54 protein-coding genes, 1 other RNA gene, 1 riboswitch and 3 other annotated features (1 of these 59 running past the window's edge) are annotated in these 57,671 nt (G+C 36.0%); of the genes, 3 read left to right on the plus strand and 52 right to left on the minus strand.

Annotation, left to right across the window (positions count from 1 at the left end):
• Nucleotides 1–425 precede the first annotated feature (425 nt).
• Nucleotides 426–1,361, plus strand: a complete 936-nt coding sequence (gene mdh / locus N9R04_RS05055) for a malate dehydrogenase (protein ID WP_262855476.1) — start codon at nucleotides 426–428, stop codon at nucleotides 1,359–1,361.
• Nucleotides 1,362–1,469: 108 nt separating this feature from the next.
• Here mdh and N9R04_RS05060 read toward each other — a convergent pair whose 3' ends face one another.
• From N9R04_RS05060 to N9R04_RS05180, 25 genes are all read right to left on the minus strand, one after another.
• Nucleotides 1,470–2,240 carry a tRNA threonylcarbamoyladenosine dehydratase gene (locus tag N9R04_RS05060; RefSeq protein WP_262855477.1) on the minus strand — a complete coding sequence of 257 codons (771 nt, stop codon included), beginning with the start codon at nucleotides 2,238–2,240 and terminating at the stop codon, nucleotides 1,470–1,472.
• Between the two features lie 360 nt (nucleotides 2,241–2,600).
• Nucleotides 2,601–2,790, minus strand: a non-coding RNA gene (gene ssrS / locus N9R04_RS05065) — 6S RNA.
• 246 nt (nucleotides 2,791–3,036) lie between these two features.
• A complete protein-coding gene (gene aspS / locus N9R04_RS05070) occupies nucleotides 3,037–4,803 on the minus strand; it encodes an aspartate--tRNA ligase (RefSeq protein ID WP_262855478.1) in 1,767 nt (588 codons plus the stop codon).
• Nucleotides 4,804–4,809: 6 nt separating this feature from the next.
• The gene (hisS, locus tag N9R04_RS05075; protein ID WP_262855656.1) at nucleotides 4,810–6,078 is read right to left on the minus strand and encodes a histidine--tRNA ligase; all 1,269 of its coding nucleotides are present in this window, start codon (nucleotides 6,076–6,078) and stop codon (nucleotides 4,810–4,812) included.
• A 344-nt stretch (nucleotides 6,079–6,422) separates the two neighbouring features.
• On the minus strand, nucleotides 6,423–7,298 hold the full coding sequence (locus N9R04_RS05080; protein WP_262855479.1) for an N-acetylmuramoyl-L-alanine amidase family protein: 876 nt from the start codon (nucleotides 7,296–7,298) through the stop codon (nucleotides 6,423–6,425).
• On the minus strand, nucleotides 7,295–7,747 hold the full coding sequence (gene dtd, locus N9R04_RS05085) for a D-aminoacyl-tRNA deacylase (protein ID WP_262855480.1): 453 nt from the start codon (nucleotides 7,745–7,747) through the stop codon (nucleotides 7,295–7,297). The genes N9R04_RS05080 and dtd overlap by 4 nt, the downstream gene beginning before the upstream one ends.
• Nucleotides 7,748–7,762: 15 nt before the next feature.
• The gene (locus N9R04_RS05090) at nucleotides 7,763–9,952 is read right to left on the minus strand and encodes a RelA/SpoT family protein (RefSeq protein WP_262855481.1); all 2,190 of its coding nucleotides are present in this window, start codon (nucleotides 9,950–9,952) and stop codon (nucleotides 7,763–7,765) included.
• A gap of 465 nt (nucleotides 9,953–10,417) precedes the next feature.
• Entirely contained in the window at nucleotides 10,418–10,936 is a 519-nt protein-coding gene (locus N9R04_RS05095) for an adenine phosphoribosyltransferase (RefSeq protein WP_262855483.1), read from the minus strand.
• Between the two features lie 12 nt (nucleotides 10,937–10,948).
• Nucleotides 10,949–13,228 carry a single-stranded-DNA-specific exonuclease RecJ gene (gene recJ, locus N9R04_RS05100; RefSeq protein WP_262855484.1) on the minus strand — a complete coding sequence of 760 codons (2,280 nt, stop codon included), beginning with the start codon at nucleotides 13,226–13,228 and terminating at the stop codon, nucleotides 10,949–10,951.
• A 563-nt stretch (nucleotides 13,229–13,791) separates the two neighbouring features.
• Nucleotides 13,792–16,077 (minus strand): protein translocase subunit SecDF, encoded by a 2,286-nt coding sequence (secDF, locus tag N9R04_RS05105; protein ID WP_262855485.1) that lies wholly within the window; start codon nucleotides 16,075–16,077, stop codon nucleotides 13,792–13,794.
• Between the two features lie 365 nt (nucleotides 16,078–16,442).
• The gene (gene yajC / locus N9R04_RS05110; RefSeq protein WP_262855486.1) at nucleotides 16,443–16,694 is read right to left on the minus strand and encodes a preprotein translocase subunit YajC; all 252 of its coding nucleotides are present in this window, start codon (nucleotides 16,692–16,694) and stop codon (nucleotides 16,443–16,445) included.
• Between the two features lie 33 nt (nucleotides 16,695–16,727).
• Nucleotides 16,728–16,988: a preprotein translocase subunit YajC gene (yajC, locus tag N9R04_RS05115; RefSeq protein WP_262855487.1), complete on the minus strand. Its 261-nt coding sequence runs from the start codon at nucleotides 16,986–16,988 to the stop codon at nucleotides 16,728–16,730.
• Nucleotides 16,989–17,008: 20 nt separating this feature from the next.
• Entirely contained in the window at nucleotides 17,009–18,148 is a 1,140-nt protein-coding gene (tgt, locus tag N9R04_RS05120; RefSeq protein ID WP_262855488.1) for a tRNA guanosine(34) transglycosylase Tgt, read from the minus strand.
• A 19-nt stretch (nucleotides 18,149–18,167) separates the two neighbouring features.
• Nucleotides 18,168–19,193 (minus strand): tRNA preQ1(34) S-adenosylmethionine ribosyltransferase-isomerase QueA, encoded by a 1,026-nt coding sequence (gene queA / locus N9R04_RS05125; protein WP_262855490.1) that lies wholly within the window; start codon nucleotides 19,191–19,193, stop codon nucleotides 18,168–18,170.
• Nucleotides 19,190–20,197 (minus strand): Holliday junction branch migration DNA helicase RuvB, encoded by a 1,008-nt coding sequence (gene ruvB / locus N9R04_RS05130; protein WP_262855491.1) that lies wholly within the window; start codon nucleotides 20,195–20,197, stop codon nucleotides 19,190–19,192. Before ruvB ends, queA begins: the two co-directional genes overlap by 4 nt.
• A gap of 33 nt (nucleotides 20,198–20,230) precedes the next feature.
• Nucleotides 20,231–20,836, minus strand: a complete 606-nt coding sequence (gene ruvA / locus N9R04_RS05135; protein ID WP_262855492.1) for a Holliday junction branch migration protein RuvA — start codon at nucleotides 20,834–20,836, stop codon at nucleotides 20,231–20,233.
• Nucleotides 20,837–20,850: 14 nt separating this feature from the next.
• The gene (locus N9R04_RS05140) at nucleotides 20,851–21,306 is read right to left on the minus strand and encodes an ACT domain-containing protein (protein ID WP_262855493.1); all 456 of its coding nucleotides are present in this window, start codon (nucleotides 21,304–21,306) and stop codon (nucleotides 20,851–20,853) included.
• A gap of 11 nt (nucleotides 21,307–21,317) precedes the next feature.
• Entirely contained in the window at nucleotides 21,318–22,619 is a 1,302-nt protein-coding gene (obgE, locus tag N9R04_RS05145; protein ID WP_262855494.1) for a GTPase ObgE, read from the minus strand.
• A 382-nt stretch (nucleotides 22,620–23,001) separates the two neighbouring features.
• On the minus strand, nucleotides 23,002–23,286 hold the full coding sequence (rpmA, locus tag N9R04_RS05150; RefSeq protein WP_262855495.1) for a 50S ribosomal protein L27: 285 nt from the start codon (nucleotides 23,284–23,286) through the stop codon (nucleotides 23,002–23,004).
• 12 nt (nucleotides 23,287–23,298) lie between these two features.
• Nucleotides 23,299–23,619: a ribosomal-processing cysteine protease Prp gene (locus tag N9R04_RS05155; protein WP_262855496.1), complete on the minus strand. Its 321-nt coding sequence runs from the start codon at nucleotides 23,617–23,619 to the stop codon at nucleotides 23,299–23,301.
• A gap of 2 nt (nucleotides 23,620–23,621) precedes the next feature.
• Entirely contained in the window at nucleotides 23,622–23,930 is a 309-nt protein-coding gene (gene rplU / locus N9R04_RS05160; protein WP_262855497.1) for a 50S ribosomal protein L21, read from the minus strand.
• Between the two features lie 12 nt (nucleotides 23,931–23,942).
• Nucleotides 23,943–24,015, minus strand: a sequence feature (ribosomal protein L21 leader region).
• A gap of 29 nt (nucleotides 24,016–24,044) precedes the next feature.
• Nucleotides 24,045–24,569 carry a rod shape-determining protein MreD gene (gene mreD / locus N9R04_RS05165; RefSeq protein ID WP_262855498.1) on the minus strand — a complete coding sequence of 175 codons (525 nt, stop codon included), beginning with the start codon at nucleotides 24,567–24,569 and terminating at the stop codon, nucleotides 24,045–24,047.
• On the minus strand, nucleotides 24,570–25,412 hold the full coding sequence (mreC, locus tag N9R04_RS05170; RefSeq protein ID WP_262855499.1) for a rod shape-determining protein MreC: 843 nt from the start codon (nucleotides 25,410–25,412) through the stop codon (nucleotides 24,570–24,572).
• Between the two features lie 334 nt (nucleotides 25,413–25,746).
• Nucleotides 25,747–25,905 carry a hypothetical protein gene (locus tag N9R04_RS05175; protein ID WP_262855501.1) on the minus strand — a complete coding sequence of 53 codons (159 nt, stop codon included), beginning with the start codon at nucleotides 25,903–25,905 and terminating at the stop codon, nucleotides 25,747–25,749.
• Nucleotides 25,906–25,976: 71 nt separating this feature from the next.
• A complete protein-coding gene (locus N9R04_RS05180; RefSeq protein WP_262855502.1) occupies nucleotides 25,977–26,435 on the minus strand; it encodes a DUF4930 family protein in 459 nt (152 codons plus the stop codon).
• 141 nt (nucleotides 26,436–26,576) lie between these two features.
• Between N9R04_RS05180 and N9R04_RS05185 the strand changes: the two genes are divergently transcribed.
• Nucleotides 26,577–26,747 carry a hypothetical protein gene (locus N9R04_RS05185; RefSeq protein WP_262855503.1) on the plus strand — a complete coding sequence of 57 codons (171 nt, stop codon included), beginning with the start codon at nucleotides 26,577–26,579 and terminating at the stop codon, nucleotides 26,745–26,747.
• A 71-nt stretch (nucleotides 26,748–26,818) separates the two neighbouring features.
• Here N9R04_RS05185 and radC read toward each other — a convergent pair whose 3' ends face one another.
• The 4 genes from radC to N9R04_RS05200 form a co-directional block, all read right to left on the minus strand.
• Nucleotides 26,819–27,502: a RadC family protein gene (radC, locus tag N9R04_RS05190; protein WP_262855504.1), complete on the minus strand. Its 684-nt coding sequence runs from the start codon at nucleotides 27,500–27,502 to the stop codon at nucleotides 26,819–26,821.
• Between the two features lie 25 nt (nucleotides 27,503–27,527).
• Nucleotides 27,528–28,235 (minus strand): prepilin peptidase, encoded by a 708-nt coding sequence (locus N9R04_RS11450; protein ID WP_373316343.1) that lies wholly within the window; start codon nucleotides 28,233–28,235, stop codon nucleotides 27,528–27,530.
• 619 nt (nucleotides 28,236–28,854) lie between these two features.
• Nucleotides 28,855–30,117 carry a bifunctional folylpolyglutamate synthase/dihydrofolate synthase gene (locus N9R04_RS05195; protein ID WP_262855505.1) on the minus strand — a complete coding sequence of 421 codons (1,263 nt, stop codon included), beginning with the start codon at nucleotides 30,115–30,117 and terminating at the stop codon, nucleotides 28,855–28,857.
• An 11-nt stretch (nucleotides 30,118–30,128) separates the two neighbouring features.
• Nucleotides 30,129–32,759, minus strand: coding sequence for a valine--tRNA ligase (locus N9R04_RS05200; protein ID WP_262855506.1), 2,631 nt, complete (start codon nucleotides 32,757–32,759; stop codon nucleotides 30,129–30,131).
• A 49-nt stretch (nucleotides 32,760–32,808) separates the two neighbouring features.
• Nucleotides 32,809–33,064 (minus strand) — a binding site (T-box leader).
• 58 nt (nucleotides 33,065–33,122) lie between these two features.
• On the opposite strand from N9R04_RS05200, the gene N9R04_RS05205 reads away from it, so the two are divergent.
• Nucleotides 33,123–33,686 carry a DNA-3-methyladenine glycosylase I gene (locus N9R04_RS05205; protein ID WP_262855507.1) on the plus strand — a complete coding sequence of 188 codons (564 nt, stop codon included), beginning with the start codon at nucleotides 33,123–33,125 and terminating at the stop codon, nucleotides 33,684–33,686.
• A gap of 201 nt (nucleotides 33,687–33,887) precedes the next feature.
• On the opposite strand, the gene N9R04_RS05210 is transcribed toward N9R04_RS05205, so the two are convergent.
• The 23 genes from N9R04_RS05210 to coaE all read right to left on the minus strand — a co-directional run.
• Nucleotides 33,888–34,952, minus strand: coding sequence for an AbrB family transcriptional regulator (locus tag N9R04_RS05210; protein ID WP_262855508.1), 1,065 nt, complete (start codon nucleotides 34,950–34,952; stop codon nucleotides 33,888–33,890).
• 351 nt (nucleotides 34,953–35,303) lie between these two features.
• Nucleotides 35,304–36,593, minus strand: coding sequence for a glutamate-1-semialdehyde 2,1-aminomutase (gene hemL / locus N9R04_RS05215; RefSeq protein ID WP_262855510.1), 1,290 nt, complete (start codon nucleotides 36,591–36,593; stop codon nucleotides 35,304–35,306).
• Nucleotides 36,594–36,611: 18 nt separating this feature from the next.
• Nucleotides 36,612–37,586 (minus strand): porphobilinogen synthase, encoded by a 975-nt coding sequence (gene hemB / locus N9R04_RS05220; protein ID WP_262855511.1) that lies wholly within the window; start codon nucleotides 37,584–37,586, stop codon nucleotides 36,612–36,614.
• Nucleotides 37,576–38,268 (minus strand): uroporphyrinogen-III synthase, encoded by a 693-nt coding sequence (locus N9R04_RS05225; protein ID WP_262855512.1) that lies wholly within the window; start codon nucleotides 38,266–38,268, stop codon nucleotides 37,576–37,578. The genes hemB and N9R04_RS05225 overlap by 11 nt, the downstream gene beginning before the upstream one ends.
• Nucleotides 38,269–38,282: 14 nt before the next feature.
• Nucleotides 38,283–39,209, minus strand: coding sequence for a hydroxymethylbilane synthase (gene hemC / locus N9R04_RS05230; RefSeq protein WP_262855513.1), 927 nt, complete (start codon nucleotides 39,207–39,209; stop codon nucleotides 38,283–38,285).
• 37 nt (nucleotides 39,210–39,246) lie between these two features.
• Nucleotides 39,247–40,071 carry a cytochrome c biogenesis protein CcsA gene (gene ccsA / locus N9R04_RS05235; protein ID WP_262855514.1) on the minus strand — a complete coding sequence of 275 codons (825 nt, stop codon included), beginning with the start codon at nucleotides 40,069–40,071 and terminating at the stop codon, nucleotides 39,247–39,249.
• A 21-nt stretch (nucleotides 40,072–40,092) separates the two neighbouring features.
• Nucleotides 40,093–41,436: a glutamyl-tRNA reductase gene (gene hemA, locus N9R04_RS05240; protein ID WP_262855515.1), complete on the minus strand. Its 1,344-nt coding sequence runs from the start codon at nucleotides 41,434–41,436 to the stop codon at nucleotides 40,093–40,095.
• A 202-nt stretch (nucleotides 41,437–41,638) separates the two neighbouring features.
• On the minus strand, nucleotides 41,639–42,226 hold the full coding sequence (yihA, locus tag N9R04_RS05245) for a ribosome biogenesis GTP-binding protein YihA/YsxC (RefSeq protein ID WP_262855516.1): 588 nt from the start codon (nucleotides 42,224–42,226) through the stop codon (nucleotides 41,639–41,641).
• Between the two features lie 190 nt (nucleotides 42,227–42,416).
• Nucleotides 42,417–43,679, minus strand: coding sequence for an ATP-dependent Clp protease ATP-binding subunit ClpX (gene clpX / locus N9R04_RS05250; protein ID WP_262855517.1), 1,263 nt, complete (start codon nucleotides 43,677–43,679; stop codon nucleotides 42,417–42,419).
• Between the two features lie 310 nt (nucleotides 43,680–43,989).
• The gene (gene tig / locus N9R04_RS05255) at nucleotides 43,990–45,300 is read right to left on the minus strand and encodes a trigger factor (RefSeq protein ID WP_262855519.1); all 1,311 of its coding nucleotides are present in this window, start codon (nucleotides 45,298–45,300) and stop codon (nucleotides 43,990–43,992) included.
• Between the two features lie 110 nt (nucleotides 45,301–45,410).
• The gene (locus N9R04_RS05260) at nucleotides 45,411–46,271 is read right to left on the minus strand and encodes a hypothetical protein (RefSeq protein WP_262855520.1); all 861 of its coding nucleotides are present in this window, start codon (nucleotides 46,269–46,271) and stop codon (nucleotides 45,411–45,413) included.
• Between the two features lie 78 nt (nucleotides 46,272–46,349).
• Nucleotides 46,350–46,958, minus strand: a complete 609-nt coding sequence (locus N9R04_RS05265) for an NUDIX domain-containing protein (RefSeq protein WP_262855523.1) — start codon at nucleotides 46,956–46,958, stop codon at nucleotides 46,350–46,352.
• 226 nt (nucleotides 46,959–47,184) lie between these two features.
• The gene (gene rplT / locus N9R04_RS05270; RefSeq protein ID WP_262855524.1) at nucleotides 47,185–47,541 is read right to left on the minus strand and encodes a 50S ribosomal protein L20; all 357 of its coding nucleotides are present in this window, start codon (nucleotides 47,539–47,541) and stop codon (nucleotides 47,185–47,187) included.
• Between the two features lie 41 nt (nucleotides 47,542–47,582).
• A complete protein-coding gene (gene rpmI, locus N9R04_RS05275) occupies nucleotides 47,583–47,783 on the minus strand; it encodes a 50S ribosomal protein L35 (RefSeq protein ID WP_049411397.1) in 201 nt (66 codons plus the stop codon).
• An 18-nt stretch (nucleotides 47,784–47,801) separates the two neighbouring features.
• Nucleotides 47,802–48,335, minus strand: a complete 534-nt coding sequence (gene infC, locus N9R04_RS05280) for a translation initiation factor IF-3 (RefSeq protein ID WP_262855660.1) — start codon at nucleotides 48,333–48,335, stop codon at nucleotides 47,802–47,804.
• 26 nt (nucleotides 48,336–48,361) lie between these two features.
• Nucleotides 48,362–48,488: a sequence feature (ribosomal protein L20 leader region), on the minus strand.
• A gap of 63 nt (nucleotides 48,489–48,551) precedes the next feature.
• Nucleotides 48,552–50,045 carry an amino acid permease gene (locus N9R04_RS05285; protein ID WP_262855525.1) on the minus strand — a complete coding sequence of 498 codons (1,494 nt, stop codon included), beginning with the start codon at nucleotides 50,043–50,045 and terminating at the stop codon, nucleotides 48,552–48,554.
• Nucleotides 50,046–50,167: 122 nt separating this feature from the next.
• Nucleotides 50,168–50,339, minus strand: a riboswitch (Lysine riboswitch).
• A gap of 66 nt (nucleotides 50,340–50,405) precedes the next feature.
• Nucleotides 50,406–52,343 (minus strand): threonine--tRNA ligase, encoded by a 1,938-nt coding sequence (gene thrS / locus N9R04_RS05290; protein ID WP_262855526.1) that lies wholly within the window; start codon nucleotides 52,341–52,343, stop codon nucleotides 50,406–50,408.
• 370 nt (nucleotides 52,344–52,713) lie between these two features.
• Nucleotides 52,714–53,640 (minus strand): primosomal protein DnaI, encoded by a 927-nt coding sequence (gene dnaI / locus N9R04_RS05295; RefSeq protein ID WP_262855527.1) that lies wholly within the window; start codon nucleotides 53,638–53,640, stop codon nucleotides 52,714–52,716.
• On the minus strand, nucleotides 53,637–55,046 hold the full coding sequence (gene dnaB / locus N9R04_RS05300; RefSeq protein WP_262855528.1) for a replicative helicase loading/DNA remodeling protein DnaB: 1,410 nt from the start codon (nucleotides 55,044–55,046) through the stop codon (nucleotides 53,637–53,639). The genes dnaI and dnaB overlap by 4 nt, the downstream gene beginning before the upstream one ends.
• Entirely contained in the window at nucleotides 55,043–55,516 is a 474-nt protein-coding gene (nrdR, locus tag N9R04_RS05305; protein WP_262855530.1) for a transcriptional regulator NrdR, read from the minus strand. The genes dnaB and nrdR overlap by 4 nt, the downstream gene beginning before the upstream one ends.
• A gap of 296 nt (nucleotides 55,517–55,812) precedes the next feature.
• The gene (locus tag N9R04_RS05310; RefSeq protein WP_262855531.1) at nucleotides 55,813–56,019 is read right to left on the minus strand and encodes a hypothetical protein; all 207 of its coding nucleotides are present in this window, start codon (nucleotides 56,017–56,019) and stop codon (nucleotides 55,813–55,815) included.
• 68 nt (nucleotides 56,020–56,087) lie between these two features.
• Complete coding sequence (gene gap, locus N9R04_RS05315) at nucleotides 56,088–57,086, minus strand: type I glyceraldehyde-3-phosphate dehydrogenase (protein WP_262855532.1); 999 nt, start codon at nucleotides 57,084–57,086, stop codon at nucleotides 56,088–56,090.
• Between the two features lie 162 nt (nucleotides 57,087–57,248).
• Nucleotides 57,249–57,671 carry the 3' portion of a dephospho-CoA kinase gene (coaE, locus tag N9R04_RS05320; protein ID WP_262855533.1) on the minus strand. The gene runs 201 nt beyond the window's last position, so only the last 423 of its 624 coding nucleotides appear in the window; the start codon falls outside the window, past its right edge; it ends in the stop codon at nucleotides 57,249–57,251.

The following is a 57,671-nucleotide window of genomic DNA, read 5'->3' on the forward strand; positions in this document are numbered from 1 at the left end:
GGACAGAAATCTAATTTGAATAAAAAAGATTTCGTAGTCCCGCCCCGGCAAGGATGACTAGAATTAAAAAAAGCTTGATACAAGCGCATTTTTAAATCAGTCATCTACTGCCAAGATGCTGAAAGAGGGAGCGGGACAGAAATCTAATTTGAATAAAAAAGATTTCGTAGTCCCGCCCCGGCAAGGATGACTAGAATTAAAAAAAGCTTGATACAAGCGCATTTTTAAATCAGTCATCTACTGCCAAGATGCTGAAAGAGTCTGAGACATTACATTATGTCCCAGTTTCTCTTTGTTGGGGCCCCTCCTAAACGTTCTTGTTCCGACATTGCTAGCACGCTCAGTGGACAAAGGATTAACTGAGGATAAATATGCTATAATAAAGTTGTAATAGATATATTAATAAATATAAGGACGTGAGAGAGATGGTAAGAAAAAAAGTGGCTATTATTGGCGGAGGTAATACCGGTTCTACCTTAGCATTTATCACAGCTCTTAATGAGCTTGCAGACGTCGTATTGGTTGACAGACCTGAGTTCGAAAAGCCGGTAAAAGGAAAAGCATTAGATATTCTTGAAAGTAGTCCCATTTTCGGTTTTGATGTAGATGTTAGCGCCACTTCAAATTATGAAGAGACACGAGATTCAGACATCGTTGTCATTACTGCTGGAGTGCCACGGAAACCTGGAATGACACGTGAAGATCTCGTTCAAACTAACGAACAAGTGATTAAAGATGTTACACAGCAAGTCGTTAAATATTCTCCAAATTCAATTATCGTTGTCTTAACTAATCCAGTAGATGCAATGACTTATACAGCTTATAAAGCTTCAGGTTTCCCTAAATCAAGAGTAATCGGTCAATCCGGAGTCTTAGATACCGCTAGATATCGAACGTTTATTGCCCAGGAGCTCGGTTTATCGGTTAAAGATGTTAAAGGGCTCGTATTAGGTGGTCACGGTGATACAATGTTACCTCTCATCAACTCTACTCAAATTAATGGCGTGCAGGTCACTGAATTGTTAAGTGATGATAAACTCAGTCAAATCATTGAACGAACTCGTCAAGGAGGAGCTGAAATAGTTAATTTATTTGGTAACGGTTCAGCATACTACGCTCCAGCTTCAGCTGTTTACGCCATGGTTGAAGCCATACTTAAAGACCAGAAGAGATTACTCCCGAGTATTTCTTTATTAGAAGGTGAATATGGTTATAACGATATTTACTTAGGTGTTCCTACGATTTTGGGCGCTAATGGCGTAGAAAAAATAGTCGAAATCGAGCTCACTACTGAAGAGAAAAAGCAATTAGACACCTCTGCATTAGCGGTGCAAAATGTTAAGGATTTGCTTAAACTATAAATAATAGAAACTGAGATCGTAGAAGGAAACTTTAACTAAGGTAAGTTGATTTTTAGGTACCTATCTCTCGAATGTTTCTTACTACGATCTCTTCTTCTCTGTTAACTGTTAACTTTTATCTTTAATTCTTTCAACTTTAATATCTTTAAGCGTATCATTCACTACATAACTAGCACATATTAATCCAACCACACTTGGTACGAAAGCGTTAGATGATGGGGGCATTTGCCCTTTTCGCGTAGAGGCATTAGCATCGCCTACTAATGCTTTCACATCCTCTCGTATCACTATAGGACTCTCATCAGAAAATACGACAGGCACGCCTCTATTTACACCTGCTTTCTTTAATTTACGTCGAATAACACGAGCTATAGGATCGGTATGGGTCTTAGATATATCAGCGATTTCAAAACGAGTAGGATCCACTTTGTTCGCAGCCCCCATACTTGAAATAACTTTAATATTTCTCTTCAAACATTCTATCATCAAGTGTACTTTATAACTGATCGTATCGCTGGCATCTATAAAATAATCAATATCATAGTTATTAAAAATTTCTTCGTAAGTTTCTTCATTATAAAACATATGTAGGGATGTAACCTGACACTCAGGATTAATCTGCTTTATTCGTTCCTCCATTAAAGCAACTTTACTTTGTCCCACTGTGCTTGGTAAAGCATGTATCTGGCGGTTTACATTCGTTATATCTACATCATCTTTATCGATAAGAATAATATGACCTATATTTGTTCTGGCTAATGCTTCAGCGGCAAATGAGCCCACGCCGCCAATACCTAACACAACTACAGTTTGATTAGCTAATAAGTCAATACCCTCTCTACCATATGCTAATTCATTTCTGGAAAATTGATGTTTCATACAATGACCCCTATTCAATTTAAATAATATTAACGTCATTTAGTATACATGATTATCTAATGATTATTAAGACTCTAATTAGGCTAAGCTCAATTAAACTGCACCACTTCGTCTAGCTGAGATGACAATTAAATTTTAAAATGCGCTGTAGTTATCAATTTAACTTTATTAGATGTAGAACTAAAAGCAAAAAAATGGGAGCGGGACAGAAATCTAATTTGACTAAAAAAATTTTTGTAGTCCCGCCCCGGCCAAGATGACTAAGATTGAAAAAGCTTGATACAAGCGCGTTTTCAAATCAGTCATCTACTGCCGAGATGTAGAAGAGGCTGAGACATTACATTATGTCCCAGCCTCACGATAGAATCCGTAGATGCCGTAGTTGTAAATAGCTTGATCATTCGGCCTGCTAAGTACAGGTGGGTGCCCTGTTTCTTGGTTTGCAAGTCCTCTGACAAGGCATGTGCGCTGCAAGAAAACCTATTGGGCTCCCTGATCAAAGAGTGTTAGGCCCAAATAAAAAGCAAACATACGTACATCACAGAGTTCTATCTTCTGAGTATATAGTATCATATAGCTCGTATTTAAGAAATTAATAGGGAGCGGGACAGAAATCTAATTTGAATAAAAAGATTTCGTAGTCACGCCCCGGCAAGGATGACTAGAATTGAAAAAAGCTTGATACAAGTGCGTTTTCAAATCAGTCATCTACTGCCAAGATGCTAAAAAAGGCTGGGATTTAGGTCCCAGCCTCTTTCTCTCTAGTCAAAGACCATTATGCCTCAGCCTCATCACTTTAACGTTTTATTCTTAACGACAACTCATCTAACTGTTTGTCTGAGACTTCACTAGGAGCGTCAGTCAATAGACAAGTTGCTGAGGCTGTTTTAGGGAAAGCAATTGTATCTCTTAAGTTACTACGCCCTGCCAACAACATAACTAAGCGATCTAGTCCAAGCGCTATACCTCCGTGTGGCGGCGCACCGTATTTGAACGCATCTAATAAGAAACCAAATTGTTCTCTTGCTTGTTCTGGAGAGAAACCGAGAACTTCAAACATTTTACTCTGAAGCTCTTCATCGTGGATTCTGATAGAACCTCCCCCTAATTCATAGCCGTTTAACACGATATCATAAGCATTTGCTTGAGCATTCTCAGGCTCTGTACTAAGTTTATTAATATCTTCCTCTTTAGGTGAAGTAAACGGATGGTGAGCAGCAACATATCGTTTAGAATCTTCGTCATACTCCAATAAAGGCCAGTCAGTAACCCATAAGAAATTTAATTTAGTATCATCAATTAAGCCTAATTCTCTTCCTAACTTCAGACGTAAAGCACCTAAACTTTGAGCAACTACATCTGCTGTATCAGCTACGAATAAGACGAGGTCTCCTGCGTTAGCTTGAGTAAGTTCTTTTAAACGCTTTATATTTTCATCTTGGAAGAAGCGAGCAATAGGTCCATTTAAACCGTCATCCACTACTTTAACCCAAGCTAATCCTTTAGCTCCATAAATATTCACAAATTCTGTGAGGTTATCGATATCTTTACGCGTGAATTTATCAGCGGCATCTTTAGCAACTATAGCTTTAACTTGCCCACCTTTACTCACCGCTTCACTAAAGACTTTGAAATCCATTGAGTGACCTAATTCAGAAACATCGATCAACTCCATATCAAAGCGCGTATCTGGTTTATCAGAACCATAGCGAGCCATTGCTTCACTATAAGTCATTCTAGGGAAAGGTCCATTAACTTCTATACCTTTCACCTCTTTTACTACTTTACGCAACAGTTCTTCGCCCATTTCAATAACATCTTCCTGGTCAACGAAGCTCATCTCAATATCGACTTGAGTAAATTCAGGTTGACGGTCTGCACGTAAATCTTCATCACGAAAACATTTAACAATTTGATAGTATTTATCAAACCCGCTCAACATTAATAATTGTTTAAATAGTTGCGGTGATTGAGGTAAAGCATAGAATTCGCCTTCATGTACACGTGAAGGCACTAAATAATCACGAGCCCCTTCAGGAGTGGATTTAGTTAACACCGGAGTTTCTATATCAAAGAAACCTGCACCGTCTAAGTATTCGCGTATAGCTTTGGTAGTATGATGACGCAATTTAATAGTTTGTGCTAACTCCTGACGACGTAAATCTAAATATCTATATTTCAAGCGAATTTTCTCATCGACATTAACGTTCTCTTCATTGATTGAAAATGGCGGGGTCTGTGATTTATTAATAACTTCAATATCAGATACTTGTACTTCAACATTACCCGTTTTAATCTTAGGATTTATCGTCTCTTCGTCGCGCTTTTTGACTACTCCTTTAACTTCGATGACATATTCTGATCTCACATTTTCAGCCACTGTTAAAGCCTCTTCGGAGAATGAAGGGTTAAAAACGATTTGAACGTACCCTTCACGATCACGCAAATCTAGGAAGATCAATCCACCCAAGTCACGGCGGTTATGTACCCACCCTTTTAAGGTAACTTCTTGTTCTAAATAATCTTCTGTTATTAATCCGCAGTATGTTGTTCGTTTACTCATTATTATCTACTCCTTGTTCTTAAAAAACTCAACTATATTGTTCAGTTCGATTGTTTCAGTGTTGCCCGATTCCATATTTTTAATATCTACTGTGTTATTTTCTAATTCTTGGTCTCCGAGCACTATAGTATACTTCGCACTTAAACGATCTGCTTGTTTCATCTGCGCCTTAATTTTACGTTTTAAATAGTCTTTATCAGCGCTAATGTTACTTTTACGTAATTGATTTAAAAGCTTAACTGCAAAATGATCAGCTTGATCACCCATAGTAACTATAAATAAGTCTAGTGGTTCAGTATCAACTAACTCAATGCCCTCTTGTTCTAATGCCATGAGTAAGCGTTCAATACTTAACGCAAAACCAATCCCTGTTTGGTTCGGTCCATCCAGCAATTGCAATAGTCCGTTGTAACGTCCGCCACCACATAAAGTAGTGATAGCGCCATCATAGCTTGGATCATCAATCATTAACTCAAAAGCAGTATGTGTGTAGTAATCTAACCCACGTACTAAATTAGGATCTTCTTCATAGCGAATATCTAGCTCATTGAGTAGTGATTTAACGCGATTGTAATACGCCAAAGATTCCTCATTTAAGTAATCAGTAATTCTTGGAGCTGTTTGAATTGCAGGTTTATCACGATCAACTTTGCAATCTAAAATTCTCATTGGGTTAGAATGTAGACGTGTTTGACAGTCGCTGCAAAAATCCCCAATAACCGGTTCAAAGTGTTCTACTAGTGCTTCGTTGTAAGCTTGTCTTGAATCAATGTCTCCTATGCTATTAATCACTAGCTTTAAATTTTTTAAACCGAATGACTCGTAAATATGCATTACCATCGCTAAAATTTCAGCATCTACACTCGGGTCTTCGGAACCTATAGCTTCTACACCGAACTGAGTAAATTGTCTATAGCGGCCTTTTTGCTTACGTTCATAACGAAACATCGGCCCTATATAGTACAACTTAACGGGTTGGTTAGGGTCCCCATGCATTTTCTGTTCTATATATGATCTCGCCACTGCAGCTGTACCTTCTGGTCTCAAAGTGAGATCTCGATCTCCTTTGTCTTTGAAGTTGTACATTTCTTTCTGAACGACATCTGTAGAGTCACCCACACCTCGAGCAAATAGATCTGTACTCTCGAAGATAGGTGTTCTAATTTCTTGATAATTATACAATGTCATTAAATATTCTAATCTAGACTCTATAAATTGCCATTTCTTTGTTTCTGCGGGAAGAATGTCCTGTGTACCTCTAGGAATATTTATCATCAAATCTCTCCTCTTCTACATTAAAAAAGACCCTTGCATGATTTATCACACAAGGGACGAATAACCGTGTTGCCACCCTAATTGATTACATAACTATGTAATCCACTCTAACGTTTAACGGTCGTTACCCGGCAATGTTATTACAAAGCACCTTTTTCTGTGTCAACGTTTCAAGCTACTCAGTGCAACCTTCCAGCCATGGGTTACATCTCTACGAAGTTATTGTCATAACGCTACGTCACTTAAACTTCTACCGATTTCGCTTGAAATTTTCAGAAATACGAACGGCGTTCAATATCTTATTCATCCACTATAATAAATGCTTTTCAATCCCTTTGCAAGCACTAGTTACTGAAATAATTCTTCAAACCATCTACAATTGCTTGTTCCACTATATGACGGTGAAGTTGATCAGTTATCATATCTTCATCAGTCGGGTTGCTAATATAGCCTAACTCAAGCAGTACAGCGGGTTGCTTAGTCTGCCTTAGAACTTGAAAATTTTCTTGTTTTGCCCCTCGATTACTTAACAATGATTTCTTTTGTATACTTTGATTAAGTGCTTGGGCTAAACCTTCTTGGTTATTATGATACCAATAAACAGTACCCCCATTAGCTTTCTTTGAGCTTAAAGAATCGTTGTGTATACTAATAAAGGCATCTCCATTCCCTTTGCGCTCGCCTAGCGGAACATAAGTATCAGAATTGCGAGTCATCTTCACTTTTGCTCCTTCTTTGATGAGTAATGATTTTAATTCCTTTGCCGTTTTGAGGGTATAAACCTTTTCTAAGCTCTTTTTGTTCGTGCGACTTGAAGCACCCTGATCACCACCGCCGTGACCAGGGTCTAAAACAATTGTCTTTCCTTTTAAAGAATCCGCACTTGCAACTTTATCCTTCTGTATATCTAAATTCGTATGCCATCCAGCAATCCAACCTTTTTGTTTATGATTACTCGATTCAACCTCTATCCATTTTCCAGCTTTACCAATTTTATGGTAATTATCACCTTTGTAAACCCGGTATAGCTCTGGATAAGCTGCATTAGGTCCTGTACGTATCTCAGCGTCCTGAGTCACGTAAATTGTACTGCTATCTTCATCGTTAGAATTTAAAATCATAATTAAAAATATGATAAAAAGGAGGAAAGCGATGATAATTATTAAGGTAGGAACGTTCCAAATCCGATGCTTTTTCAGCCAATTTATTGAGCCTATCATAGCATTTTACCATCCTGGCTTTCATATATTAGCGTTACTGGACCATCATTCGTAATATCCACCGTCATATCTGAACCAAATTCTCCTGTAAGCACATCAATACCATAGGTTTCTAAGGTATCATTAAATTGGTTGTATAACGCCTCTGCTCTATCGGGAGGCATTGAATTTGAAAACCCTGGTCGATTTCCTTTCTTGACATCTGCATAAAGAGTAAATTGAGAAACTGATAATATTTGACCAGCAACTTGCTGTATATTTAAGTTAAGCTTACTGTTCTCATCTTCAAACAAACGTGCATTGACTATCTTTTTCGCTATAGCCTCTACATCTCTTTCTGTAGAATCTTTACCTACTCCGACTAATAAACAATAGCCACGGTTGATATGATTGTCAATTGTATGATTCGTTACTCTCGCCTCTTTAACGCGTTGAACGACTACTTTCATAATCAGCTTACACCTCTAATTCCAAACTCTTGAGACTGTGTAGACATCACCGAGCTGTTTAATTTTTTCTACTACTTTAAACACGTCATTTACATTTTTAACCATTACGCTTAAATTTATAGTTGCATTTTTTTCAACATCTGATTTGCCTGAAACTTTTACTAAACTGCTAGCAGTTGAGTTTACTGCTTGAAGAACTTCATTTAGCAATCCATTTCGATCGTATGCAGATACTTCTAGATCCACTTGATAGCGCTGAGTAGCATTTTTAGATTTTACCCATTCAACATCTATCAATCTATCTTTTTCATTCTTGATATTAGGACAATCTGAACGGTGAACTTTAATACCGTGCCCTTTAGTAATATATCCTACAATATCATCCCCTGGAATAGGATTACAACATTTTGAAAGTTTAATAAGCACGTTATCTAAACCTTCAACATATACTCCACTATCTGTAGTAATATTGTCTTTAATAGGTACCGTCTTATTAACCTCTTGTGGATCGTTAAGTGCCTTTTGTTTATCCAGGACTCTTTGTTTTTCTGTTAGTTTATTAACAATTTGAAGAGCAGTTACGCCACCAAAGCCTACTGCAGCGAAAAGATCATCATTATTTGAAAAATTATATTTTTCATTAACTACTTTTATATTTTCATCTGTTAATACATCTTCCACTCGATATCCATGCTCACGTATTTCCGCTTCAACCATGAATTTACCTTTTTCAATATTAGAAGAGCGATCTTGTTTTTTGAAGAAGCTTCTAATTTTACTCTTAGCACTTGAGGATTTAACTATCTTAAGCCAGTCTCGACTCGGGCCGTAAGAATGTTTACTAGTACGAATTTCAACAATATCACCCGTTTGTAATATATAATCGATAGGTTCTATTTTACCATTAACTTTAGCACCTATCATCTTATTACCTACCTCGCTATGGATACAATAGGCAAAATCGATCGGTACTGCCCCATATGGTAGTTCAATTACATCACTTTGAGGAGTAAAAGCATATACTTTGTCGCTTTGGAGATCGAACTTGAGCGTTTCCATGAATTCTTGAGCGTCAGAAGTAGTATTATCCGTTTCAGCTAATTCTTTCAACCAATTGAGTTTATTTTGAAAACCTTGAGTTTTACTATTGACTTTTTTACCTTCTTTATAAGCCCAATGTGCCGCTACACCGTGCTCTGCAATTTCATGCATTTCAAAAGTACGAATTTGGATTTCTAATGGATCTCCGTTTGGCCCTACTACAGTCGTGTGTAATGATTGATACATATTTTGCTTAGGCATTGCGATATAGTCTTTAAAACGCCCAGGCATAGGTTTCCATAAGGTATGAACTAAACCTAACACAGCATAACAATCATTTATACTGCTAACTATAACTCGAATAGCTAATAAATCAAATATTTGATCAAATTGTTTCTTTTGCTTAACCATTTTACGATAAATACTATAGATATGTTTCGGTCTACCACTAATGTCACCAGAAATATGCATTAATGCCATCTCATCTTTGATGTGACCAATAGCGTTTTGAATATAATCTTCTCTTTCACTTCGTTTCTTCTTCATCAAATTAACTATTCTAAAATATTGTACACTATCAATATATCGTAAAGCTGTATCTTCTAATTCCCATTTAATAGTGTTAATCCCCAACCGATGAGCCAAAGGAGCGTATATTTCTAAAGTTTCTTTTGAAATACGTACTTGTTTATCGCGAGGCATAGCTTTGAGCGTACGAACATTATGTAATCTATCTGCTAACTTTACTAAAATGACGCGCACATCTTTAGCTAATGCAATAAATAGCTTTCTGTGATTCTCAGCTTGTTGTTCTTCTTTAGAACGATATTTAACTTTTTTAAGTTTTGTTACACCTTCAACTATAACTGCAATTTCTTCATTGAAGATGGATCTAACATCGTCAAATGTATAAGGCGTGTCTTCGATCACATCATGTAAGAATCCAGCAACGATAGTGGGACCATCAAGACGCATCTCTGTTAAAATGCCTGCAACTTGAATAGGATGCATTATAAAAGGTAAACCATTCTTACGAAATTGTCCTTCATGCGCTTCGTAAGCAATATGATAGCTTTTAAGAACATATTTATAGTCACTTTTAGATAAATAAGATTTAGCTTTGGATAATACTTCATCTACGCTGTATGGATATTCATTATTCAAGCCAGCCACTCCTATACATAATTTCTTTAAACTTTAGCGATGCTTAATATTTATATTATATTGTAACCTATCCCATAGGCACAAAGTCAACCACTTCTAGACTTTATAGAATAATAGTTTCATCATACTACAACCGACGTAAAATAAAAACATAGAACTGTGACTAACTAGGAATTTTAAAGCATTTAGGACGATAAATTGAGGAATGATTCAATAAAATGAGACATTATAGTTAATAACGGTTGATCTGTACATCCATAAAAACCGCAAAGGCTGGGAGATAAAGTTTCAGCGCTCTAAGAAAAACAATGCATGGCGTCTCAAAAACAGGATTGTCGACAAACATGCTCACGATTCGGGAGCGGGAGAGAAATCTAATTTGAATAAAAAGATTTCTCTCCCGCTCCCTTTTTAACCTTGCCTCAAAACTTAATATCTCGTACTCTACACTTTATTTAATTTTTATTATTCATCGTAGGAAATTAAACTATAAACATCATACTCTTTGATTTTGTCATAGCCATTCAAGTATTTTAATTCAATTAAAAATGCTGCCCCGACGACGATACCACCCAACTTTTCTACTAAATGGATTGCTGCTTCAATCGTTCCTCCAGTAGCGAGTAAATCATCAGTTATTAACACTCTTTGTCCAGGTTTAATAGCGTCTTCATGCATCGTCAGAACATTCGTACCATACTCCAGTTCATATTCATAGCGAATGACCTTGCGAGGAAGCTTACCTTCTTTACGTACAGGCGCAAAACCTATGCCCATAGAATAAGCCACTGGACAACCAATAATGAATCCCCTTGCTTCTGGTCCTACGACTACATCTACGTCGCGTTTTTTTGCATATTGAACAATTTGATCAGTCGCATAACCAAATGCTTCTCCATTGTCCATAATCGTAGTAATATCTTTAAAGCTTACTCCAGGTTTAGGCCAATCAGGCACTTCTGAAACATATTTTTTTAAATCCATTATTACATCCTCCTACGTCGCCTTCAATTCAGCTTCAATCCATTTCTTAAGTTTATCAAAATCTTCATAGAGCAAGAGTTGTTCAACTTCTATTCTTCTTTTTCTAGCTTGATATAAAGTGCTACTTGATATGTCCTTGCGAACACTATTCTTATTTATGTGTACGGTCCCTTTATCAGACCTTATAAAATCTAACTCTAAAAATACCCTTAGTATAAATTTAAGTGTATGTGGTTTGATATTTAAATGTTGCGCTAAGTACATACCCTCTTTTTCTAAATTTACGGTTTCTTTCATATATAGCGCTTTATAACAATTCTTAAAATCTTTCTCTTTAGGTAAACCGTCAAAATAAACCGATTGCTGATGTTCTAATACCAAATAGATTTGAGTATTAGAGAGTTGATTTAAGGTCTTTTTTAAGTTCTCAATATCATGCGGTAGAGACTTTAATATAATCTTATCATAATTGTTCTCAATGACTTCCCCATATAAATAGTCACGATCATTTTTCTTTTCTTCGTGTTCATTTATTATATTAGCAACGGACGGCTCATCAGCCACAAGATTTAAAGATTTATTTTTACTGCGATAATCGAGGATTTGAGTCTTATTGCTCGCTAGATCATTAATAATTATTTGAGGAGATTGATGCCCATTCCACTCGTTAATTTGTAACGAACCAATTAAATCTATGTGTTGTGACTCTCCTAGTGCACTAGCTAGACCTCCATTCTGCCAAAAGAGACCTTGAAAATGATTTGAACCTAATACTAACTTTAGATGTCGTTTTTCTTGACCGATACCTTTAGCGCTATTGACTAATATATCTGTAAGTTTAAAACAAGGGGCTGAAAAGTCAGTTCCAAATGGACGCAATCTTTGAATATCCTTTATATTGTCAAGAGTTATTTCACTTTCATCGATTTCGGCTTCGATATTTTTTCTAGGTTCTAAAGAAATCTGTTTAACCTTCATCTGCATCGTTTGATTGAGCTGCAATCGCAATTTATTTACGTTATCAACAGGTAGTGTCATACCTGCTGCCATGTGATGACCACCAAACTTAGAAATTAACTCTGCATGCTCATTCAAAATTTCAAACATTGAAATTTGTTCGATACTTCTGGCTGAACCTTTCGCATACCCATTTGCTTCATCTATATTTAAAATAATAGTAGGTAAATGGTAAGTTTCAACTATTCTTGAAGCAACTATACCTAATACTCCTTCATGCCAATTGGGTTGTGCTATTAGTAAAAAGAGAGCACCTTCATCAACTTGTGCTTGAGCTATAGCTTCAGCTTCTTGACTAATACTGGCCACTATATCTTTACGTTCACTGTTAAAGTGCTCAACTTGCTCCGCTAAGAATAATGCTTCTTCTTCCTCCTCAGTCATTAATAACTCTGCAGCAAGGCTCGCATCCTCGAGTCGACCGACGGCGTTCAGACGAGGACCGATGATAAATCCAATAGTTTCTTCAGTAATTTCGTCTTTAAAACCAGCTTGATTTAATATAGCTTGAATAGGTATTGGACAGCACTCATTTAAGACTTGGAGCCCTTTCGACACTAGCGTTCTATTTTCGTTCGTCATAGAAACTAAATCAGCGATAGTCCCTATAGCTACTAAAGCTTTAAAATAGCTTGGAGGATTGTCAATTAATAGTTGAGATAATTTATAGGCTACTCCAGCGCCACACAAATACTGAAACGGATAGTCATATCCTGGATGCATAGGGTGTACAATAGCATATGCGTTGGGTAAAGTTTCTCCGATCTCATGATGGTCAGTAACTATAACGTCAATTCCTAAATCTTGGGCTAAACTAATTTCCTCATGACCTTGAATTCCATTATCTACTGTTATAATCAATGAAACATTCTCTTCGGCTGCATTAGTGAAGGCAGCTTTATTAGGGCCGTAGCCCTCAGAAAAGCGATTAGGTATGTACCAACCTACTTCTCCACCTAATTGTTTGAGCGTTTGAACCATAATGGTCGTAGAGGTAACACCATCCGCGTCATAGTCTCCATATACTAGTATTCGCTCTTTTCTATCAATAGCAAGGTTTATTCTTTCAACAGCTTTACTCATATCACTCATTAAAGTTGGATCATGTTCTATATGTGATTGAGATATTATAGCTTTAATTTCCTCTTCAGTAGTTATTTGCTTACTTTCTAAGACTTTCTTAATTATAGGAGTTAACTTCAATGATTGTGTTAATTCTTCACTTATCTTGTTTTGATTTATGTTTATATTCCACTTATATTTAGGTTTAATCATATTAAGTCCTCATTTCCACCAGTCATTATACTAGAGATTTATTTAAATAAAAAGCAAGCCATAAGGAAAGTAGGAGAATAATATTTCAAATCATCTGTACGTATATTTCATACTGACGTAAAGATATAAACCTTGTACCGTCGTAAGAAGAATCAATTCGACTATTGTTGGCCTCACGAAATGGGTAAGATGATATATTTGATGTATTTGCCTCGGTTTTCATGGATTTATAAAATCTTCTCTGTTAACTTTGTGCCGAAAAATGAGGCTGGGACATAAAGGTCTTTGACTAGAGAGAAAAAGAGGCTGGGACTTAATGTAATGTCTCAACCTCTTTCATCATCTTTGCCGGGGCGGGACTATGAAATCTTTTAATTCAAATTAGATTTCTGTCCCGCTCCCTTCTAATTAAATTGCGTATATCTCTTTATTCCTCAGAATAAGAGAAGAAATTATTTATTTAATAAATGGTCGTTAAAAAAGATTCGCGTTTAAAATCATTAAATTACTAACTCAATCGCAAGTCATTTAAACCTAATCGCTAGTATGAAATAGACAACTGATTACACAAGCACTTTTTCTTCGTTCGATTTCTTCTCTTTGTGTACAACGAGCTTACCATTGTTTTTCTTAAGTTGTCGTTTTTTCATTATACCCCATAAAGGTACAGCAATAAATATTGAAGATATTACCCCTGAAATCAATCCAATGAGTAGAGCTAAAGAGAAGTTAAAGATACTTGGTGAGCCAAAAATGAGCAATGCGATGACTACCACTACTACTGTAAGCACGGTGTTTATCGAGCGAGTCATAGTCTGTCTTACAGAGCGGTTTACAATATTATCTATCTGTTGCGGCTCTCTGATAACTTTAACTTTTTGTAAGTTTTCTCGTACACGGTCAAATGTAACAATCGTATCATTGATTGAATAACCTACGATAGTAAGTACAGCTGCAATAAAGGTAATATCTACTTCAAGTCTAAAGATACTAAACACCGCTACCATAATAAAGACATCGTGGAGGAGCGCGAGGATAGAAGATAATCCCATGCGCCATTCGAAGCGCAGTGTTACATAAATAATAATACCTATAGAAGCGAGTGCGAGTGCTTGCATTGCATTTTTCGCTAATTCTTGACCTATCAGTGGTGATACCGTATTTACTGTCGGATCATGGCCAAATTTAGAATGAATCATGTCCTTCAGTTTGGCAACTTGATTTTTATTTAAATTGTCTTTAAATTGTACCGTTACGTTTTTTCCATTTTGTCCGATAGAAATTTGATCAGGTTTATAATCGCTCTTATCAAACGTATGCGTTACCTTAGATTGAGTAACCTTTTGCTCAGAGCTGAAGTCAACACGTGTACCGCTTGAGAAGTCGATTCCTAAGTTAAGTTTAAAGATAAAGAGAATGATGACCCCGACAATGACAATTAGGATACTTAAAGATAGTAAAGGCTTAGCTAATTTCACAAAGTTAAGTCGTTCGAACGGTGTCTTAAGGTCGTGCACATCTTTACCTTCGTTAATATCATGACGATTCTTATTTGAAACACCAAATAGCCAATAAGACTTTTTAAAGTAATTAGATGATACTAGTAATGATAGTAGTATGCGAGTGAAAAATACTGCAGTAACAAAGATCATCAGAATACCTAATAATAATAATGTAGCGAAACCTTTAACTGAGCTTTCTCCAAAGAAGAACAGTACAGCTGCTGCTATAACTGTGGTTAAGTTAGCGTCGACTATAGTTAAAAATGAACTTTTATTTGCCTTTTTGTAAGCTTGTTTAAGCGTTCGACCCACGCGTAACTCATCTTTTATTCGCTCGTACATAATGATGTTCGCATCGACCGCCATACCGACGCCGAGTACTAATGCAGCAATACCAGGTAACGTGAGAACACCTGAGATAAAATTAAATGCAACTAAAGTTAAGTAAATATATGCAGTAAGTGCAATGTTAGCAACTAATCCAGGAAGTCTGTAAAAACCTAGCATAAATAAATATACAATTGCTACTCCGATCATCGATGCAAATAATGTTTTATTTAACGCATCTTGACCGAATTGAGCGCCAACTGAATTAGAATAAATTTCTTTAAGATCTACTGGTAATGATCCTGCATTCAAGAGATCAGCTATTTGTTTAGCTCTTTCTACACCTTCTTTACCATTAAAGCCACCAGAAATTTCCACGCTGTCGCTGTTGATCGGTTGATCGACATTAGCTGCTGATACGTACTTAGGTTTTTTACCTTCTTGTTCTTTCTTAGATTCTTTATGGTAGGAATCACCTTTTTCATAATCTAACCACACTACCATAATATTTTCTTTCTTCTTAGAAATTTCTTCAGTTACCTTTCTAAACTTCTCGGCATCTTTCACTTTAAAGGTAACCGTAGGGGTATTCGTATTTTGTTTAAATTCTTGTTTGGCAGTACCTTGTTTGAGATCTTTACCCGTTAACATGACGTGATCGTCAGCATCGCGCACAGTTAACTTAGCTTTTGAAGATAAAATATCTCGAGCTTGAGATTGGTTTTTAACTCCTGCCAATTGAACTCTTATTCTATTTTTATCTTCAACTTGAATCTTAGGTTCAGATACTCCGAGTGAGTTAACACGTCTTTCTAATGTTTTCGACGTTGATTTTACAGCTTGATCGTCTATTTTATCGCCTTTATCAAGAGGGTTAACTTGATAAAGTACTTCAAAGCCACCTTGAAGGTCTAGACCTAAATTTACATTTTTTACTACGCTTTTATATGTAAGCCCCATACCTGCGAATATGAGGACTACTAACAATATAAACGCAGCAATTCTACTTCCTTTCTTCACATGAACACCTCACTGTTAACTAATGATTTAATCATACTTGATATGTATATCTCAGTTCAAGCTATACTTAGTCTTCTCTTTCTATACGACCTTTATATAATAACATACAACATTTATTATCCAAACTAAGATTAGGTATAAATAATCGAAAGTGAAATTGAATAAACTCTAACTCTCTCCTAACGACATAAATCGTTTAGTGTGTATTTATCTTCAGAAATGTATATCTTTAGTACTGAGTAGCTTATAAATTTTCTCTCTTCTACATAATGACCACTTAGACATAATAAAAGTCCCAAAATAGTTAAATTGTAATTAAACCATTTTGAGACTTAAGTACCTCCTATTCAAGATGTTGAATCCTATTATGAAGGGTCAATTTGTTTAATTGCAGGTTTTTCAACAGTCATCTGATCGCCTTTTTTATTTAGGACTAGGACAACTTGTGTTTCATCTACACTTCGAACTTTAGCTTTAATGCCTTCAATTGTAGTTACATTTTGACCTGCTTCTATTCTTGTCAACATTTCTCTATGTTCTCTTTGTTTCTTCTGTTGTGGTCGAATCATAAGGAAATACATAATTATAAATATTACTACTAATATAATTATTTGCACAGCTCTTAACTCCTTTGAGTATCATTTACTTAATTATGAAGGATCAACTTGTTTAATTGCAGGTTTCTCTAAAGTCATTTCTGTACCTTTGTTTAATTTAAGCACTATCGTTGATTCTTCTACTGATTGTACTGTTCCTTTAATTCCTCCAATAGTCGTTACATGTTGTCCTTCGCTAAGTTGGCCAATCATTTCACGATGTTTTTTTGCTCTGCGTTGTTGTGGGATAATCATGAAGACAACTAATACGATAAGTAACAACGCTGGTATAATCATAGTTCCGAGTGCGCCCATACTTCATCCTCCTTTAATTTTTAAAAGTTTTTAGGGTTTTCTACATTAAGTCCATACTGTTCAAAGAAATCCTCTTTAAAATCTAGCAAACGATCCTCTCTAATAGCTTGTCTAATATTCTCCATAAGCTTAAGTAAGAAATGTAAATTATGATAAGTAGTAAGACGTATACCAAAAGTTTCTTCAGCTTTAATTAGATGTCTTATGTATGCTCTGCTATAATTTTGACAAGTATAGCAATCACAGTTGGGATCTAACGGTGTAAGATCGTCACTATACTTCGCATTCTTAATAACAACCCGTCCTTCTGAGGTCATACACGTACCATTACGAGCGATCCTAGTTGGCAATACACAGTCGAACATATCCATGCCTCGAATGCTACATTCAATTAACGCGTCTGGCGAACCAACTCCCATAAGGTATCTCGGTTTGTTAAATGGCATGTACTGTTCAGTAAACTCTACCATTTCATACATTACAGGCTTTGGTTCTCCTACAGAGAGACCGCCAATAGCGTACCCTGGGAAATCTAGAGCAACTAATTCTTCAGCGCTTTGCTTTCTAAGATCTTTATATTCTCCACCTTGAATAATCCCAAATAGAGCTTGATCATCGGGCCGTTTATGAGCCTCTAAGCATCTCTTAGCCCAGCGAGAAGTTCGCTCGATCGAGTCCTTAACATACTCATACTCAGCAGGCATAGGTGGACATTCATCAAATGCCATCATGATATCTGATCCTAAGTCATTCTGAATTTCCATAGATCGTTCAGGACTTAAAAAGAGTTTGGAACCATTTTTATGATGCCTAAACGAAACACCTTCTTCAGTAATCTTTCTCAAGTTACTTAAACTAAATACTTGGTACCCACCAGAGTCAGTTAGTATAGGACCATCCCAGTTCATGAACTGATGTAATCCCCCACTCTTTCCGATAATATCATTTCCCGGTTGTAACCACAAATGATAGGTGTTGCCTAAAATGATCTTTGCTTCCATTTGATGCAGTTCTTCAGGACTCATTGTCTTAACAGTAGCTTTGGTACCTACGGGCATAAACATAGGCGTTTCAAATGAGCCATGCGGCGTATGGACTCGTCCTAAGCGAGCCCCTGATTGTTTACAAGTCTTAATATGTTCGTATGTAACAGCAGGCATTACTGTCCCTCCCAATTTATTATAAGATTAACATAGCGTCACCAAAGCTAAAGAACCTATATTCTTCTTTAACCGCTTCCTCATATGCGTTTAGTATAAATTCTCTAGTGGCAAAAGCAGAAACTAACATCACTAACGTCGATTTAGGTAGATGGAAATTAGTAATTAAACCATCTATAGCTTTGAATTCGTAGCCCGGATATATAAATATATCGGTCCACCCTCGAGCAGCTTTAAATTGACTGAACTGATTAAACACTGTTTCTAATGTGCGGGTAGTCGTCGTTCCGACGGAAATGATACGATGTCCGTTATGTCTCGCTTGATTTAAATTGGCAGCAGTTTCTTCAGAGATTTGATAATATTCACTGTGCATTTCATGCTCTTCTATGTTGTCTACACTAACAGGTCTAAAGGTACCTAAACCTACATGTAATGTTATAAATTCGATATTTACCCCTTTAGATTTAATCTTTTCTAGTAGCTCATTAGTAAAGTGTAATCCTGCCGTCGGTGCCGCCGCAGAACCATTCTCTTTAGCATATACAGTCTGATAGCGTTTCGGGTCATCTAAGCGCTCCTTAATATAGGGTGGGAGAGGCATCTCTCCTAATTCATCTAGACGCTCTTGTAAAATGCCTTCATAATGAAGACGCATGATACGTCCACCTTGTTCGAGCTCTTCTATACATTCGCCAATAATGGTATCTTCTCCAAAGCTGATTTGATGCCCAACTTTTATTCGTTTAGCAGGTTTAATTAATACTTCCCAATCATTGTTCTCAACTTGAGTCAACATAAGCATTTCAACTTTAGCACCAGTATCTTTTTTTACTCCGAAGAGCCGCGCAGGAAGAACTCGTGTATTATTCAGCACTAACGTGTCACCTGACCGCAAGCAATCAATGATTTGCTTGAAATTTAAATGATCAATTTTTCCTGTTTCTTTATCGAGAGCTAGTAATTTACTTTCATCCCTCTCCTTCAAAGGTGTTTGAGCAATTAAATGTTCAGGTAATTCATAGTCGAAATCTTCTATATTCACTTCTCACTCTCACTTCTTTCTTTTTGAAAATGCTCATAGGCAAACGCTGTAGCACGTCGACCACGCGGAGTACGCTCAATAAATCCTTTTTGAATTAAAAAAGGCTCGTAAACATCCTCTATCGTTATTCGTTCTTCACCTATTGATACTGCAATTGTATCTAAGCCTACAGGTCCACCATTATACTGCTCAATAATGCAATTCATCATCTTATGATCAATATAATCTAAACCTTGTTCGTCAACTTGCAGTAAACTAAGCGCTCTTTTTGTTGTTTCAATATAGATTTGTTCATCATCGTTAACTTGTTGAAAGTCCCGCACACGTTTTAATAAACGGTTAGCAACACGTGGCGTACCTCGGCTACGCATAGCTAACTCTTTAGCACTCTCGTCATCAATATGTGTATCCAAAACTTCAGCTGTCCTAATTATAATCTCTTTTAATTCAGATTCCTTATAGTATTCAAGCCTTAAATGCACACCGAAGCGATCTCTTAGAGGAGCAGTTAAATTTCCAGCTCTCGTAGTTGCTCCTACTAAAGTGAAAGGGGGTAAGTCAATACGAATACTCCGCGCTTCTTCTCCTTTACCAATAACGATATCTAGAAAGAAATCTTCCATAGCAGGATATAAAACTTCTTCAACTACACTGCTTAATCGATGAATTTCATCGATAAATAATACGTCGCCTGGTTGCAAACCTGAAAGAATAGCAGCTAAATCTCCAGGACGTTCAATCGATGGGCCTGACACGGTACGTATATTAACTTCCATTTCATTAGCTATTATATTTGAAAGTGTCGTCTTTCCTAATCCTGGAGGCCCAAATAGCAATACATGATCAAGAGGTTCTTCTCTTAACTTAGCCGCTTTGATAAAAACTTCCAAATTTGACTTAATCGTATTTTGGCCGATGTATTGACGGAGTCGAGTTGGACGTAAGGATAGTTCGAACGAAGACTCATTGTCATGTGCATGCTGATCTACCATTCTATCATCCATTAATTCTCCCACTTTCTTTAAATTTCTCAATAATTAAGATATGAGAAGTTGCAATCCATATTTAACAGCTTCATCAACAGAGCGTATTGATTTCTCATCTAATTTCTTCTCTACTTTCTTCAACTCTCTCTTAGAATAACCCAGCGCCTCTAAAGCGAGGATGGCTTCTTTCACTATGCTTGTATTTTGCTCTGAATGGTTCGTAGGTTCTAGAATATCCATTTGAGTTTCATCAGTAATTTCAACTTTACCTTTTAAGTCAAGTATAATTTGACGCGCAGTTTTTTTGCCAATACCTGGGAACTGAGTTAGATAAGCATCATTCTCATTCTCAATTGCACGTTTAACATCATTAGGCGAACTGCTTGCTAAGATTGCAAGCGCCGACTTGGGACCGATACCAGTTACCTTGATTAAGTTTAAGAACATATCTTTTTCTTCCTCATTGTGAAAACCGTAAAGTAATTGTGCATCTTCTCGTACAATTAATGAGGTGTATACTACAACTTGAGCATCTAAAAATTTTTGAAACCGGTAAGAATTAGGTGTTTGAATTTCAAAACCTATTCCTGAAGAATCCTCTACCACGATATGTGTCGGAAAGATTCCAGTTAAAGTTCCTTTGATATATGCGTACACATTTACACTTCCTCTTAAATAGTCATACTAATAAGTTCTACTTTAGTTACATGTTCGATTTGCTTTAGTAGTTCGACTACATCATCTAATTCTAAATTAGTGTTAGTGGCATCTAGTGATAAAGTGATCGTTGCTCTGTTTTTCATAGGGATACTTTGGTGGATGGTTAAGACAGACAGACGCCATTCTGAAACTTTGTTTAACACATTCGCTAACATACCTACCACGTCATTTACATATAGTATTAAAGTAAATTCTTTAGTAGACTGTTGCTTTTCTTCCACAGGAAAAATAGTATCTCTATATTTATAAAAAGCACTCCTTGAAAGATTAAATTGTTTGACAGCTTCAAAAATGGACAAATTAGGATTTTTCTTCAATGCATCCTTAATCTCTAACGTCTTGTTCACAGACTCAGGTAAGACATCTTCTCTTATGAGATAAAATTTCTTATATTCTTTATTGTCCATTATGTCCACCTCTATTCTATGAATTCAAATTCTCCACCTAGAATACGTACGATATCGCCATTACTACAACCTCTTTCTCTCAAGGCATCATCTATACCCATTGAACGCATTTGTCTTGCAAAGCGACGAACTGCTGGATCACTATTGAAATCAGTCATCTTGAATGTACGCTCAATAGCATTGCCTTGAACTACATAAGCGCCATCGTCCGCTCTAGTAATGGTAAAGTGATCTTGGCTAGGCGTATGTTTATATAAGACCCGATGAACGCCGACGTCTTCTTTTGAATTATAAAAATCGACATCTTTAACTTCTTCTAATTTATTGCCAATAGTATAAAGCAATTTATCAATATTCATATGCTGATAAGTGGATATAGGAATAATCTCTATATCGTCATAACCATCATCTTGTAACTGTTCTTTGAATAGTTGTAATTCATCCTCAGCTTCAGGCAGATCCATCTTGTTAGCGGCTACAATTTGAGGTCTCTCTTCTAGCTTTTGTTCATAAGCTTTCAATTCTTTATTAATCACCTTGAAATCTTCATATGGATCTCTACCTTCAGAAGCGCTCATATCTATAACATGGACAATTACTCTAGTCCGTTCCACATGTCGCAAAAATTGATAACCAAGTCCTACACCTTCAGAGGCACCCTCTATTAATCCCGGTAAATCTGCCATAACGAAACTACGCTGATCAGGGGTAGAAACCATGCCTAAGTTAGGCTTTATTGTCGTGAAATGATAAGCCCCTACTTTCGGTTTAGCTTTGGAAACTACTGAGAGTAAGGTTGATTTGCCCACACTCGGATAACCAACTAGACCTACGTCAGCTAACATTTTTAACTCTAATGTAACCTCTATCTCTTCACCTGGTTCTCCATTCTCGCTAAAATCTGGCGCCGGATTACGCGCGGAGGCAAATTTAGAATTACCTCGACCTCCTCGGCCTCCCTTAGCTATTGTTGCTCTTTGACCATGTTCAACAAGATCCGCTAATACTTCTTCCCCATCTATATCTTTAATGATCGTGCCTGGTGGTACATGGAGAATGAGATCTTCAGCGTTTTTGCCGTGCATGTTACTACTTTGTCCATTCTCCCCTTTTTTCGCTTTAAAATGACGTTGATAGCGGAAATCTAAAAGTGTTCTTAACCCTTCATCTACTTCAAAGACGATTGAAGCTCCGCTACCACCATCGCCGCCGGCTGGGCCGCCAAATGGTACATATTTCTCTCTACGGTAAGCGGTAATACCATTACCCCCATCGCCAGCCTTTAGCTTGATACTGACCTGATCCACAAACATAGTTTCACCTCTTTTTTGTTGAATGTATCTTATTAATTATATCATTAAGTTAGCTTTGAGAAAATAAACATAAAATTTGGGAGTGAGACTAATAAATTTCCATATTAGAAATCTAATTCGTCCCACTCCCTTATGGGCAGTTACTAATACTTCTATTTTCACATTATACTAAACACTGCTATCCTTCATTGCTTGAAGGAAAAAGAGGCTGGGACATAATGTAATGTCTCAGCCTCTGCAACATCTCGGCAGTAGATGACTGATTTGAAAACGCGCTTGTATCAAGCTTTTTTCAACTCTAGTCATCCTTGCCAGGGCGGGATTACGAAATCTTTTTATTCAAATTAGATTTCTGTCCCGCTCCCTTGTCCAATCAATTTAATTACTCTGCAGCTGAATAAACAGAAACTTGTTTTCTGTCACGGCCTTTACGTTCGAATTTAACAACGCCATCGATTTTAGCGAATAAAGTATCATCGCCACCTCGACCAACATTTTGTCCAGGATGAATTTTTGTACCACGTTGACGGAAAATAATAGAACCAGCAGTTGCGTATTGACCATCTGCGCGTTTAGCACCTAGACGTTTAGATTCAGAATCACGGCCGTTTTTAGTTGAACTTACCCCTTTCTTAGAGGCAAAGAATTGTAAATTTAACTTTAGCATAGGGTCTACACCTCACTTATAATTTAATCTTATATTCTCATTATATTCTTCTTCAATCGTTTGCAATGAGACGAGCATTGCTTGAAGTATCAATTGTGCTTGTTCATTGTTAGTATCAACACTTCTAATATGAAAATGACCTCCGTCACTTTCATAATTGATATCAGGTTTCTCAGTAGTTAAACCCATTATAGCATTTACACTACCAAAAACCACTGCTGAAGCACCTGCACATACAATGTCATGACCATAGTCACCGTGATCAGCGTGACCATCCATAATTACATCTGTGACTTGACCTTTATCATTAAGTGTAATGTCTACTTCAATCATAATTATGCGTTGATTTTGTCAATTGTTAATTTAGTGTAAGGTTGACGATGGCCTTGTTTACGTTTAGAGTCTTTACGACGTCTATAAGTGAAAACAGTAACTTTACGACCACGGCCTTGTTTATTTACAGTGGCTGAAACTGAAGCACCCTCTACTAATGGCGCACCAACTTTTACAGAATCTCCACCTACAAATAATACCTTATCAAAAGTAAAAGTATCGCCTTCACTAGCATCAAGCTTTTCGACGAAGATCTCTTGGCCTTCTTCTACTTTAATTTGTTTTCCACCAGTTTCAATAATAGCAAACATACTTTGCACCTCCTATAATATAAGTCACGCCAATTCCAGGTGACATGAAGTACTTAAACCTGAAATCGTGCGGTTGTATGTAGCTATAAACTACTCAACTTCTGCATTTTAGCATTACCCCTTAGCCTTGTCAATACGAAGTTGTAGTTTAGTAAAAAATTTATTTAAGATAGGATATAAAATGATTAATAGTATCAAGTTGAGAATAAATGTTGGTACTAACCTAAATATAATAAAATCAACTAACTCAAATTGAATTAACCCAAGTAAACCGTAGACGACTGCCATGAATATTTCAAATATTAAAGTACTAAATAAAACTAAGCTCAATAGCATTACTTTATCGCGGTAAAACACTTTGAAAAATGAATCGAAGACTACAACTAGAAGAATGTAACCAAACAAATAAACTCCATATATCGATCCTATAGTTATATCAGTTATTGCACCGATTAGAATAGCTAAAGTTAAAGCTACATTAAAATGACGGTAAATTCCGAGTAACAATAAATACATCACTGTTAAATGAGGCACAAAGATAACGCTCTTACTTCCGATATGCATAGGTATAACTAAACTAATCCCTACATCGATATAAAAAAGTAATATTCCGAGTAAGAAATAATACAAGGCTTTCATTTAGTTATCCCCTTTCTCCTCATCCGAAACAGTCTTGGCTTTACGTTTAGCTACATATACGTGGTTAAGGTCACTTAAGTTTGAAGCAGTTTTCACTTTAACTTGTTTAGCTAGGCCATATCCATCGTTTTCTACTTTTGTTACTTCTCCTATGTACAATTGGCTAGGTAGTTGATCTGCTAAACCGCTCGTTACGACCTTATCACCTTTTTTCACAGAATCTTTATTATTTATATCATTTACTATTAGTTCGCCACTTTTATCATCATAACGATCGACGATTCCGAACACATTTTTATCGCCATGTTGAATATTGATAGATAAACGGTTGTTTCTACTATTAGTAGATATAAGATCAACTCTTGCAGAAAACTGATTAACTTTTGTAATGCGACCTACGAGTCCATCTGAAGTCATTACTGCCATATTACTTTTTATCCCGTTTTTAGACCCTTTATCAATCATTAAAGAGTTCATCCACTGATCCGGGTTACGCGAAATAACAGTGCTAGAAATAGGGTCATACTTAGATATGTCATCAATATTTAATTCTTTTTTATATTTCTTATTCTCTGCTTCTAAACTTTGATTCTTAGCTTCTAATTGCTTGACCTTAGTTTCCGAAGATTTAGAATCATCTTTACCAAATAAATGATTTATAGATCCTGATATAAATTGAATTGGATAACTAAGCACACGCTGACCTGTAGACGTAGTATCTGCTACATATTGTTCTACAGGCGATTGAGATTGCGAACGTAAAGACATACCTATCAGTGCAATAAAGACGATGATTGCACATAAAATGACCACGAGTTTATTATTTTTAAAAAACTTTAACAACCTTAACACCTCTATTAACACTCGTTGATTTACTATACTTAATTCATTCTATATTAATGCTTAAACGAAATAAAGTACAAAGTGTATCTCTAAATAAAAATTTGTGTACGGTTGTAAAAAGTGGGTTTAAGAAATAATTTATCGAACTTGAGTTACTAAACCCGTAAAAAAAGAGCAGAACAGAAAATGCTACAATTTTCTAGTCCCACTCTTTATACATTGGTTGTTATTATAGAGAGCACACTATAAATTATAATAATATGACTCGAATCAAATGAGCGTCTTTTAAGATAAAGTCATCGGTCTAAAGATATTCGCTCTATTAGTTCGTTAACTAATTATTCTCATTGGTATCTTGACTATTATTTTCTTCTTTATCTTCGTCATCTTTTTCATCTTCTTTATATAAAACCTCGTCTTTTCTCCATCGAGCAAATAAGTTTTGCGCTTTTGCTTGTTCGTCTGCCTTTTTTTCTTGGGATTTTTCGCTCATAATAAACACCAACCTTCTTTTATCTTAATACATAAATAGGCTAACGCATTTACTTTTTAAATTCAAATAGCTTATTCGAATGCTTCTGAGGATTTGAGAGGGATATCTTGTCCGAGTTGTTTAAGGTCCTCTTTCATCTCAATTTCAGTAGCATAAACCCGCATCTTATCAGAGCCAAACTTATATATAATAAACTGTTCATCTCTCTGGCCAATCAAGTACTGGTCGTTGTAGCCCATGCGTTTAAATCCAGTAACAGACATAAATTCTTTTTTATCTATCAAATTGAAAACGTTTTTAGTTTGCCCAAGCGGGATGTTGTTTAACAGATCATTCTTTTCCACTTCATAGCGCTTACCACCTTGTAGCTCCGGTGTATTATCTTGTTGAACTATTGAAGGAGTATCGTGACTGATGGGGTTCCAATCTTGATCTTTCAGAAACGGGGCATATTTTAAAGCGATTAAGACTATAGCTATAATAGCAACTATAGCTATAATATTCTTTATAATAGACATAATAAATCGCATCTCACACCCTCCAATTCTAATACTTTATTATACCTTTTCTAGAATAATATGTGAATCAGTCTTTAGAATAATAAATATTAGCACTTGAGACTGATGCGAAATTTATTAGAAAATAATAAACTGTAATTAAGGAGGACGAATATGAATATTCTGGCCATAATATTAGTGGTGTTATTAATTATTATTTTATTTAGAGTAGGATTGTCAATTTTGCGTGTTCTAATTTCTTTAGCCGTGTTAGCCCTATGTATTTATTTAGCTTACCAAGGGATTATTTGGTTGTCGGACAATTATCATCATCTTATTAATTAATAAAGTAACAGAAATAATCTTTTTAGAATCGGTTCACAACTTTTTTATGAGTGATGTACCGATTTTTTTTATTATTCATCATCTAAAAGCTCTTCTTCTCTAAGACTTATGTAATTGTCCTCCCCTATAATTACGTGATCAAGTACATCGATCCCTAAAATACTCCCACAAGAAATTAAACGCTTAGTAGTCCTGATATCCTCTTCAGATGGACTCGCATCTCCGGATGGATGATTATGCATGACTATAATAGAGTGACTAGCCCATCTAATGGCTTCAGAGAAAATCTCTCTAGGATGAACAATAGAAGCAGTTAATGTACCAATAAAGATCGTTTTTTGATGTAATACTCTGTTCTTAGCATCTAAAAATAGTACTATGAAATGTTCTTGCGTGAGATGTTGCATAGTAGACATAGCGTACTGCGCTACATCTTTAGGACTAGATATTTGAAACTTTCTTTCTGATTTACTCGAATGTATGCGCTCGCCTAATTCAACAGCAGCTTTCAATGTCACTGCCTTTGAAATTCCAACGCCTTTAACTTGTGTTAATTCAAGTATAGAAAGGTGCTTTAATTCTTTAAGGTTTTTACAACTTTTTAATAATTGTGCAGCAATATCTAAACTTGAATACCCCTTTCTTCCTGTATTTATTAAAATAGCAAGTAATTCAGTATTTGATAATTGGTGCGCGCCATCATTGATCAATCGTTCGCGAGGTTTTTCAGTCATTGCTAATTCATTTATTTTCACAGATAAAATACTCCTGATCTTATTTTCACATAATATAAGTTACTAGAATAAACGCTAAAAAAATAAAAGGAATAAGAGGAATTCTTAAGTGAGGTCTATAAAATTTCAGTAACACTAAAGAAAAAGAATAAGCCCCTGCTAATAAGAATGTACATAAGATAATGTGATAAACATAATTTAGCGATAGAAAAAGGGAGAGGAAACTAAAAATTAAAATATCTCCGTAACCAATTACTTTATGAAAGAATAAGTAAATACAATTTAGAGGGATTGTAACAATCAAGAAAGAACGTAAGTTTATTTCAAATAAATAAATACCTGCTAAGAGAAAAACTATTATTAGAGAAAGGGAAATTTCAAGTGATTTGAGATCCTCAATAGACGCAGTAAGTAAAAGAAAAAATATAAATAAAGTTAGCGTTAAATCTAATGAAGGTAACTTAAACAAAAAAAGCAAGCTTAATAAAGAAGCACATTCTCCACAAAAGTAAGCAAGAGATAACTTTCGATTACAACAATGAGTTTTTCCTTTTAAATAAAGAAAGCTAAAGATTGGAATAATTTCATAGAACATTAATTGACGCTCACAATAATCACATGTTGAGCGTTGAGTTAAGTAGCTGAAGTTTAGCCTTTTTACCGTAGTAAATTGAAAAAGGAAGCTAAATAATATCGGGGCGCAAAAAATTAAGACTATAGTACTCCTCCTCCTTTGAACGTTATTATAACACATCTATGTTATTATATAAAATAATTAACTAATTTTAATAAAAAGTTATATTGAGTACTACAGCTTTATACATATTTAGTGCTATCAATCCATATAATCGAGGTAATGACCCTTGAAGTTAGTTAAATAACGAGAAAGTTTGAGTTCTCTCCGATCCTCACTTATTATTCTAAATGGACAATTCATCCTAAACTTGTATCATCAGCTTAATAGCTATAAACAATGGTATACAAGCAAGAAAAGTTGAGACACCGAACATAAATGCGCAAATTCTATTACATTACTAACTTTAAATTAGGGATTGTAACACAAAGAGAAACGCTAAGATGTTGAGACATAAAGTTTCTGTGCTTTAGGAAACTGATGAACGGCGTCCCAAACGCAGGATTGTCGACAGTACCTCTAACGAATCGGGAGCGGGACAGAAATCTAATTTGAATAAAAAGATTTCTGTCCCGCTCCCTTTCTCTCTAGTCAAAACCATTATGTCCCAGTTTCTCTTTGTTGGGGCCCCACCCCAACTCGCTGTGCCTATTGAAACTGGTTTACCAGTTTCTCTGTGTTGGGCCCCCCTAAACGCTTTCGTCCCGACCTCTTAGCGCTTTATATATATCATCTTATTTTAGAAACCTAAACGAGATTTAACTTCGCTAATAAAATACAAGCTCCCGGTGATCAATAAACCTTCTCCCTCGTATTCTTCGATAAATTTAACATAATTGTCTACTATAACTTTATTATCACCAGGTATTGAGGAGATTAACTCTTCTTTATTTAAAGCTTTTGGAAAATCAAATTCGGTAACATAGAAGTTATTTGCTATCCCTTTAAGTTGGGTAACCATATCCGATATAGGCTTGCCTTTAATAGCCGAAAATAATACATCTATCTTTTCTATTTGGTAGTAACTTTTAAGCGTTTCAATCAAAGCTTCTACACTCTCTCTGTTATGCGCTCCATCGATAATCATCAATGGCTCTTCGTTTACTTGTTCAATTCTACCTGTCCAGTGCACACTTTCGATGCCGTCAATCATTTTATTAAAATCTAAAGTAACATAACCTGCTTCATTGAGTTCTATTAGCGCAGTAATAGCTAGTGCAGCATTCTCTTTTTGGTGCTCACCTAACATGTTTAACACAAGTGTTTCAAGTTCGTAATCTTTGTAGCGATAAGTAAACTCGTCATCTACAGAAACTATAGTGATATCTCTATCAAACTCAATCCCTTTCGCTTCTTGTAGTTTAACTTGTTCTCGCATTACTTTCAGTGCTACCTCATTTTTTACGGCGTATATAACAGGTGTGTGTGGTTTAATTATAGCGCTCTTATCTTTAGCTATCTCTACATAACTTTCGCCTAAAATTTCGGTATGGTCTAGGCCCACACTCGTCAATAGAGTTAGTATAGGTTCAAATACATTTGTTGAATCATTCTTAACGCCTAACCCTGCTTCTATGATGACAAAATCTACGGGGTTTATTTCTCCAAAGTAGAGATACATCATCGTTGTAATGATTTCGAATTCAGTGGCTACACCTAAATCGGTCTCTTCTTCTAGCATTTCACTGACAGGGCGCACACGTTTCACTAGTTCTACTATCGCCTCATCGCTAAGCGGTTTACCATTTAAACTTATTCTCTCATTAAAGCTCTCAATAAATGGTGATGTGAAAGATCCAACGCTATAGTCATTGTTAAGTAATGCAGCTCTTAAATATGCTACGGTTGAGCCTTTACCATTAGTCCCCCCTACATGAATACCGCGGATGTTATTCTGAGGATTATTTAAACGGTCTAGCATCCATTCCATGCGTTTAACGCCTGGTTTAATACCAAACTTAGTACGCTCATGTATCCAATATATGCTGTCTAGATAATTCATGATAAGATCTCCTATGATTTTAATTGTTTAATTCTTTGTTCTACACCGTCATATTTTTCTTGATAGGTGATTTTTTTCTCTCGTTCTTCGTTAATGATTTTTTCTGGTGCTTTACTAACAAAGTTTTCATTGGATAGTTTATTGTTAACCCGGTCGAGCTCTTTTTGCCATTTCTCTAGTTCTTTCTCTAATCGAGCGATTTCCTTATCCATATCGATTAAACCTTCTAATGGTAAGATAACGTCACCAGCAGTAGTGACAGAAGTCATAGCTTTCTCTGGAATTTCTACAGAAGTTTCTATTGTTAAGTGGCTCGGATGGCAAAAACGATCAATATACATTGAGTTCTCTTCAAGCATTGCTTTTAAATCATTATTTTTTGCTTGAATATAAATAGGTATAGCTTTTGAAATAGGAGTATCTACTTCCTTACGAGATTGTCTAACCGCTTTAATAATTTCTACTAGGTGTTCCATAGTTTCTTTACTTTCTTTAAAAGTGAGCTCAGCGTTTGGTGTTGGCCAAGAAGCATGAACGATAGTTTCACCTTCATGTGGTAAGTTCAACCAAATTTGTTCAGTAACGAACGGCATAAATGGATGTAACATTCTCATAGTATTGTCTAGTACATAGGTTAATACAGAGCGAGTAGTCTGTTTCTTACTCTCGTCGTCACTATTCATTGGAATCTTACTCATCTCAATATACCAATCACAGAAATCGTCCCAAATGAAATTATATAAAGCTCGACCCACTTCACCAAATTCGTACTTGTCACTTAGATGTGTAACAGTTTCAATCGTTTCATTTAATCGAGTGAGAATCCACTGATCTGCAAGAGAGAGATCACCTGATAAGTTTATATCCTCGACTTTAAATTCATCACCTATGTTCATAATACTGAAGCGTGCCGCGTTCCATATTTTATTAATGAAATTCCACACTGATTCGACTTTATCTGTCGAGTAACGTAAATCATGACCAGGCGAAGAACCAGTTACTAAGAAATAACGTAAACTATCAGCACCATACTCATCTATTACGTCCATAGGATCTACACCATTTCCTAATGATTTACTCATCTTGCGTCCATCTTCGGCTCTAACTAAACCGTGTAATAACACGTCGTTAAATGGTCGCTGATCTGTAAATTCTAAACCTTGGAATACCATTCGCGCTACCCAGAAGAAGATGATATCGTACCCAGTAACTAAAGCATTAGTCGGATAGTAGCGTTGAAAATCTTTGTCATCAACGTCCGGCCAGCCTAGTGTAGAGAAAGGCCATAGTGCACTTGAGAACCAAGTGTCAAGAACGTCTTCGTCTTGAGTCCAGTTCTCTTCATCTTCTGGCGCTTCCATACCTACGTATACTTCACCAGTTTGATTATGGTACCAAGCTGGGATCTGGTGCCCCCACCAAAGTTGACGTGAGATAGTCCAATCTTTTATTTCTTCCATCCAACGGTTAAATGTTTTTTCAAAACGAGATGGAACAAAGTTAACTCTATTGTCAGTGTCCTGATTATTTAACGTTTGTTCTGCTAAAGGTTTCATCTTTACAAACCATTGAGTAGATAAATACGGTTCTACTACAGCACCTGAACGTTCTGAATGACCTACAGCATGCTCATGTTCTTTAATATCTATTACTAAATCCTCAGATTTCAAATCTTCTACAAGTTGCTCTCGACATTCAAAGCGGTCTAACCCTTCATATTTACCAGCGTTAGCATTCATTTTACCCGCTTCATCCATAACTACAATTCGCTCTAAGTGATGACGATTACCAATTTCGAAGTCGTTAGGATCATGTGCAGGTGTTACTTTCATAGCCCCACTTCCGAAGTCCATATCAACATATTCATCTGCTAATATAGGTAGCTCACGATTGACGATAGGTAGTAACACTTTTTTACCGATAACGTCTCTATAACGTTCGTCATTAGGATTAACTACAATAGCTGTGTCGCCTAGCATAGTTTCCGGACGTGTAGTAGCTATTTCAATATATCCTTCGCCGTCTACGTACGGATATTTGAAATGGTAGAACTTTCCTTTAACATCTTCATGTATCACTTCTATATCAGAAAGTGCAGTTCGAGCAACTGGATCCCAATTAATGATATATTCGCCACGATAAATAATACCTTTTTGATATAAATCCACAAACACTTTTCGAACAGCTTTACTTAAACCTTCATCAAGCGTGAATCGCTCTCGACTATAATCTAATCCTAATCCTAATTTAGCCCATTGTTGGCGGATAAAGTTCGCGTATTCCTCTTTCCATTCCCATGCTTTTTCTAGAAATTTCTCTCTACCTAAATCGTGACGGCTTATGCCTTCTTCTTTCAATTTAGCTTCTACTTTGGACTGGGTAGCTATTCCAGCATGATCCATACCTGGAAGATATAACGTGTCATATCCTTGCATTCGTTTCATTCTCGTAATGATATCTTGTAATGTCGTATCCCACGCGTGACCTAAATGGAGTTTCCCTGTAACATTTGGTGGCGGGATAACGATCGTATAAGTTTCCTTATCTGGATCTTCATTAGCTCTAAAATAGCCATTATTAACCCACTGATCGTATCGACCTTGTTCTACCTCTGTTGGATTATACTTTGGTTTCATTTCCATTCTCTATCTTCCTCCTTAACATAAAAAAATATCCGTTCTATTAAATTAATAATAGGACGGATATTCCGCGGTACCACCTAAATTTATAGATAGCGATCGGCGTTGCTCATAGCGCTACCTACCACTCTATACTCTCTTAAATGTGATTAACGCTCATACACGCTTTAGTCTAATTAACTTCTATGAGTTGTTCAACTAAAGAATCAAGTGGGCTACCTTCACTAAGTGAGGATATATACTCTCAGCAAACGCATATTCTCTGTAAACCTCAGACACTAGTTACTCTTCCCATTAAATTTATCTTCTTGTCCTTATTATAGTATAATGGAACACGTAATAAGTCAATGAGATGGAGGGAAATTAATGAAGTCATGTGCCTTTAATACTAACGACCCTGTCTACTTAGATTATCATGACAAAGTTTGGGGACGACCTTTATATGATAGCCGTGCTTTGTTTGAGTTATTAGCGCTTGAATCTCAGCATGCTGGATTATCTTGGCTTACTATTTTAAAAAAGAAAGCATCTTATGAGAGAGCTTTTCATAATTTTGATCCACAACGAATTTCTCAAATGACTTCAAATGATATCGACAGATTAATGAATTTCCCTGATATTATTCATCATCGTAAAAAATTAGAAGCGATTGTTTCACAAGCTAAAGGTTATCTCAAAATTGAAGAAAGCTATGAAAGTTTTAGCCGTTTTTTGTGGTCTTACGTTAATTACCAACCTATAGATATGGGTTACAAGAAAGCTTCCGATAGGATAACTATAGACAAGAGAGCCGAGAAACTGTCAGCCGATCTAAAAAGTTACGGCTTTAAGTTTTTAGGCCCTACAACTGTTTTTTCTTTCATGGAAGCTGCTGGCCTATATAATGGTCATTTAGAAGACTGCCCTGTCAAATTTAAATGCCACATTTAATAGTGCTGCTCATTTTTTTTAAGCATTCATGCTATTAGTCATTTTAACACTCGTTTTAGTATGAGGTTCCAACGCCCGAGGACTGGCACAGATTGCAAAGATTTGCTTAAATCATGCAATTTCAAGTTCTCAGCACTTCTAAACTACTATGAGATAAGATCAATTAAATAGCTTACTCATTGTTCATCAATAAAGAGCTTCTTAACTACTTGAACGATATTTTAAATAGTAATTAATTAATGGAGCGATTAAAAAAAGTATAAAAAAGACTCTGAAGATATGGTAACTAGATATCAATGCCACATCAGCCCCAGTTTCCATTGCGACTAGAATAATTTGGCTCATCCCTCCAGGTGCTGCACCTAAGAATAAATCATTGATTGAATGGTTAGTGAAATACGCGATTAAGCTAACCATTATAAAGGAGACGATAATTAACGTAATATTCTGAAAGGCAATAGCAAACGCAATACGTCCCTTAAGTTGATCTAATAATTTAGCTATCTGAATACCTATTCTTATCATGTACATCACTTGAGCAGCTGCTATAAGATAGTTATCAAGAGTGAAGGTAATATTTGTAATTAGATTCCATCCAATAAGTACAAATATAGGTGCAAGCAGTTGCTTAGTTGGAAAGTTAATCTTGCTCATTAAAAAATACACTATTGCTATGGCGAGAGCTAAAATAATAAAATGAGGGATTCCAATTGCATCAGTAAAATCAGGTTGAATAGCTCCCTTACCACTATCACCATGGTTTGAAGTACTTGTGAAATAAGAAATAAATGGTACTAATATCACCACAAAAATAATACGTGATGTTTGAGTTAAACTTACAACCATAATGTTAGCCTTTTTATCTTCTTCAGCCATCAATAGCATTTGGCTTAATGCCCCGGGTATTACACTTAATATCGCAGTCTCTGTATTGACCCTTGCAATTTTTTTAAACAGTAGGGAGACTACGAGCGCTATGACTAGCAACATGATCGAAATAGAAATAACCGTCATCCAGTCGTCTTTAATGTCCCCAATAACTGTCTTAGTAAAAGTAGATCCTATTTGTACGCCTAAGACTATTAAACCAAGTTGACTTATCCAAAATGGCCATTTTAATTCCATTTTGAACCCTTTGACACAAATGATAGCAGCTATGATCGGACCGAACATAAATGGTAGCAACATATGCACCAGTTTAAGAAGTAAACTTATACCCACTGCAAGAACGAGTACAGCAACATTATTCAGTAAATTTTTCTTCATGTTCTCACGCTACTTCCTATTTATATATAAGTTAAAAATGACATAAAAGTGACGTTCACGCAAGATAAATGCAAGAATAAATTATGTTTGCTAACTTATTACATATAAATTGAAGAGGCTGGGACATAATGGTCTTTGACTAGAGAGAAAGAGGCTGGGACATAAATCCCAGCCTCTTCAATATCTCGGCACTAGATGACTGATTTGAAAATGCGCTTGTATCAAGCTTTTTTCAATTCTAGTCATCCTTGCCGGGGCGGGACTACGAAATCTTTTTATTCGAATTAGATTTCTGCACCGCTCCCATATCGCTACGATAAGAAGTTATCTTCCACTTCAAATATTCACATACTATTGAGTAATACGACTTAATGCTGTATCAAACGCCTGAATGGTATTACGTATATCTTCTTCTGTGTGTGCCATAGAAAGGAAAGTCCCTTCAAATTGAGAAGGCGGTAGGAACACCCCTTCTTTAGCCATTTCTCGATACATTTGACTAAATAACTCTAAATCACTTTGATTTGCTTGTTCGAAATTAGTTACTGGACCTTCATTGAGGAAATAACCAATCATTGAACCAGCTCGATTCACAGTAATAGGCACGTTGTGTTTAGCAAAGACTTCTTTCAATCCATCTTCTAAAATATCACCCAATTTATTAAAGTAATCATAGCTTTCAGGTGTAAGCTGACTTAACGTTTCGTAACCACTTGTCATAGCTAATGGATTACCTGACAACGTTCCTGCTTGATAGATATCGCCTACCGGTGCAATGTAATCCATAATTTCTTTCTTTCCACCAAATGCACCAACAGGTAAACCTCCTCCGATCACTTTTCCTAGACAAGTGAGATCAGGTATGACACCAAAGTAACCTTGAGCACAATTATATCCTACCCTAAATCCAGTCATCACTTCATCAAATATAAGCAATGATCCATATTCGTTGGTTATATCTCTCAAGCCTTGCAGGAAACCTTCTTGCGGCGGAACTACCCCCATATTGCCTGCAACAGGCTCAACAATAACTCCTGCTATATCATCACCAAAGTTATCGAATGCAGTCTGTATCGCTTCTAAATCATTATACGGTACTGTAATCGTATTCTTAGCAATACCTTCTGGCACGCCAGGTGAATCAGGTAAGCCTAAAGTTGCTACTCCAGAACCTGCTTTAATAAGAAGAGAATCGCTATGACCGTGATAACATCCTTCAAATTTAATAATCTTATTTCGACCCGTATAACCGCGTGCTAGTCTTAAAGTATCTAACGTCGCTTCTGTACCGGATGATACCATTCGTACTTTTTCTATTGATGGGACTCTATCGATGACTAACTCAGCTAATTTATTTTCTTGAATCGTTGAGGAACCAAAGCTAGTTCCTTTATCAACCGCTTCGTGAAGCTTCTTAATTACTTGAGGATTCTTATGACCTAAGATGAGAGGTCCCCAACTTAATACGTAATCAATATACTCATTACCATCTATATCATAGATATGTGAACCCTCACCGTGATCCATAAAAATAGCGGGGGTATCTACTGAGTTAAAGGCTCTTACTGGACTGTTTACTCCCCCTGGCATAAGAGGTGTAGCTTTTTTCATCGCATTAATAGATTGTTCATAACGAGACATCTGAGAAATCCTCCTTCTTTATTGGTCTAAGTATCTGCAAATATCTTTAGCGAAGTAAGTGATTATTAAATCAGCTCCAGCGCGTTTCATAGAAATCATTTGCTCCATTACCACTGCTTTTTCATCGATCCAGCCATTCTGACCAGCCGCCTTGGTCATGCTGTATTCACCGCTGACATTATACGCCACTACTGGTACGTTCGTATGATTACGTACATCGCGAATGATATCCAAGAAACTAAGAGCTGGCTTAACGATCATCATGTCAGCGCCTTCAGATAAATCACTTTCTAATTCACGCAAAGCTTCTCTTCTGTTAGCTGGATCCATTTGATACGTTTTTCGATCTCCAAATTGAGGTGCCGATTCAGCTGCATCTCTAAAAGGTCCAAAGAAACTTGAAGCATATTTAATACCGTAACTCATGATTGGTACATTGTAGTAGCCAGCTTCATCTAAGCCTTGACGTATTGCGGTAACGAAGCCGTCCATCATATTACTAGGCGCAATAATATCAGCACCTGCTTCGACTTGTGAAATAGCAGTTTTGACTAAGTAAGGAAGGGACTTATCGTTGTCTACATCTTGAGTTTCATGATTGATAACACCACAATGTCCATGATCAGTATATTCACATAAACATGTATCAGCTACGATAATTAAATCTTCGTACATGTTCTTAGCTTTACGAGTAGCTTCTTGTATAATACCGTTTTGATCATACGCTCCTGAGCCTGTAGCATCTTTGTCGTTAGGTACGCCAAAGAACATCATTGCTCTTATGCCTAACTCATACGCTTCTTTAATTTCCTCTTCTAATATATTTAAACTGAGTTGATAAACACCAGGCATTGAAGGTATTTCTTCTTTAACATTATCACGCTCTACAACAAAAATAGGATAGATTAAATCATCTTTACGAACTTGAGTTTCCGTTACTAAATTACGCATTGTCTTAGATGAACGTAAACGTCTATGTCTATCAAATTTCATTTTTAAACCAACTTTCTTTAACTTTAGTGATCAGTGAATCTATAGTTTGTTGTTCAGCTATTTCTCCTGTAAATCCATAATTTCTTAGAGTAGTTAATGTTTGTCTCCCTATTACAAAGATCGGAGGCAATGAAATGCTGTATGGTTTAATCGCTTCACAGAGGATCTTAACAGCCGAAGAACTAGCAAATGTTAACGCACTCACTTTATTTCTCTTCAGGAGTTCCAGAACGTCCTGAACGTGGCTAGTCCAGGCTATCGGCTCATACAAATCAATTTTTCTAACCTTGTAACCTTCATTTAGTAAGCTATCCACTAAATACGGGCGCGCTTTATTACTTGAAGGAATTAAAATTTTAGAGCCTTTACTCGCTTGGAATTCTGAAATAAACCCTTCTTGAGAAAACTGGCTAGGAGAAAAATCTACTTTTAATCCTAAAGATTCACAATAGGCTTTTGTCTTTTCACCTATAGTAGCTACGTGCGTGTAATTCACCTTCTCAAGATATTTATAAAAATATTTAACTGCATTCTTGGAAGAAAAAAGAATCCAGTCATAGTTTAACTTTAACAAATCCATATTGAAAGAAAGAGGCTCAATCTTAATAAGCGGTTTGTGTACGATCGGCAGCTCCCTTGCTTCATACTTACTTGTTTGCGTCATTACTATAACTGAATTCATATTTTGTCACCCTTCTAGAGTTCTTCATTAAGTCTTTCAATGATTTTATGGGCACCTTGCTTCTTAAGAATTTGGCTTACTTTTTCACCTAAAGCAACAGGATCGTTACCAACTTCAGTGTGTTGATAACGTTCTTTCCCATCAGTAGACATAATTAAACCGGTAAATTCAATTTGCTTATTCTCATTCTTAAAAGCATAACCTCCTATTGGCACCTGACAACTACCATTCATCGCTTTTAAGAAAGTGCGTTCAGCAGTGACACATTCAGCCACGTCTTGATTATGTACTTTACTTAGTAACTGAAGTAACTCATCGTCATCCACTCTACATTCAATACCTAAAGCACCTTGACCTATAGCAGGTACAAGTGTTTCCTCATCAAGATAACTTGTGACAATATCGTCTGACCATCCCATGCGTCTAAGTCCTGCTGCAGCTAAAATAATTGCATCATAGTTCTCTTCTTGTAACTTTCTTAAGCGTGTATCGATATTTCCTCGTATCCATTTAATCTCAAGATGAGGGAATTGCGCTAAAATTTGTGCACCTCTTCTTAGCGAACTTGTACCTACTATACTTCCTGAAGGTAAATCTTCTAACGCAATGTGATCATTAGCAATATAAGCGTCAAATGGATTTTCTCTATCAGGTATACAACCAAGCATAAGGCCTTCTGAAATCTCGCTTGGAACGTCTTTTAAAGAATGGATAGCCATATCAATTCCATGATTATAGAGTTCATTTTCAATCTCTTTAACAAATAGGCCTTTCCCACCCACTTTAGATAACTGCTTATCTACAATTTTATCGCCTTTAGTAACAATTTCTTTTATTTCAATTTCAAGTGATGGATCGACTTGTTTGAGTTGATCTATAAATTGTTGGCTCTGAGTGAGTGCTAGTTTACTTCGACGAGAACCAACTATAAGTTTACGCATGACGCGTACCTCCTATTGTAGTATTTTAATAAAATAGTTATCGTTGAAAACTAGGTAAATGTGGAGCAAAAAGCAAATTAATCATACATAATAGAAAAAGGATGATGTTAAAATAAATAAGCACTTGTTTGCTAACGAGGTGTTTAACTCTCATTATTATATACGCACTATAAAGGATGATGATCACAACAGATAAAATAACCTTTGAATCAATTAGAAAATCATGTTTCAAAGAATTTATTCCCCATTGTGCCCCTAATATTGTACTTAAAATAAAAAACAGAAAACCGACTAACGTACTGTAAAAAACTATTTTTTCTAAGGTGGCTACACTACCAATTCGAAAATATTTCTGTGTAAAACGTTTTTCTTTTAAGTTACGATATTGAATTAAATATAGAACACCGTTCACGAAAGCAAAAGCAAAGACTGCATAGCTAATCGTAGCCAAACTCACATGCACAATCAACAGCTCATTAATAAGCGTTAATTTTTGACCTTCACTTTGATTATGTGTAGGTTGAAAAGTATTCATAGTTAATAAAATTAAACCAATAATATTAAATAAAAAGATAGAAAAATTAAGTTGCTTTATAACGCTAATTATAATTGATATAGATATAATAAGCCATGTTAAGGCGAAAAACACATCGAAAATATTATTCAAAGGTACGTGTCTCGTCATATTGATATAGATAGACAAAGAGATTGTTTGTAGTATCCAAACAATCCCTAGTGTTACAAAGCCCAAATTTCTAATTCTATAATTCTTATTTAAAAAATCATAAAAATAACAAGCAATACTAATTAAATAAACAAATAATATCAGTTCGTGAAAACGAATGAACAACGTATCCTGCATATCATCACCATTAGCTTGAGCTTATTCAAAACTTAATATTTGAGCACTTAAATTACGTTGAGAACGCTTAAGTTTATCTTGTTTAGCTGGAATTGGCTCTTCAGCTTCAATATCAAATATATTTTGAAATAGCTCTAGTTTTTCACTACTTTTACGATCATTACCTAGTTCTTTAGCTTGTTTAATAGGATCCTTCAGCATTTGATTTATGATGCTTTTAGTGTGTTTAGAGATAACCTTTCTTTCTCGTTCAGAAAGGTTAGGTAGTTTACGGTCTATACTATCCATAGTCTCAGATTGAATAGTCATCGCTTTTTCACGCAGTGCTCGAATGACAGGTACGACCCCGAGCATATTTACCCATTCGTTGTGAGCGTTAATTTCATTCGGAATTTGCTGTGCAATAGATTCAGCAGCAACCTGACGCTCTCTTAAATTAGCATCAACTAAACCTTGTAAATCATCAACATCATAATTGAATATATCAGATATTGCATTAATACCTGGCTCAATATCTCTTGGAACAGCTATATCAATTAATACTAACGAGTCGTTTTTTCTGTGACTAGCTACTTGTTTCATCATTTCATTAGTAATTACGTAACCATTGGCACTTGTGGAACTAATAACAATATCAGCCTCAGCTAATAAATTAGGTAATGAGTTTAACGTGTCAGCAGAAACATTGTGTTTAGAAGCGAGAGTTTCTGCTTTAGCTAGTGTTCTGTTAACAACAGTAATATTAGACACACCAGCCCCTATTAAGTTAAGAAGTGATAGTTCACTCATTTCCCCTGCACCTACGATGATTGCCTTTTTATTTTCAATATTTCCGAATATTTTCTTACCTAGTTCAACTGCTGCATAAGAAACACTTACAGCATTGTCTGCTATATCAGATTCATTATGCGCTTTCTTTGCAAAAGTAATAGCTTGTTTAAATAGGTGATTAAATATAGTACCTGTAGTATCTTCTTCTTGAGCGATGAAAAATGCTTTGCGCATTTGGCCTAAGATTTGAGTTTCACCCAGTACTATAGAATCTAAACCTGAAGTTACACGCAGTATATGATTTACTGCTTCGTCCCCCACTTTGACTTCAGAGATAGCTTTAATATCATCTACTTCTAGACCAAAATGACGTGCTAAAAATCTTTGAACATAGTAGCGTCCTGTGTGTATTTGGTCAGCCACAACATAAACTTCTGTTCGATTACACGTAGAAAGTATTACATTTTCTAAAATAGATTTAGTTTCAAATAAATCTAGATTTGCTGAACGTATGGCATCTTCTTTGAAGGCAACTTTTTCTCTCAATGCTACATCTGCAGTGCGATGGTTAATACTTATCGCAATTAAATGCATTTATAACGCCCTCCATACATATTACAATAACTTTATTATAACACAATTTAAAAGAGAGTTAAGCGCTTTGTTTGATTTGTTTATAAATATTCTAATCTGTGTCAATAATTTGTCAAAGTGCTAGTGAACCTTTATCCATCGTATACTCTCAATAAAGAAATACTGAGCAAGATTCATCTGATTCCTCTTTAGTTTAGAATAATTATAAATAACTCTCTATAGCTGACCAGATCATCTGTTGTTTATTATTATGAACAGAGGAATAACTCATAATCTTATCCCCCTCTTCTAATTCTAATTCTTTCTTAATATCTGCTAAATGCTTTTGAACTTTACCTTTCTTAATCTTATCTTCTTTAGTAGCAATAATTAAGGTAGGAATTTCATAATACTTTAAATAATCGTACATTAGCAGATCATCTTCAGTAGGTTTGTGGCGAATATCAATCAATTGAACGACGAGTTTAAGCGACTCCCGGGTTGTTAGATAAGCTTCTATCATTTTACCGAACTCTTCACGTTTTTTCTTACTCACTTTTGCGTAGCCGTAACCTGGCACATCGACAAATATAAGTTGCTGGTCAATATTATAAAAATTTAACGTTTGTGTTTTACCTGGTTGAGCTGAAGTCCTAGCGACATTTTTTCTACCTATCATACTATTTATGAACGTAGATTTACCCACATTAGATCTGCCGCTTAAAGCTACTTCACTCAAACCCGTTTCTGGATATTGTTCACTCTTAACTGCACTGATCAACAACTCAATATGATTCGGATTTATTTTCATCTTTTCCCTCACATCTTTCTTTTTAAAAAAGGAGCGGGACACTATCAATTTAAACTCTCAATTGACTCTATGTCCCGCCCCATAGCTATTTACTTAATATTATAAATTGCTCATAAACTTTAGCAAAGAACAATCTAACATCATTAAATATTTAATTAACCATATTAGATTTGTAAGTTCAATTTATAGATTAGGCTGACGTTTGCTCGTTATTAATTAAATTTCCTTCTTTATCATACAATTCTGGCTCAATTTCATCGACGATAGTTTTTTCTGTGATTACTACTTTAACTACGCCATCTGTAGAAGGAACATCGTACATAATATCGATTAAAGCTTCCTCGATAATCGAACGTAAACCGCGTGCACCAGTTTTGCGGTCAATTGCCTTATTACTAATCGCCGCTAACGCTTCATCAGTAAATTCTAAATCTACACCATCTAATTCGAGCATCTTAGTATATTGTTTAACTAAAGCATTTTTAGGTTGAGTTAATATATTTTTAAGCGCTTCTACATCTAAGGACTCTAAATTTGCTACGATAGGTACACGGCCAATAAACTCTGGTATCAGACCGTATGATTGTAGATCTTCAGGTCTTATTTGTTCAAGTAGAGCATCTTCATCATACTTAGAGGCTTCACTGCTAGCAAAACCAATTACTTTCTCACCTAGACGTCGTTTGATGACATCCTCTATACCATCAAAGGCTCCTCCAAGAATAAATAAGATATTAGAAGTATCAATTTGAATCAGTTCTTGGTTAGGATGTTTACGTCCGCCTTGAGGTGGGACACTAGCACTTGTGCCTTCTAAAATTTTGAGTAATGCTTGTTGTACCCCTTCACCTGACACATCACGCGTAATGGATGTGTTTTCAGATTTTCTGGCAATCTTATCAATTTCATCCACATAGATAATACCTTTTTCTGCTTTATCAACATCAAAGTCAGCTGCTTGGATTAAACGAAGGAGAATATTTTCAACGTCATCGCCTACATAACCTGCTTCAGTTAAACTTGTTGCATCCGCGATAGCAAACGGCACATTTAGTGTTTTAGCTAAAGTTTGAGCTAGCAATGTTTTACCGCTACCTGTAGGACCGATGAGTGCAACATTACTTTTCTGTAATTCAACATCGTCTTCATCCGGACCGAGTTGTTGAATGCGCTTGTAGTGATTATAAACAGCAACAGCAAGGGATTTTTTTGCTTTCTCTTGACCAATTACATAGTCGTTTAATTGGTCCATAATTTCTTTAGGAGTAGGCAACTCTGTTAAACCTTCTGGCGTTGACTGAGCGAGCTCTTCTTCAACAATTTCAGAACACAGCTCGATACATTCATTACATATATATACACCACTACCAGCGACTAATTTTTTAACTTGATCTTGATCTTTCCCACAGAAAGAACATTTTAAGTTTTCTTCATCTTCATTAAATTTAAACATGTCATTTACACCCCTATTCCCTAAAGACTATGCTAGCATGATTTTAATATGCTGGAGGACAAAACCACAAGAGAAATGCCCATATTTACATCTTCCAGTAACATAGAACGGGCTAACGAATAGAAGCCCCAGCTTCCATTAAACTTGTGCAAACATTTGTAGATTGCTTTTATGCTGGGGCTATGGATTTATTAAAATATAATATTATATTACGTATATTTTGTAATACTATTCATATAAAATAAATAATCGTACTTTTCATATACATGCTTTCTAGCATAGCTTTACTAAGTTTTAATCAAATACTAATTTACTTTTCACTATCAGTGTTTGATTGCTCTACAACTTTAGCTTCCTGTACTAACATATCAATGACTTTTTGGATACGTACGTCATTTTTAACTATATCTGTATTTCCTAAAGTATTTTTAATGTCTTCAACGGAAATATTAAACTGTTCACTCATTTTTTCAAGTTCTTTATCGATATCTTCGTCTGACACTTCAACATCTTCTTGATCTGCTATAGCAGTTAAAGTTAGATTTGTACGAACTCGAGCCTCAGCATCGTCTTTCATTTGCTCTCTTAATTGAGATTCATCTTGACCTGAGATTTGGAAATAAGTTTCAAGGCTAAGACCTTGTTGTTGCATACGTTGACCAAACTCTTGGAGCATGCGATCTAATTCAGTATTTATCATCGCTTCCGGAATATCGATCTTAGCATTGTCTGAAGCTTTTTGAATTACTTCTTCTTTTTGTGCGTTCTCAGCTTCAGTTTCTTTTTGTTCAGCGAGCTTCTTACGTAAGTTCTCTTTATATTGATCAGCAGTTTCAGCATCAGAATCTAATTCATTTGCTATTTCATCATCTAATTCAGGTACTTCTTTATATTTAATTTCATTTAATTTAGTTTTAAATGTAGCTTCTTTTCCTGATAGCTCTTCTGCATGATATTCTTCTGGGAAAGTAACGTTGACATCTTTTTCTTCACCTGTTTTCATTCCAATCAACTGATCTTCAAATCCTGGAATGAATGAACCTGAGCCTACTTCAAGATCGTAACTGTCTGCTTGGCCGCCTTCAAATTGTTCACCATCAACATAACCATCAAAGTCGATATTTACTGTGTCACCTTCTTCAACAGCACCTTCTTCTTTAACAACCATTTCAGACAATTGGTTAAGTTGTTGGTTAATTGCTTCTTGAACTTCATCCTCAGTTAGTTCAGAATCTTGTTTTTCAATTTCTAAACCTTTGTAGTCACCTAATTCTACCTCAGGTTCTACAGTTACTGTTGCATCAAATTTAAAGTCTTCGCCTTTTTCAATTTGTTGCACATCAATTTCAGGTTGGTCCACTGGTTTGATGCCTGTTTCTTCAATTGCTTCCCCATAAGCCTCAGGTAAAACAATGTCAGCTGCATCTTGGTATAGAGCTTCTACGCCAAAACGTTGTTCAAAGATTTGGCGTGGTACTTTCCCCTTACGGAATCCAGGCACGTTTATTTGTTTAACTACTTTTTTAAATGCTTTATCTAAAGCATTATCAAATTTTTCTGCGGGTACTGTTACAGATAGTACGCCTTGATTACCTTCCTTTTTTTCCCAAGTTGCTGTCATGTATAAAAACCTCCATGATTATCCTATTTTAATATTCAACTCCATCATTATAGCATAGGTGATTTAACTTAACAAACGAGTCGTACATAAGTTAGATACTTGCCTTCTATTTAGTCGTGTGAATCTAAAGCCACTATAAGTTGAATTAGCTCGTCCTTGTCATCTAGTTCCTCAAAACCTAACATAGACATAAAGTAGTTTTCGTAAGCCTTAGTCCATTCCTCTAGACTACCTAATTCTAAAATATTAAGAGGATAAAGTAATATCGAGTGATTGGTAAGTAATTTATATGCCTCATTTAAGAGTTGTGTCGCGTGATTTTCAATAGTTCTTAATACTTTCGGTATGAGTTCTTCCTTGAAAGAGGTATGTTCCAATCCCGGTAAATTACTAGGCGTTACTTTAATATGATAGCCATACTGGTTAAATTGAACTTGATCATTATAGTTACCTAATCTTAAATATTCTAACATGATACTATATAAGTTTGCCGGCAATTGATACGTTTCAATTAAACCTGCTACCGTGCTTAAATAGCTATATTGGTTATAATCTATCAATGTTAAAATCGTTTGTATTTGTTCTCTAAGTGATAGCTCATTAAATATTTGAAGTTTACTTTGAGCTTGTCGATTATATTGATTGATTTGATCGAGTGCATACTCTTTTATCGGATAAAGTTCCATTCTTGTTTTATGGTTTTGAACTTCATCAATAATTTGATTCACAACTTCAACAACTTCAAAATATTGACCGAGCCCACTCAATGCTTTTGCATAATAAATCATCATCGCATCGTAGTCACCAATACCTTGCTTTAATATAACTATCGTTTCTTCTCTTAATTCCAAATAATAACCTAAAGCAAATAGCATCTCACATTTCGTCATAGCTAATGAGGTATCAAGTTCAAAAGAACGCTCGTATTCCTCAAATAGTTTATATGCTTTGTCATATTGTGTCTGTTTCATACTTTCCTTAATGTCATGAACTAATTTTTTTCGTGCTCGTGGAAATGGAATAATGTCAGACAACTCTCCTCACCTCAATTAAAGTGCTTCTAGTATGAGACTGCTCCAAGTTTCAAATTGACTTAAATCTTTAATTTCCTCTCTATTAACCCAATCTATAGATAACGTATCTGTTTCCTGAACTTCAACATCAGCCCGATCTACTTTAATACTAAATACTACACCCAAATGAACCTGTCCTACTTCGTTTGTGTCATCATTAATAAAGCCTAAATATTCTAGATTTTGAGTTTTTTGAAAGTCTAAGCCGACCTCTTCTTCTAACTCTCTTTGCGCATTAGTACGTAATACTTCATTAATATCTTCTGCGCCAACTACTTCATTCATATGGCCGCCAACTCCGATTGAACCTTGACCATGTAAGCGGGATTCGCCACCACCTGAAAGTCGTTTATATACGAGCAACTGACCTTCATAATTTTCTAATAAACAGTATGACACGAGTTGTTTATACTTGGGATCATCTTCCATATCTCCACGCCGTTTTATTTCATATGATTTTAAGGCGTCCATAATCTCTGAACCCTGAATTGTATCTTTACTTAAAAATCCATCAAATTGATTCTCTTCATTTTTGAATACAATCTTGCGAGGGACTACATTGATCATCTCATCATATTTAGACATATTAATCTCCTTTATGTATTATTCCTGAATTTATTTTATCAAAGTTACAATACTTATCAATTCTTAACCAATAATGACATAGCGTTAATGTATACCGACCTCATCTTTAAATCTTAACTAAATCTCTTACTTTAACCACAAATATTAGCTTGAGTCCTTTATTAGCTGTAAAAAAAATCCTTCCAAATGGTCAGTACACCATCTTTGGAAGGAATAGTTATCTCAATTATTTTAAAGCTTCTTTCGCTTTAGATACTAATTCGCCGAAAGCCGCCTCGTCAGAGATTGCGATTTCTGAAAGCATCTTACGGTTGATATCAATTTCAGCTTTCTTCAAACCATTCATTAAACGAGAATAGCTGATATCGTGTTGACGTGCTGCCGCATTAATACGTGTAATCCATAATTTGCGGAAGTTACGCTTTCTTTGACGGCGGTCACGGAAAGCATATTGACCTGATTTCATTACTTGTTGTTTAGCTGTTTTATATAAAGTGCGTTTTGCACCGAAGTAACCTTTAGCTAATTTAATCGTTTTTTTACGACGTCTTCTAGTTACTGTTCCACCTTTAACTCGTGGCATAATAAATTCCTCCTTCTAATATCTTTAAGTCTGCTTAGTTATTATTTCTTGTAGGCTAATAATTGTTTTACTCGTTTCATGTCTGATTTGTGTACGAGTTTAGCTTTACGCAATTTACGTTTTTGTTTAGTGTTCTTATTAGCAAATAAGTGAGAAGTGAAAGCTCTTGAACGTTTTAATTTACCTGAACCAGTTCTCTTAACACGTTTAGCTGCTCCACGGTGTGTTTTCATTTTTGGCATGATAAATTCCTCCTAGTATTATTTTTCGTTGTCAGCTGAAGGGGCTAACATAATAAACATTTGGCGACCATCCATCTTAGGTTTTTGCTCGATAGTCGCTATATCTTTCGTTTCTTCAGCGAACTTTTCTAAGACACGCTGACCGATTTCTTTATGGGTGATAGCACGACCTCTGAAGCGAATAGAAACCTTACATTTATCGCCTTTAGATAAGAATTTACGTCCGTTCTTAAGTTTAGTTTGAAAGTCATGTTCTTCAATAGTTGGACTTAAACGTAATTCCTTAACGTTAATTGTTTTTTGTTTCTTTTTCATTTCCTTTTCTTTCTTCTGTTGCTCAAATTTATACTTACCGTAGTCCATAATTCTAGCAACAGGAGGTTTAGCGTTAGGAGCTACTACTACTACATCTAAACCTACGCGATCGGCCATGTCTAATGCTTCTTTTTTAGATTTAACACCTATTTGATCGCCATCTTGCCCAATGAGACGAATCTCTTTTGCACGAATACGTTCATTAACTTGCGTTTGATTTTTTGCTATGGTTGACACCTCCATTAATTTTACGAAAGTAGCACCAAGTAAAAGAAGAGCAGGTACACGTAGGTACCCGCCCTTCTATCACATGACTTATACATGTTATGTGACCTGCCAACTGCTCATCGCGTCGCTACAGGTGAGAAGCGGATACTTCTACTTGGTTCGTTTCGTATTCAACATTAGTTATCATACCAACGTTCTAACTATAAGTCAATAGATTATTAAACTTTAATGATGCTTAATTTCATCCATCTTAACATCTTGTCGTAAATCAACTTTATCTAAAGGTATCTTCTTCGTTTTATATCTCAATTTATGATAGATGAAGAAGAATAGGAAAATGGGAATCCCCATATAGGTCGTAATAAAACGATTAATATCAAAATGCCCAGTCTTAATGAAATCCACGTCTTGACCAACAATTACAATTATACAAAGTATACCTGCAAAAATCGGCCCAAATGGAAACAACTTAGCACGATACTTTAACTTAGACTTATCATAATTTTGGGCTTCAAAAGCTCGTCTAAAACGGTAATGACTCACTGCGATGCCGACCCAAGCTATAAACCCAGTCATACCACTTGCAGCAACTATATATTTATAAGCATCGCCACTAAGATGTTGCAGACCGAAGATAGCTAAGACTATAGCTGCAGTAACTAACAGCGAAACGTAAGGTACGCCGTGCTTATTAGTTTTACCAAACACTGGATAAGCTAATTTATCCTTGCTCATAGAATATAGCATTCTCGTAGAGGCATACATCCCTGAGTTACCCGCAGAAAGAACTGAAGTTAAGATAACCGCGTTCATAAAAGATGCTGCAAAGGCTAAGCCAGCATTTTTAAAGACTAGAGTAAATGGAGAAGTCGCTACATCACTATCGCCGCCCATAAGAGCAGAACTATCGTATGGTATGAGCATGCCAATAATGAAAATGGCTAAAATATAAAACAATAAGATTCTCCAAAATACTTGTTTAATAGCTTTTGGTACCGCTCGTTCCGGGTTTTTTGACTCTCCGGCAGTGATCCCTATTAATTCAGTTCCTTGGAAAGAGAACCCAGCTACTAGGAAGACGCCTAGAATCGAGAGCAAGCTGCCGCCAAAACCATCACCTAATATAGGACCGTCGCCTTTAGTGAAAGTTTCAAATCCTACATAATGGCCGCCCATAATTCCAATAATCGTCAATAAACCTATAATTATAAAGATAATAACAGTTACTACTTTAATTAATGCAAACCAATATTCGCTCTCTCCATAAATGCGAACCGATAAAGCATTTAAAGAAAATATAATAACTAGGAATATTAAGCTCCAACCCCAGGCAGGAAGATGCTGCAATGGGCCCCAATATTTGATGACTTGTGCTGCTATTGTAACATCTGCAGCGACGGTTATAACCCAATTAAACCAGTAGTTCCAGCCTAAAGCAAAGCCAAGTGATGGATCTACAAAACGCGTAGCATAAGTACTAAATGAACCAGAAACCGGTAAATACGTAGCCATTTCTCCTAAAGAAGTCATTAAGAAGAAGACCATCATGCCGATTATTGCATAAGCTAGCAGTGCGCCAAGTGAACCAGCATCATGGATAGCACCACCTGAAGTCATAAATAGACCAGTACCGATACATCCACCTATAGCTATCATTGATATATGGCGATCTTTAAGACCTCTTTGAATTCCTTCATTTTGATTTGAACTTTTCTCCATAGAAGCTCCCTTTCTAACAGTAGAGGTTACTTTCTATCTCAATCTTTAGTGCTCACTATGAGTGATTTCTAGCACTAGTAAAAAGGTTGCATACCCTGTGGATATGCAACCGATTAAAATATATGATAGGTAGCACATCACATCTGTGACAGTCCAGTTTCTTTCAATAACTGGCCCAACAATGCATATTAATGGTTATACATCATTTCGGCAACTTTACCTTTCAGATGATATCTATGATTCCATAAAATCTCCATCAACTTACTGATTAAAGCCGCAACCTCTAACTCTTTTTTTATATTTAGCTTATTTCTATCTAACTAGCATTAAATATACCTTATAAAGCTGAGCATTTCAAGTTTATCTTTGCTTTTTCAATCTAATTTCATCTACTAAGTTCCATATAAATTCATCTCGTTCCATAGTTTCTTGATCTTTAGAACCGTATTGACGTACATTAACTTCATTATGTTCTACTTCTTTATCGCCAACAACTACTTGATAAGGTACTTTATGCATTTGAGCTTCCCGAATTTTATAACCCATTTTTTCATTTCGATCATCGATATTAACTCGGACTCCTTGAGATTTAAGTTCATCTTGTAATGATCGGGCGTAATCATAATGAAGATCAACATTAACTGGTATAATTTCAACTTGTCTTGGTGCTAACCACGTTGGGAAAGCGCCTTTTGTTTCTTCAGTTAAGAATGCTACGAATCGTTCCATAGTAGACACTACTCCACGATGGATAACTACAGGACGATGTTGTTCGCCATCTTTACCGATATATGTTAAATCAAACTTTTTAGGTAGCAAGAAGTCGAGCTGGGCTGTTGAAAGCGTTTCTTCTTTACCCATAGCTGTTTGAACCTGAACATCTAGCTTAGGTCCATAGAAAGCCGCTTCGCCTATCGCCTCTTCGTATTCTAGACCTAACTCATCTACCGCTTCTTTCAACATACTTTCTGCTCTCGTCCACATTTCGTCATCGTCAAAGTACTTCTCTTTATCTTCAGGGTCACGATAACTTAAACGGAAAGTATAATTTTTAAAACCAAAATCTTTATAAACATCAATGATAAGTTCTACAACACGTTTAAATTCCTCTTTAATTTGATCAGGTCGAACAAAGATATGCGCATCGTTTAGTGTCATTCCTCTGACACGTTGTAAACCGGATACTGCCCCGCTGGCTTCATAGCGATGCTGCAAGCCTAGCTCGGCAATACGAATCGGTAATTCTCGATATGAATGAGGTTTATTAGAGTAAACCATCATATGATGTGGACAGTTCATAGGTCTTAATACCATCTCTTCGTTCTCATCTAATTTCATCGTCGGGAACATATCGTCTTGATAGTGATCCCAGTGGCCAGAAGTTTTATAAAGCTCTACATTCGCCATGATAGGTGTATACACGTGGTCATACCCCATGCTTTGTTCTTTATCTACGATATAGCGCTCAATTTCTCTGCGTATAACCGCTCCATTAGGCAACCATAACGGCAGTCCTGAACCGACAAGTTGATTATTAGTAAATAAATCCATTTCTTTACCAATTTTACGATGATCGCGTTCTTTTCTCTCTTCAAGCATTTGCAAGTGAGCTTTCAAATCTTTTTTGTCAAAGAAAGCAGTACCGTAAATACGCTGGAGCATTTTATTATTGCTATCGCCGCGCCAGTACGCACCTGCTGTAGATAAAAGTTTAAATTCTTTAATTTTTGAAGTTGAAGGAACATGTACACCTCGACATAAGTCTGTAAATTCACCTTGAGAATATAAAGTTACATTCTCTTCTTCAGGGATAGCATCTATAAGTTCTAACTTATACGGATCATCTTTAAAGAATTCCTTAGCTTCTTGACGACTTACGACTTCTCTTTTAATAGTATGATTTTCATCTACTATTTGCTTCATCGTCTTCTCTATTTTTTCAAAGTCATCTGAAGAGATGTTTTGATCAATATCAAAGTCATAATAGAAGCCGCCCTCAATAACTGGACCTACGCCAAACTTCACATCTCCGTACAATCTCTTTAGTGCTTGTGCCATCAGGTGTGCTGTTGAATGACGTAAGACATTTAATGCTTCGTCACTACCCGGAGTAATGATTTCAATTTCACCATCCTCTTCAAGGGGCCGTGTTAAATCAACCATTGTACCGTTAAATTTACCTGCTACCGCTTTCTTTCTTAATCCAGGGCTAATAGAACGAGCGATCTCCTCAGTAGTCGTACCTCTATCAAACGCTTTACTATTACCATCAGGAAATTGAATATTAATTTGATCCATTTATAATCCTCCTCTTCAAATTCTTAATCGGCGCATAGCTGCAATCTAGTTAGAAGTGCTTACAATCCTACTTTCAATTTTAAAAATAAAAAAACCTCATCCCATAAGGGACGAGGAATTCGTGGTACCACCCTAATTAGATCTCTCAGACAGTATAATTAATTAGAGAGATCACAAGCTCTACATAAGATAACGGTCTTGAGCCGGATATTCATTACAAATATCATTTATAAAGGGAGTAATAAAATTGAGTTGAACGCTAGATTCTCATCTTCGCTAGCTCTCTGTAGTTCAGAGCTCAAATTATCGTATCCTTTATATGTTACGCCGATTTATATTCGTATCTATTATACAACATTTAATCAGATTTTCAACTATCACGATAGTTTTTACCCACTAGATAATATGGTAACGCTAAAGCTTTAATTCGCTCCATGATACGTGCGCCTTTCGTCTCTTCTGCACCTTGACGGGTTAAAGAGAAATGGTGTTCTAACTCAGTGAAATTAAGATTAGAGCTAAAGAATGTCGGCAGTTCATGTACCATACGGTAATGTAGCAAAGGACCGATAACTTCATCGCGTGCCCATGTGGTGGTCTCTTCTGCACCAATATCATCAAGAATTAATACATTTGCCTCTCTCACCTTTTTCAATCGCAGTTCAAAGGTATTATCGCTAAACCCGCTTTTTAAATCACGAATAAACTCTGGTAAATAAACTATAGTTGAAGGTATTTTTTCTCTTTTAAGTTGATTAGCTAACGCGCATAGTATGAATGACTTACCTGTCCCAAAAGGTCCGTACAGATATAAGCCCTTTAAATTCTCGGTACTCCCGTTTTTAATCCGTTCACATATTTCATTAGCTGCCATGGCAACATCTAAACGCTCTCTTTGATCCATATAAATATCTTTCAACTGAGCATTAAGTGTGTTTCTTTGCATGTGATGAGAAGTAATGAGATTAGCATTATATTTTTCTTCATCATGCTTAAGTTTACAAGGACATTGAAGGTAACGAATTTTAAAATGATTATTTTCGATATAAAGCTCAGGCACGTGGCCTTGCACGAAATTCGGGCAATCTTTATATGCATGACCATCATAGGTTTTTTGTTGGTCCCTATACTCCTGTAATATATTTAAATCCCGTTCGATCATAGAGTTTGTAATTTCAGAACGATGCGCCTCTAAAAATGATTTAACATCTGGATCGTTAATGACGTCATGCTTTATTCGAGCTATCTTTTTATCCAAACCTTTAGATTTACCTATAATGTCGTCAAAACGCTTCATCCATCGTCACCTCCATTCCACGTTTGATTTAAGTATTTCAAGAAAGCTTCGCGATCTTGTTGTAATGATTCGTCTATTTTAGAAGACTCGTCACTGTTATTTTTTCTTTCCTCATTATTGTTTTTTTTACGTTTTTTTAGCCATTCCGGCGTGAGCTCACGAGAATAGTAATTAGGTTTATAGTAACGTTTTTGATTTGTTTTTTCTTTTTTATTAGAAGCTTGTTTAACTACATGTGTGTATGCTTCTTTAGAATTGTTAAAACCTTTCTTCTTCCAATTCGATGCGATTTCCATAATATAATTTTTAGGAAGTTTCATATCTTCTTTTAACATTACGTATTGTAATAACACATTAATAACTCCGAAGGATAATTTTTCTCTCTCTATCAGTTCTTCAACAATCTTTTTTTGTTGCGTTGTAGGTTCCGATTCAGACCATGAAGCTAACATATCTATCGGACTGGTCTTTTCGAGTAGTTCAAACCAACCTTCAGTTCCAGGCAGAGCCTCCTTTTCAGCTTCCTCGGGTTTACCATTCGTGTTAAGAGAGGGTTGTTCATAGTTAGAGCGCACCTGAAGATTAGGAAACGTCTTGCCATGCTCCATAAAATAATAAGTGCGAGCTTGTTTCCTCAACTCTTCTTGTGATAATTCTTGAGCGCTTGTGATAGACTTCAAGATAATGCTTTTCATCGCTTCTGGCGTCAATCCATATAATGTTGCAAGCTGAATAATCAGCTTTTTCGCATTACTGTCCACTATTTTAGTACTTATAAAATGGGATTGTAACAAATCATATAACAGTTCGAAATCAAACTTAACTTCAGATAAATCTAACCCTTTATAAGCGTCGTCTTGATGTACGCGATTATCTTCATTTTTGCTGAATGTTTCTGGAATTTTAAACACGTCAGTGTATTTACAAGTTATTTCTTGAAAATCACTTAGGTCAACTTGCTTTGAGAATTCAAAGAAGCGCTTAAGCTGATGATAACGCTGATTGCCTATTTCACTGTGTAAAAAGACAGAAAGCATCGGGTCGTCAAAAAATTGTTTAGCGCTCGGTGGTTGTACCAGTTCATATAGAAAGTGAGATGCATCTTGGCGATGTTTTACATAAGTTTTAACTAACCCTATACCTTCTAACACGTCCATATTATTACGAAACTCTAATAAATTAATCTTCAATTCATTCATAATCGTATAATGTGTATGAACTAACTGCTCATCACGAGTGTCTGCAAACTGGTCTAAGTATAGATAAAGACCAGTAGCACTAGAGCCAATTAGGGGTGTGAACAAACGATTGATGATTTCTAAGTGAGAGTGATGAAGTTGGAAATGTCTAACTATATCAAAATGGTCTTTAGGTCTTAGTCCGTAGTCATCAACATTCATAGTCATTTATTGTCACTTCTCTTCTCCTTAGAAAGAATACCTTGCATTGATGCTAATAGTTGGTCTACGTCTTTAAATTCTTTATATACCGACGCAAAGCGAACATATGAGACTTGATCTACATGCATGAGTTTATTCATTACGTGTTCTCCGATTGCTCGAGAAGAAACTTCCGCTTGTCCATCATGTCTTAGTTTCCACTCAACATCATTCGTTATTTCTTCTAGTTGTTCATATCGTACTGGTCTCTTTTCACATGAACGCACCAAGCCATTTAATATCTTCTCACGTAGAAATTGTTCTCGTGTACCATCTTTTTTAACTACAATTAAAGGTCTTTTTTCTATGTGTTCAAATGTAGTAAAACGCGTTGCACAGTTCTCGCACTCTCTACGTCGACGAATCGCATTGACATCATCAGCGTGTCGGGAATCAACGACACGTGAGTTTGTAGCACTACATTTAGGGCACTTCATCGTCAATTCATCCTCTCTAATAGATTACAAATTATTATACTATAAATGCGACTATCACAAAAGAAAGCTAATAACTAATCAACTTTATAAAGAGAGAGTGAAAGTCTGAGGACATAAATTCCTAAAAAGGGAGCGGGACAGAAATCTAATTTGAATAAAAAGATTTCTGTCCCGCTTCCACTGCTGTTCTCTATTTATACAATTCGTCGTATTGAATGTTTACGTTTTCCTAGAGTGCCGTCTCAGTCATGGTTTTTCAGTCGCCCCAACTTGCTTTGCTTGTGGAAACTGATTTATCAGTTTCTCTGTGTTGGGGCCCCCACCCCAACTTGCTGTGCTTGCGGAAACTGTCTTACCAGTTTCTCTGTGTTGGGGCCCCCACCCCAACTTGCTGTGCTTGCAGAAACTGTCTTACCAGTTTCTCTGTGTTGGGGCCCTACCCCAACTCGCTGTGCTTGCAGAAACTGTCTTACCAGTTTCTCTGTGTTGGGGCCCCACCCCAACTTGCTTTGCTTGTGGAAACTGTCTTACCAGTTTCTTTGTGTTGGGGCCCCTGAATTTAATGATCTAATTACAGGGCATTGCCAATTTGTTCTGCAATATCTACTACTCTGTTTGAGTAACCCCACTCATTGTCATACCATGCAATTACTTTTACTTTATGATCTCCCATTTGCATTGTGCTCAGCGTATCGACGATAGCAGAATGTGGATTCGTATTAAAGTCAGAAGAGACTAATGGCGCATCTTCAGTAGCTAAGACTCCACCTAAGTCGTTATTTCTAAACGCTTGGTTAACTTTCTCTACAGTAACTTCCTGTTTCAAATCGACCACTAAATCTACTAATGATACATTCTTTGTAGGCACTCGTAATGCCATACCATGAAGCTTACCTTCTAATTCAGGCATAACTTCTTTTAGTGCTTTCGCAGCACCTGTAGATGTAGGTATGATACTTTCGTTGCAAGAACGAGCTCTTCTCAAATCTTTGTGTGGATTATCTATATTCTTTTGATCATTTGTTATGGCGTGTACAGTTGTCATAAGACCGCTTTCAATCCCGAACGTATCATTTAATACTTTTGCAACTGGTCCGATACAGTTAGTAGTACATGAAGCATTACTAAATATATCATAACTATCTACGTCTAAATCTTGGTCGTTAACGCCTTTTACGATCATTTGTACGTGACCACCTTTAGATGGACCCGTTAACAGCACCTTTTTAGCCCCAGCATCGATATGAGCTTGCGCCTTATCACCGTGATTAAACACTCCTGTAGCTTCAATCACAATATCTATATTTAAATCTTTCCATGGTAGTTTAGACGGCTCCCGTTCTGATACTAATTGTATTTCTTTACCGTTTACTTTAATACCATTTGATGTAGCTTCGACATCTAAATCGTATTTACCATGAGTCGTATCATGTTTGATTAAGTGTGCAATAGTTTCAGATGGGTAACTAGCATTAATAGCAATAACATTCAGATTATCATTCTTTAGAGCTATTCTTAACACCATTCTACCAATTCTGCCCATTCCGTTAATTGCAATGTTTGTCGACATAAAAAAAGCACCCCTCAAGTTATGTGTTATACTTTATGATAATAGTGTAACATAAAACTTTATTTTTGAAAGCGGTTTCTAATAAGTTTTAAAAAAAGTATTTTTGAGAATCAAGTAATTAAACTATCTCTCAAAAATACTTCTTCAATGTAAATTAATGAATTAGCTAGTTGAGTCATCTAGTGATTGCTCTATATAGCCTTCCTCTAAAAGTAATTTTTCTAAATTTTGTTTAAGATCTAATTTAGTATCACGATTATCGATAACATGGTCGGCCATACGACGTTTTTTATCGATAGAAATTTGGCTATACACTCGCGCTTTAGCATCTTCCATGGATAAATCATTACGCTCCATTAAACGATCGATTTGTATACTTTCAGAAGTGTAAACTAACCAAACTTCATCTACAGTATCTTCTAGCCCATTTTCAAAGAGCAAAGGTATATCCATGATCACGTTATGACCCTCTTTAAGGTATTGTTGTTTCTTTATATCCATGATTTCTCTAACAATGGGGTGAATAATGTTATTAAGTTCTATTCTTTTTTCTGGTTGATTAAATACAATCTCTCCTACGAATTC

Origin of the sequence: Staphylococcus marylandisciuri, from assembly GCF_025519785.1 — a bacterium.
In the GTDB taxonomy this organism is placed as follows: domain Bacteria; phylum Bacillota; class Bacilli; order Staphylococcales; family Staphylococcaceae; genus Staphylococcus; species Staphylococcus marylandisciuri.

Bases quoted from the DNA above. Each gene is read 5' to 3' on its own strand.
- mdh (WP_262855476.1), top strand. From the start codon at position 426: ATGGTAAGAAAAAAAGTGGCTATTATTGGCGGAGGTAATACCGGTTCT.
- N9R04_RS05060 (WP_262855477.1), bottom strand. From the start codon at position 2,240: ATGAAACATCAATTTTCCAGAAATGAATTAGCATATGGTAGAGAGGGT.
- aspS (WP_262855478.1), bottom strand. From the start codon at position 4,803: ATGAGTAAACGAACAACATACTGCGGATTAATAACAGAAGATTATTTA.
- hisS (WP_262855656.1), bottom strand. From the start codon at position 6,078: ATGATAAATATTCCTAGAGGTACACAGGACATTCTTCCCGCAGAAACA.
- N9R04_RS05080 (WP_262855479.1), bottom strand. From the start codon at position 7,298: ATGATAGGCTCAATAAATTGGCTGAAAAAGCATCGGATTTGGAACGTT.
- dtd (WP_262855480.1), bottom strand. From the start codon at position 7,747: ATGAAAGTAGTCGTTCAACGCGTTAAAGAGGCGAGAGTAACGAATCAT.
- N9R04_RS05095 (WP_262855483.1), bottom strand. From the start codon at position 10,936: ATGGATTTAAAAAAATATGTTTCAGAAGTGCCTGATTGGCCTAAACCT.
- recJ (WP_262855484.1), bottom strand. From the start codon at position 13,228: ATGATTAAACCTAAATATAAGTGGAATATAAACATAAATCAAAACAAG.
- yajC (WP_262855487.1), bottom strand. From the start codon at position 16,988: ATGGGCGCACTCGGAACTATGATTATACCAGCGTTGTTACTTATCGTA.
- tgt (WP_262855488.1), bottom strand. From the start codon at position 18,148: ATGCCTGCTGTTACATACGAACATATTAAGACTTGTAAACAATCAGGG.
- ruvB (WP_262855491.1), bottom strand. From the start codon at position 20,197: ATGGATGATAGAATGGTAGATCAGCATGCACATGACAATGAGTCTTCG.
- N9R04_RS05140 (WP_262855493.1), bottom strand. From the start codon at position 21,306: ATGGACAATAAAGAATATAAGAAATTTTATCTCATAAGAGAAGATGTC.
- obgE (WP_262855494.1), bottom strand. From the start codon at position 22,619: ATGTTTGTGGATCAGGTCAGTATCAAGCTAAAGGCTGGCGATGGGGGT.
- rpmA (WP_262855495.1), bottom strand. From the start codon at position 23,286: ATGCTAAAGTTAAATTTACAATTCTTTGCCTCTAAGAAAGGGGTAAGT.
- N9R04_RS05155 (WP_262855496.1), bottom strand. From the start codon at position 23,619: ATGATTGAAGTAGACATTACACTTAATGATAAAGGTCAAGTCACAGAT.
- rplU (WP_262855497.1), bottom strand. From the start codon at position 23,930: ATGTTTGCTATTATTGAAACTGGTGGAAAACAAATTAAAGTAGAAGAA.
- mreD (WP_262855498.1), bottom strand. From the start codon at position 24,569: ATGAAAGCCTTGTATTATTTCTTACTCGGAATATTACTTTTTTATATC.
- N9R04_RS05175 (WP_262855501.1), bottom strand. From the start codon at position 25,905: ATGAGCGAAAAATCCCAAGAAAAAAAGGCAGACGAACAAGCAAAAGCG.
- N9R04_RS05180 (WP_262855502.1), bottom strand. From the start codon at position 26,435: ATGCGATTTATTATGTCTATTATAAAGAATATTATAGCTATAGTTGCT.
- N9R04_RS05185 (WP_262855503.1), top strand. From the start codon at position 26,577: ATGAATATTCTGGCCATAATATTAGTGGTGTTATTAATTATTATTTTA.
- N9R04_RS11450 (WP_373316343.1), bottom strand. From the start codon at position 28,235: ATGTGTTATAATAACGTTCAAAGGAGGAGGAGTACTATAGTCTTAATT.
- N9R04_RS05195 (WP_262855505.1), bottom strand. From the start codon at position 30,117: ATGAATTATCTAGACAGCATATATTGGATACATGAGCGTACTAAGTTT.
- N9R04_RS05200 (WP_262855506.1), bottom strand. From the start codon at position 32,759: ATGGAAATGAAACCAAAGTATAATCCAACAGAGGTAGAACAAGGTCGA.
- N9R04_RS05205 (WP_262855507.1), top strand. From the start codon at position 33,123: ATGAAGTCATGTGCCTTTAATACTAACGACCCTGTCTACTTAGATTAT.
- N9R04_RS05210 (WP_262855508.1), bottom strand. From the start codon at position 34,952: ATGAAGAAAAATTTACTGAATAATGTTGCTGTACTCGTTCTTGCAGTG.
- hemL (WP_262855510.1), bottom strand. From the start codon at position 36,593: ATGTCTCGTTATGAACAATCTATTAATGCGATGAAAAAAGCTACACCT.
- hemB (WP_262855511.1), bottom strand. From the start codon at position 37,586: ATGAAATTTGATAGACATAGACGTTTACGTTCATCTAAGACAATGCGT.
- N9R04_RS05225 (WP_262855512.1), bottom strand. From the start codon at position 38,268: ATGAATTCAGTTATAGTAATGACGCAAACAAGTAAGTATGAAGCAAGG.
- hemC (WP_262855513.1), bottom strand. From the start codon at position 39,209: ATGCGTAAACTTATAGTTGGTTCTCGTCGAAGTAAACTAGCACTCACT.
- ccsA (WP_262855514.1), bottom strand. From the start codon at position 40,071: ATGCAGGATACGTTGTTCATTCGTTTTCACGAACTGATATTATTTGTT.
- hemA (WP_262855515.1), bottom strand. From the start codon at position 41,436: ATGCATTTAATTGCGATAAGTATTAACCATCGCACTGCAGATGTAGCA.
- yihA (WP_262855516.1), bottom strand. From the start codon at position 42,226: ATGAAAATAAATCCGAATCATATTGAGTTGTTGATCAGTGCAGTTAAG.
- clpX (WP_262855517.1), bottom strand. From the start codon at position 43,679: ATGTTTAAATTTAATGAAGATGAAGAAAACTTAAAATGTTCTTTCTGT.
- tig (WP_262855519.1), bottom strand. From the start codon at position 45,300: ATGACAGCAACTTGGGAAAAAAAGGAAGGTAATCAAGGCGTACTATCT.
- N9R04_RS05260 (WP_262855520.1), bottom strand. From the start codon at position 46,271: ATGAAACAGACACAATATGACAAAGCATATAAACTATTTGAGGAATAC.
- N9R04_RS05265 (WP_262855523.1), bottom strand. From the start codon at position 46,958: ATGTCTAAATATGATGAGATGATCAATGTAGTCCCTCGCAAGATTGTA.
- rplT (WP_262855524.1), bottom strand. From the start codon at position 47,541: ATGCCACGAGTTAAAGGTGGAACAGTAACTAGAAGACGTCGTAAAAAA.
- rpmI (WP_049411397.1), bottom strand. From the start codon at position 47,783: ATGCCAAAAATGAAAACACACCGTGGAGCAGCTAAACGTGTTAAGAGA.
- N9R04_RS05285 (WP_262855525.1), bottom strand. From the start codon at position 50,045: ATGGAGAAAAGTTCAAATCAAAATGAAGGAATTCAAAGAGGTCTTAAA.
- thrS (WP_262855526.1), bottom strand. From the start codon at position 52,343: ATGGATCAAATTAATATTCAATTTCCTGATGGTAATAGTAAAGCGTTT.
- dnaI (WP_262855527.1), bottom strand. From the start codon at position 53,640: ATGAAGCGTTTTGACGACATTATAGGTAAATCTAAAGGTTTGGATAAA.
- dnaB (WP_262855528.1), bottom strand. From the start codon at position 55,046: ATGACTATGAATGTTGATGACTACGGACTAAGACCTAAAGACCATTTT.
- nrdR (WP_262855530.1), bottom strand. From the start codon at position 55,516: ATGAAGTGCCCTAAATGTAGTGCTACAAACTCACGTGTCGTTGATTCC.
- gap (WP_262855532.1), bottom strand. From the start codon at position 57,086: ATGTCGACAAACATTGCAATTAACGGAATGGGCAGAATTGGTAGAATG.